The sequence below is a fragment of the Corallococcus macrosporus genome, from assembly GCF_017302985.1.
GTDB lineage: Bacteria > Myxococcota > Myxococcia > Myxococcales > Myxococcaceae > Corallococcus > Corallococcus macrosporus_A.
In genome coordinates, this window is sequence record NZ_JAFIMU010000007.1 from 738,722 (window position 1) to 795,643 (window position 56,922).

Below are 56,922 nucleotides of genomic sequence, written 5' to 3' on the forward strand. Positions count from 1 at the left end.
TGCGGGCTGAGGATGGGCGCCTCTTCCGTCACCTGGCCCTCGCGCGGACGCTCCACGCGCAGGTCCACCAGGTTGATGGTGGGCATGGGCCGGTCATCCACGCGGTTCTTCAGCTCGATGAGCTTGTAGCGGCCGGAGCGCGTGTTCTGGAGCGTCTCCAGGGACGGCGTCGCCGAGCCCAGCACCACCACCGCGCCGGCCTGCTTGCCGCGCACCACCGCCAGGTCACGCGCCTGGTAGCGCAGCTTCTCGTCCTGCTTGAAGGACGGGTCGTGCTCCTCGTCCACGACGATGAGCCCCAGGTGCTCCACCGGCGCGAACACCGCCGAGCGCACACCGACGGCGATCTTCACCGTGCCCTTGCGCAGCGCCTGCCAGTGGAACAGCCGCTCGCGGTCCTTGAGCCCCGAGTGCAGCACCGCCACGTCCCCGCCGAAGCGGCTGCGGAAGCGCCCCACCAGCTGCGGCGTCAGCGCGATTTCCGGCACCAGCACCAGGCTGCCCAGGCCGCGCGCGAGCGTGTGCTCCACCGCGCGCAGGTAGACCTCCGTCTTGCCGCTGCCGGTGACGCCGTGCAGGAGGTACGGCTGGAAGCCGCCCGCGTCCACGGCGCCCTGGAGTTCCTTCACCGCGAGGGCCTGCTCCGGGGTGAGGCGGTCCGGGCGGTTCTGCACCAGCCCCTCGCGCACGCCGGCCTGCAGCGTCACCTCCACCCACTTCACGAACTTGCGCGTGGCCAGCTTCTTCAGCGTCTCGCGCGCGCCGGGGATGGCGTGCGTCACCTCGTCCAGCGGCGCGCGTCCGCCCACCGCCAGGAGGTACTGGAGCACGGCGGCCTGCGCCGGAGCGCGGGCCAGCTGCGGCGGCACCTCCGTGACGAGCGCCTCCACGAAGAACTGGATGTCCGGCTTCGCTTCCTTCTCATCCACCGCGGTGGAGAGGCCCGGCGGCAGCGCGCCGCGGATCACCTCGCCCAGCGGATAGCGGTAGTGCTCGGCGGTGAAGCGCAGGAGCGCGATGAGGTCCTTGGGCAGGGAGGGCGAGTCCTCCAGCACGCGCTGGATGGGCTTGAGCCGCACGCCGCCCTCCACCGGTGCGTTCGCGGGCCCCAGGTAGAAGCCCAGCGCCATGCCCCGGCCGAAGGGCACCAGCACGCGCTGGCCCGGGGCGAGGTTGCCCGCGAGCGCCTCCGGCACCAGGTAGGTGAACTCCCCGCGCACGGGACGTCCCACGGCGACGGACGCAAGTTGGGCAGGGGTGGCGCTCACGACGGGGCGCACTGTAGCGGCCTGTTCCCGCTGCGACAGTTCCCGTCCCACTTCCGTACGCCGCGTCCGCAGGGGAATGGCACCGCGAGAGGGAACCTCTCCGGCTCCCTGCGAAAACCCACCCAGCGCGAAGTGCTCTTGCTCCATGACCGACCTCTTGCCGCCTTCTCCCCCACCCCGCCCGTCCTGCACCCGGGATCCACTGTGCCCCGGGCGTCTGACATTCCCGGGCCTGGGAAGCACGAAGGGCCCCTCCCGGCCCCGGAAAACAGGGTGCGGAAGAGGCCCGGGGAGGAAGGAGGCGTGCGTGCGGCTACTTGCCGAAGGCCTTCTTCACGGACGGGCGGTTGCTCACGCGCTCCCACCAGGCCACCACGTGCTTGTGCGGGGTGACGAGGTCCTTCTCGCCCACCACGAAGAGGTACTCCACGTAGGGCGCCCAGGAGACCTCCGCGAGCGTGAAGTCCTTGCCCGCAAGGAACGGCTGCTTCGCCAGCACCGCGTCGATGACCTCCAGCGGGTGCTTCACGCCCTCGCGGCCCTTGGCGATGTTCTCCTCGTTGTTGGTGCCCCGGAAGCGCTCCATGACGACCTTCATGGCCGGGCCGGAGAAGTAGGACTGCTCCACGCCGATGAACTGCTCCATCAGCGCGTAGCCCTTGGGGTCCGCGGGCGTCAGCGACGTGCCCGGCAGGGTGCGGTCCAGGAAGCGGGCGATGGCGCGCGACTCGTACATCATGAAGCCGTCATCCAGCTCCAGCGCGGGCACCACGCCAAAGGGCTGGCGGGCCAGGTGCGCGGGCGACTTCTGCTCGCCCTTCTGCAGGTCGATGTTGATGAACTCGACCTCGCGGCCCTTCTCCGCCAGGACGGTGAGGACCTTGCGGGTACACGTGCTCATCGGGTTGCCATAGAGCTTCATGGAAATCGCCTCCGCGCCACGAGGCCGGGGAAATCCCGGCCCTGGAACGGGCGGGACTTTCCCCGTCAGCCCCGCCCGCCGCAAGCGATTCGAAGCGGACCCGCTACGGCGTGAAGAGCTTGTCCGGCACGGCCGAGCGGTTGTCCGCCTTGAGGGCGGTGAAGCGCAGCACGCGCTGGCCGGCCTTCCACACCTCCACCGTGCGGGGCATCCAGTCCCCGGTGGCCGGCGAGGCGTAGTCCACGAAGCGCACGTCCCAGGCCGCCCCGGACGCATCCGAGTAGCGCAGGCGCGCGGGCCGGAAGGCGTCCTTGTAGACCCAGAACTGGGGCTTGCCCTCCGCGGGGTCTCCCAGGACGTAGGCCACCTCGCCGCCGAAGCGCGCGAGCGACGTGACCTTCGTGTTGACGCCCAGCCCCTGGAGGTAGGCCTCCTGGGCCAGCTTGGTGTCCTGCACGCTGCCCGCGTCCTGCGCGAGGATGGCGCACACCTGCGTCACCAGCACGGAGATGGCCGGCACCTCCTTGCCCTCCACGCGCTTCTTGCCGGAGGCCTGCACGGTGGCGGCCTTGAGGCTGCTGTCCGGCGAGCTCGCGTCGAAGCGGCAGCGGCCTGGAATCTTCACGGACAGCACGCCGTCACCCTGGAGCTCCGGGCGGTCCGTGGGGACGTTGAGGGCGGCTCCGGCTTCCGCCACGCCCGAGGAGGAGAAGATGACGGAGCCTTCCACGCGGAAGGCCGCCAAGCGCTTCTCCTCGCGCGCGGTGGCCATGCGCCGGAGGATGGAGCCACCGGGCAGCACGTAGGCCCCGGCGGCGAGAGAGACGAGGACGGCGGATACGGCGATGAGACGCTTCACGGCTTCTCCGTCTTGACGACCTCGCGCAGGTACTCCAGGAGTCCTCCGCGCAGGTCGGGGCGCTTGAGCGCATAGGCGATGTTCGCCTTGAGGTAACCCACCTTGTCACCGGCGTCGTAGCGCTGGCCTTGGAACTTGTAGCCCAGCAGACCTTCGGTCTTCTGGAGCGTGGCCAGGCCGTCCGTGAGCTGGATTTCGCCGCCCACGCCGGTGGTCTGCTTCTCCAGGATGGGGAAGATGGACGGGGGCAGCACGTAGCGGCCAATCACCGCCAGGTTCGACGGTGCGGTGCCCTTCCTGGGCTTCTCCACCACGTTGTCGATCTGGATGACGCCGTTGCCCAGGTCCTTGCCGGCGGCGATGCCGTACAGGTGCGTCTCGCTCTCCGGGACCTCCATCAGCGCGATGACGGCCTTCTGGTGCTGCGCGTAGATGCGCGCCAACTGCCCGATGCCGGGATCCTCCGGCGAGTCGATCATGTCGTCGCCCAGGAGGACGCCGAAGGGCTCGTCGCCGATGACGCTCCTGGCGCACAGCACGGCGTGGCCCAGGCCGAGCGGCTCCTTCTGGCGCACGCTGATGATGCGCACGAGGTTCGCGATGGCGCGCATGCGGTCCGCGTCCGCCGTCTTGCCGCGCGCGCGCATGGTGGTCTCCAGCTCGAACGCGATGTCGAAGTGGTCCTCGATGGCGCCCTTGCCGCGGCCGTTGATGACGACCACGTCCTCCATGCCCGCGGCCACGGCCTCCTCGACGATGTACTGGAGGGTGGGCGTGTCGACGATGGGCAGCATCTCCTTGGGCACCGCCTTGGTGGCCGGGAGGAACCGGGTGCCCAGGCCGGCCGCCGGGATGACGCACTTGCGGATGGGCTTCGCTGCCTTCGTGTCGGTGGAGGACATGGGCCGGGGAATCTATTGGTGGCCCAGAACCCCAGCAAGCCGGATAGATTCCCCGGCGCCATGCCGCTCCGTGCCATCGCCGCCGCTCTCTGCCTGACGCTGTCCGCGGTCCCCCTCGCCGCCCTGGGCGCCACCACCGAGCGCGCCGAGGAGCTGCGCGACGTCGCGAGCGCCCGGTCCCTGGGCATGGGCAACGCGTTCCGGGCCACGGGCCTGGGGGCGGATGCACTCCTGGGCAATCCCGCGGCGATGGCGCTGTTCCCGGCCTACCGCATCGAGGGCACGGGCGCGTACGACCCTCGCAACAAGGAAGGCTACCTGGGCATCAGCCTGGCGGACTCCAGCAGCGGCCGGCTGGCGCTGGGCGTGGACTACCACTGGCTGTCCTTGGGGCGCGGCGGGGCCCGGACGAAGTCGAACCTGAGCACGCTGGGCGCGGCGCTGCCGCTGAGCCAGTCGCTGATCATCGGCCTGTCGGGGCACTACCTGCGGCTGAATGGCCAGCAGCGCTTCGCCAACTCCATCACGCTGGACGCGGGCCTGCTCGTGCGGCTGAGCGAGCAGCTGACGGTGGGCGTGTCGGGGCACAACCTCATCGACACGGACAACGTGGAGCTGACGCGCTACTTCACCGCGCACACGGCCTACGTGGGGCCGGCGCTGGTGGTGGCGTTCGACGTGCGTGCGGACTTCGAGACGCGCGACTCGACGGTGCTCACGTACAACACCGGCGCGGAGTACACGCTGGACCAGACGATTCCGCTGCGCGCGGGCTACACGTACGACGGCTTCCAGCGGCTGTCGCGCCTGTCGGTGGGCACGGGCTACCTGTCGCCCGGCGGCGGCGGCGTGGACCTGGCGTACCAGCATGACCTGGGCGGGCTGAACGGGCGCATGCTGTCGCTCACGCTGCGGATCCTCGCGAACTGAGGCGTCAGCGCGCGGGGCGGCCCGCTTCGGCGGCGTCGCGCAGGGCCAGGTAGCGCTCGGAGGCGGCGAAGCGGACCAGTTCCTCCAGCTCCGAGTCGTGGGGGCGGCGGGCGCGCAGGACGGTGAGCGCGGCCCCGGGGCCTCCGCATGCGACGAGCCCCGCGCGGTTGGCGGAGTCGCGCGCGGCGGCGACCAGCAGGCTCGCGTCGAAGTCGCGGGTGCCGGGCTCCATCAGCAGGGCGGCGCGCTCCAGGGCCTTGGGGGACAGGGACTCGCGCACCACGCGGGCGTCGTCGCCGGCGTCCTTGGGGTTCTTGAGGACGGAGGACAGGAGCGCGAGCGCGCGCAGCAGGTGGTCCTTGCGCAGGGCGCGCAGGGCCAGCAGGTCCGGTGACAGCGAGAACAGCGCGCGGCCGGCGTGGAAGCGCAGCTCGGCGTTCGTGGGGGGCTGCTGCACGAGGAGCCGGCCCACGACGAGGCGCGGGGCGGTGGTGTGCAGCGGGGTGATGTTGGCGGTGTCGTCGTCGCCCGCGACGAGCTCCGGCAGCGGCACGCCGAGGAGGCGCGCGGCGCCGTTGAGCGCGTCGAGGACGGCGGCGGCGCCCGGGCCGGAGGAGGCGCGCAGGGGCTCCGAGGTGCTGGCGATGCGCGCGGGCGACGGGAACAGCCGGCACAGCGCGATGCCTACGCACGCGAGCAGCTCACCGGACGGGGTGCGCAGGCCAGGGTGGCGCAGGCCGGCGCGCTCCTGGTTGGAGAGGGGGCCGCGCTGGACTCGGGGGGCGGGGACGTCGCGGCCTTCGAGGGCGTCCGCGAGCTCGCGCATGAGCGCGGCGCGGGTGACGTCGCCGCGCTGGTCGAAGTGGTCCACGAGGCCGCGATAGGGCTTCGGGTCGAGCGGCCGCTCGCGCACGAGCTTGAAGACGATGGGCTCCGCGGAGGTGGCGTCGGCGGGGGGCGCGGCGTCCGGGACGGCGGCGGGCGTCTCGCGGGTCTCGGTGGAGCCGACGGTGGGGCGGCCGCTGGCCGGCGGACGCGTGGGGGCCGGGCCTGCGAAGGTGCCCTCGGGACGGCCGGCGCGGTGGATGCGGCGCACGGGGTCCATGCGGCCCGGAGGTGCTTCCCACGCGATGACGCTCGTGGCCTCCACGGGCCCGTCGCCGAGTTCCTGTGCGTCCTCGTCTTCGTCCTCGGACGGAATCTGGCTGAGGAGCGGGATGTCGGGCGGGGCTTCGGGAGCGCCGCGGCCCTTCGACGGAGGGGCGACGGGACGCGAGGCTCCGGCCATGGCGCGGGGAGCGGGGGCTGGGGGCTCAACGCCACTGGCGGACAGCGGGGCGCGGGGCGGCGCGGGCGGTTCCACGCCGCTGGCGGACAGCGGGAGCCGGGGCGCGTGGCCGGCGCGCGGGACGCGTTCTGAGCGCGAGGGAGCTTCGCGGATCTGCGTGCCCGCGTTCTTGGGGGCACGGGCGGCCGGAGAGGCGTTGTCCTCGGAGGGAGCGGCCTTGCGCGACACGGCGGCTTCGAGGTCCGCGTCCTGGGGGAGCGGTGCGCCGAAGGCCGTGGTGCTTTCGCGAGGCGGGGTGCGCTGCTTGCGGTCGGAGGTGCCGTCGTCTGGCGTGGGTGCCGGTTCGCTCGCGGCACCGCGAGCGGGCTTCATGGCCCGCGCCATGCCGCTGGGAGCAGGGGCGGATTCCGCGAGCGAGGCAGGGCTTTCCGTGGGCGCCTTCGTGGACGCGGAGCGACGGGAGGGTTCTGCTTCCGGCGACGTGCTTGCGATTGACGGGTGACGGCCCGAGGGTGCCTTGGGCTGGCGGGCGGCGTCCGTGTTCGGCGCCGTGGAGCCTACGGGCGCATGACGGCCCGAGGGTGCCTTGGGCTGGCGGATGGCATCCGCGTTCGGTGTCGCAGTGCTTGAGGAAGCGTGCTGTTCGACTGGTCCCTTGGGTTGCCGTGAGGCTTCCGCGCTCGATGCGGGAGCACCTGCGGCGGCGTGACGGCCGGATGGAGCCTTGGGCTGCCGGGGTGCTTCCGTGGAAGACGATGCGCTGCCCACCGGTGAATGACTTCCCGATGGTGCCTTCGGCTGCCGAGGTGATTCCGTGGACGACGGTGCAGCGCCCACGTGACGGCCGGATGGGGCCTTCGGCTGGGCCCCTTCGGATGACGCCTTGGCCTTCCGGGCCGCTCCGTCCTTGGCTCGGGATGAACGCTTGCCCGGTGCATCTTCGGCCGCAGCCTCCTCCGCATCGAGCAGCGAGGGGACGTCCGTGTTGGACGTGACCTCGTCCGCGAAGTCCTTGCGCTTCGACGGCACGAGCACTGACGGCGGAGCCACGAGCACCGACGGTGGCGGCACCCCGACGTTCTGCGGCGGCGCCGTACGCGCGGGCTCGGGCGGTGGCGGACGGGCGCGCTGCTCGCGGGACTTTCGCAGGCTCTCGGCGCGGCGTGCGTAGAGGCGGGCCTTCTCGGTGTTGTGCAGCACCTCGCGGCAGAAGAGCGCGAGCCGCTCCCACGTGCGCTGGCGCTCCTCGTCGTCCTCCGTCGCCGTGGCCGCGTTCTCCAGCGCCCAGGCGGCCTCGCCAAACTGCTCACGCTCCGTGCAGCGGTCCGCGAGCAACAGCCAGGCCTCCTTGTGCCCCGGCTCGAAGCGCACGGCCTGGCGCAGCTCCGCCAGGGCCGCGCCCGCGTCGCCCATCGCCTCCAGCGTGGCGACCCGCTCCAGGTGCGCCTTGCGCGCGGCCGGTCCTCGAGGCTCACGGGCAAGCTGCGCGTGCAGCAACTGGCTCAACGCGGGCAGGTCCCCCAGGCGGCGCGCGAGCGCCAACAGGTGCTCCCGGGGCTGTTCGTTGTCGGGGCTCTCCGCGAGCACCTCGGCCCAGGCCCACTGCGCGATGCGCAGGTCGCCCAGCGACTCCTCCGCCGTCTGCGCGAGCACCCGCAGCGCTTCCAGGCGATCCGGTGCTCGGCGTGGCGCGGCGGCACAGGCGGCGCGCAGCCGCTCCACCTGGGCGAAGCGCTCCTCGTCGGAGACACTGCGCACGAGCCCCGCGAGCACCGGCAGCATTCCGGGCACGAGCGCATCCGCCGCCTCGAAGTCCTCGCGCGCCTTCGCGGGGACGCCCATGTTCAGCTGCCGCTCGCCACGCGTCAGCAGGGCCACGGCCCGGGCTCGCGACGTCCTTGCCCTCGCGATCGCGTCATCAAGCGCACGCCGCACGAGCGAGGCGTCCTCGCGCTGGGACAGGAGGCGGACCTGCTCACGCAACGCGGTGCGCTCGCCGGTCAGCTCGACGATCTCCCGGTACATGCGCGCGGCGCCCGCGGAGTCCTGGAGCTCGTTCTCCATCACCTCCGCGAGCCGCGTGAGCGCTTCGGCGCGCTCCGGTGCGTCCTTCGCGCGGTCCGCGCGCTTGAGGTACAGCTGCGCCAGCTCGCGCCACGCACGGCGTGCGATGAGCTGGGCCTCCTGGCGCTGCGACCAGGCCCGCTCCGAGCCTTCGTCCGAGGTGCGCAGGGACGAAGCCGCGTCCGGCGCCTGGCTCGGCTCGGGGGGCTTCGCCGCAGGGAGTCGCGGGGAGTCGCGCTTGGAATCAGCGGCCGGGGCCTGGGGCGTGGATGAATCCGGCTGCGGGAAGACTACTTCCGACGTCGATTCCTCTTCGTCGAACGCAGGCTTCGCGGTGGAGGGAACCAGCACGGAGGCCCGTCGCGGAGCGGTGGGCTTCTCGGCCTGGGACTGCGCTGACGCGGAAGTGCCCTTCCCTGCTTCGCCACGTTCGGGCGGGATGATCTCCGAGGTTGCCTCGTCCTCGTCGAACGCCATCGCTGGCGCGCCCGGCACCAGCACTCCGCTGGAAGGACGCGGAGGGATCACTTCCGACGTCGCCTTGTCCGCGTCGAAGCCCTTCGAGGGACCGCCAGGGACCAGCACCGCATCCGGCTGACGGGGAGACGTCTTCTTCGACGCCGATGCGTCTTCGCCGGATGGCCTTGCTTGCGCTCCGGCTGGCTCGGACTGACGCGGGTGGAGGTCTTCGGATGCCGCGTTCTCGCTGGAGTCCTTCGCCTGTGCTTCGGCCGGACGCGGCGGAAGGAGCATCTCCGACGTTGATTCGTCCGCGTCGAAAGCCTTGGACGGAGGAGCGCCCGGGACCAGCACCGACACCAGCGGGCGCGGCGGCATCCGCTCCGCTGTGGACTCGTCGGGCGCGGGCTTCGCTTCTTCTTCGAGCTTCTTGCCGAAGACCTGCGTCGACTCGAACAACGGAGGCGCGTTCGGCGCGGCAACGGACTTCGGCTCGGGCGTTTGCGCTGCTTCTGTCGTTGCCTCGACAGCCTTTGATTCGGACGCTGCCGCTGTGTCCGTGGTCGCAGCCACGTGCTCGGGTGCCTGTGGCACCGCAGTCCGTGTCTCGTCTGACAACAGCAAGGTGCTTAGCGCTGCGATGACGTGCGCAGGCACATCCGTGGACGGCGCCGCGCCTGATGCTGTGTCGCTACTCGCAGGCTGGTCCGCAGCGGTGGCAAACGACGCCGCAATGCCGCGCTCAGACAGCTCCACTGCGTTCGCGGACGAGGCATTGATCGACGCCGTAGCGCCGCGCTCAGTCTCCGCGGATGCCGACGCGCTTGATACGTCCGCAGCGCTTTCAGGCGCCTGTGCCGCATCCGATGCAGCGACAGCACTTGAAGCTGCCCGTGCTGCATCCGATGCCACGACAGCACTCGAAGGCGTCTGGGACGCATCCGCCGCAGTGCCGCTCTCTGCCTTCGGCGTCGCATCCACGGGCGACGACACGCTCACGGCCGAAGCGCTCTCCGCCTCGGACTTCGACGTCGCATCAACGGACGGCAGGGCACTCGACGGTTCAACAGACGCCCGCTCCCCAGATGCCTCGTTGCCCTCGCTCTGCGCCCGCGGACGCTCCGGCTCCGGAACGGACCTCGCCCCTCGCGGCGGCGTCGCTACCCGGGCCTTGCCTGGGCCTTCGTCATCCCAGGGGAACTCCGGTCCTCGCGACGCCGGCTGTCCCAGCCCGGCCCACTCTCCCAGCGGGACCTGCACCGTGTCGGCTCTCGGAACCCGGGCTGGCGGCGCCTGCACCACCGGCATCTCCACCACCGTGTTCCCCAGCTCCGGATCCGACAGCGCCAGCGCGGACACCTCCACGGTCTTCGTCCGGGACTCCTCGTCCTCCAGGGGCGGCCGCTGCGACGGTGCGTCCTTCGCCTTCGCCACCCGCTCACGCAGCACGTCGAGCACGAAGCGGGCCCTGGCGTCGTCGGGCGCGTCCATCAACAAGCCGTTGAGCACCGCCGCCGCTCGCGCCTCCTGCCCCGTGCGCCGCAACACCCGCGACAGCTGCCGGCGGACCTCGCGGCGCACCTCGCCCCGCTCCGTCACCATCGCCGCGTCCAGCAGGGTGATGACCGCGCGCTCCGTGCCCGCCCGCAGCGCGCACCGGACCAGCACCGCCGCGAGCCGGGGCGTCATCGGCAGGGACCGGCTGGCGGACACCAGGCCGGAATACGCCCGCGCCGCCTGCCCCTCCCGGAGCAACCGAGCGGCATCCCGGCAGACCTGGGCCTCCGCGCCTCGCACGTCCTCGCCTCGCGAACCCATCCCCGGTCCGCGAAGGGAGGGCTCCGGCGCCCCTGGGCCCTTGCCGTGTCTCCCGCCACCCATGAAGCCCCCAGTCTACACACGATGCGCGCGACGGGGGCACCCTGTCCGCTCCCCCGAAGGGTCCCGGAGGTTCCAGGTGCTCAGGGAGCGGCCGCCGCCCCGATGGCCCCCTCCGGAATGCCCACCCCCGCCGCGTCGAAGAAGGCCCGCAGGTCGTCCGGCACCAGCGCCTCCAGCCGCAGCGGCCGGCCCGTGCGCGGATGGCCCAGCTCCAGCGCGTGCGCGTGCAGCAGGCAGCGCGGCGCCGTCAGGCTTCCAGCGGTCCCCGCGCCGCCATAGCGCGCGTCGCCCAGGATGGGAGTCCCCAGCGCCGTCAGGTGCGCCCGGAGCTGGTGCGTGCGGCCCGTCCGGGGCAGCAGCTCCACCAGGCAGAACGCGTCGCCCGCGAACAGCGTGCGGTAGTCCGTCCACGCGGGCACGCCGTTGGCCGCGCGGGTCGCCCGCCAGCGCCCCGGCCGGGACGGGTCCTTCGACAGGGGCAGGTCCACCGTCCCGCCCGAGGGAAGCCCCGGTCCCGTCGCCGCGAGGTAGCGCTTGCGCGCGGTGCCCTCGCGGAACGCCTCCGCCAGCGCGGAGGTCGCGGCGGCCGTCTTGCCGAACACCGTCACCCCGGAGGTCTCCCGGTCCAGCCGGTGCACCAGCCCCGCCTGCCGTCCCAGGTGCTCGCTCACCATGTCCACGAGGCTTCCGCCCACGCGCCCTTCCGTGGGCTGCGCGTTCAGGCCCGCGGGCTTGTCCACCGCGATGACGTCCGCGTCCTCGAACAGCACGCGCAACGGGGCCGCCGGCTTCGCGGCCTCCAGGGGGCTCTGCCCCGCCTCCTCCAGCACCACCGTCACCACCTGCGCAGGCTGAAGCCGCACCGCCCCGTCCCGCGCGCGACGCCCCGCCACGTACACGGCGCCCACGTCCACCAGCCGCCGTACGTCCGCCGCCGGCAGCCCCAGCTCCGCCGCCACCGCCTCCACCAGCACACGCCCGGCGTGCGCCCCCTCCGCCCGGAACGTCCGGCGCTTCATCGCCCGCCCTCCCCGCCCGCCCACGCGAGGTCCCCGTCGGTGGGGGACTCCAGGGGGGCATGCGGCCGGGCAGCGCAGGGGGAGGACATGGCCGGACACTCTATGCGCGCGGTCCCTGCCCTGACGCGGGCTTCCTGTTACCTTCCGCGCCGCCATGGACCGTCCCCTGCTCTCCGTCCGGTCGCGGCTGGATGATTTCCTCGCCGAGCTGGCCACCCTCCAGTACCGCTACGGCGCCGGACTCTCCCCGGACCTCCCCGTCGCGCGCCTGTACGCCTCCTTCCCGGAGCTGTCCTCGCCAGAGACCTTCGCCGCCGCCAACGAGGCGCTGGCCCGCGCGAAGGGCAAGGACGACCCCGTCGCCGTCCGCCGCATCACGCTCGTGCGCGAGCTCATCGCCACCCAGGTGGAGGAGTCGCTGGCCCTGCGCGCGGCGGACGCCGTCGTCGCGCTGGAGGCCCGCTCGCACATCCCCGCCGACGACACGACGCTGTCGCTGGCCCAGGCCCTGTCGCAGATTCCGCGCGAATCCAGCCGCGCCCGCCGCGCCCTCCTGGAGCGCGGCGCCGGCAACTTCCTCTGGGAGAACCGAGGCCCGTACGGAGACCGGCGCGACGCCACCCTCCAGGCCGCGGAGGTGCTGGGCTTCCCGGACTACCCCACCCTGCGCCAGGACGTCACCGGCATCGACGCGGGCAAGCTCGCCGTGGCCGCCGAGGAGACCCTCAAGCGCACCGAGGACGCCTACCGCGACGTGCTGGCCTACGTGCTGCGCAAGCTGGAGCCCACCCTGCGCCCGCTGCCCGGCGGCGAGGCGCGGCGCCACGACGTGCAGCACGGCCTGCGCGCCCCATGGCTGGATGCGCACTTCCGCCGCGAGGACACCGTCCCCGCCGTGATGCGCTGGCTGTCCGACTGGGGACAGCACCCCGAGGCCGGCGGCCGCATCCGCCTGGACGACGAGGCCCGCCCCGGCAAGGCGTCACGCCCCTTCGTCGCCGCCGTGCGCGTGCCCCACGAAATCCGCCTGGTCCTCCAGCCGCGCAGCGGCATGGACGCGCTGGGCGACCTGCTCCATGAGCTGGGCCACGCGTGGCACCTGGCCCACGTGGACGAGGACGCGCCCATGGAGCTGCGCCGGCTGGGGGACGCCTCCGTCACGGAAGCCTACGCCGCCACCTTCGAGCGGCTGCTCCTGTCCCCACCCTGGCTCAAGCGCTACCTGGGCCTGCCGTCCGGCACGACGAAGGACGTCGTGCGCATGGGCGCCTTCCAGGCCCTGGCCGTGCTGCGCCGCCACTGCGCGAAGCTGTCCTACGAGCTGTCCCTCTCCACCAAGGGCGCCTCCGCCGACCGCGCGGACGAGTACGCCGACGGCCAGCGCCGCGCCCTCTTCGCGCAGCCGCACCCGGGCTTCTTCCTGCATGACGTGGACTCGCAGCTCTACGTCACCCGCTACCTGCGGGCCTGGGCCCTGGAGACCCGGCTCACCGCGCACCTCTTGGAGCGGTTCAACGAGGACTTCTGGCGCAACCCCGCCGCCTTCACCTGGCTCAAGGGGCTCTTCGCGCGCGGCGGCGCCGCGGACGCGGAGGGACTGGCCACGGAGGTCTCGGGCACGCCGCTGGCGCTGCCCGAGGCGGGAGCGCGCCTCGTGGCCATCCTCAACCAGTAGGGGAAACGGCCCCTACTTCTTCTTGGCGCGCAGCGCGCGGACGATCTTGTCCTTCGCCGCGTTGGCCGGAGCCTCGCGGGTGCGGACCGCGGCGGGCGCCTTGGAGGCGTTGGCCGCCGTGCGCGTCTGGCCGGTGCGCGCGCGCATCGCCTTCATCAGCTGCATCTCGATGACGAGCAGCTCATCCGCGAGCTCCGCGTTGGCACCCGCGGCGCGGGGCAGCGGCGCGCTCTTGCTGGGGGCGCCCGCGCCGTGGCGCATGCGCAGGGCCTTCTCCTCCTCGGCCGTCAGCGTGGTGGACTTCTCCAGCGCCGCCTTGACCTCTTTCGCGGTCAACGTGCTACTTCCGACCTTGCGCTCCATCTCCGCTCCCTTCGTTGTGCACGCCTGAACACCCGAGCATGTCAGATGCGTCTGGGCCGCAACCGACGAGGATTGTAGAGGACGCAAGAGGGCCGTCAAAATTTCTTCCAACAGGGCGCTTCCAGTCTGTAGCGACCCGCCCCGGCCGCTACAGCTACAGGTGCATCCCCAGCCCCAGGAACGTGGAGCGCAGGTGCTGCCGCTGGCCCGCGAAGGGGTTCTGGCTGGCGGAGAAGTTCTGGTAGCGCGCCTCGGCGGAAAGGAAGAGGTTCTCCCCCAGCTCCAGCCCCACGCCGCCGCACAGCTCGAAGCCCACCTGGAGCACGCGGCTGCCCAGCGCGTCCGGGCCCACGGGCTGGGGGCGGGAGTGGGGCACCAGCAGGCTGGCCCCCACGCCCAGGAAGGGCCGCACCCGGGTGTCCCCCAGGGGCACCACGCGCACGGACATGGGCGTCACCTCCGTCAGCTGCCGGCTGGACGCCAGGTGCCCGCCCACCTCCAGCACCGCCCCCGGCTTGCGGTACGCCCAGCCCAGGCCCGCGCTGTAGCCCACGGTGCGCTCCGCATCGCCCTTGAGGACGTAGGCCCCCAGCGGCGCGACGGTGATGCCCAGGTTGCGGGCGGGTTCGGCGAGGGCCGGGGTCGTCAGGAGCACGAGCCCGGCACACACCAGGAGGGGGGCGGAGCGGAACATGCCCCTCCCCCAGAGCAAGGCCAGGGCCAGGGGGGTTCCCCAGCCGCTTCAAGCACTTGCGGGAAGGCCCCGGAGGTGACGGCGGCCCCGTGCAGGACACGGCCGTCACAGCCTCACAGGGACGGCACCTCCCGCCGTGAAGCCGTGGGGCTTCCAACGGTCAGGAGGCGTGGGACGGACGTCAGTTGCCCTCGCCCTCGTCTTCCGGGTCGGCGGCGCCGGGCGTGGCGCCCGGGGTGGCGGGCGAGTCCCCCGGCTTGGTGCGCGGGATGCCGAAGTGGTCCAGCGCGTCCGCGATGCCCTGGGGCTTGTCCGCGTCCGGCAGGAAGTCCTGCGGCGGCTGCAGCTGCGGGTCCTTGCCAATCTCCGTCAGGCTGGACTCCAGCGTCATGCGCAGCTCGGCGGCCTCCGGGGTCTTCTCCTGGGGCACGCCGATGCGCCCATCCAGCCGGGCCTTGAGGACGACGGAGGTGGCCGAGTCCACCAGCACCTCGCCCTCCAGCGAGCGCGGCAGCCGGTGCGCGAAGAAGTTGGCGCGGCGCTTCGTCGTCTCGTCCGCGTTCTTGGGCGAGAAGGCGGCGGGCATCTTCTTGGGCGCTCCGCCCTCCTGGGGCGCGCCCAGGGAGACGTTGTACTTCCACGCGGTGCGCCCCTCGTGGGTGACGGTGCCCGCGGGGGTGAGCTTGATGCGGCCCTGGAAGAGGCTGTCGAAGTCGCGGATGGCGCCCGTCAGCTCCGTGCGGGTGCGCTCGGCCATGCCGCGGTCGCGCAGGCGCTGGCGGTACGGGCCGTAGCGGTTGCGGGCGAAGACCTGGCCCTTCACGCGCATCACCTCCAGGCCCTGGTCGCGCGAGTTCTCCAGGATGCCGTGGAAGTCGCCGTTGACGCCGCCGGGGCCCGCGCGGAAGGAGCGCGTCTCCGTGAGCTTCACGGGGTTGTTGCCGCTGGGGCCGGCCCACTCGTAGCTGAGGGTGGACTGGAAGAAGTGCGGGCCCAGCCGCTCGGTCACCTCCGCGGCGTCCATGCCCAGGATGCGGCGGGACACCTGGGGGTTGTCCGCGACGTCCTCCGGCGGCAGCTTCTCCTTCGCCGAGGCCACCACCTTCGGCGGGTCCTCCGGCGAGAAGATGCGGGCCTTGGCCGCCTTGTCGACGGGGTCGGAGCAGCCGGCGGCTGCCAGGACCAGGGCGAGGGCGGCGGACTTCGTCAGACTTCTCACGGAACCTCCACGACCAGGACGGCGGGGGCGGCAAGTTACGTGGGGGGGACATGAGCGGCAAGCGGTGGCTTGCGTGCGGCCGTGCAAGGGATAGAACGCCCAACCCATGCAGAACCTGCGAGACAAGTTGTTGAAAGCGGGCCTCGTCTCCGAGGAGCAGGCCAAGAAGTCCGACGCTGCGCCCTCGGCGCCACGGCGCCAGGAGGACAACCGGGGGAGCGCTCCACGCGCCCCGGCGCCTCGGGGACGTGATGAGAATCGGACAGCCGGAGGCCCGCCGCGCCGCGACGACCGCGGAGGTCCGCCGCGCCGTGAGGGCGGTGGCGGTCCGCCGCGCGGCGCCGGAGGTCCCCCGCGTCAGGGTGCCGGCGGTCCGCCGCGCCAGGGCGGAGGCTTCCGGGGTCCCCAGGGCGGCTTCGGCGCGGGCTCGCGTCCGGGTGCGCCCGCCGCGGAGAAGCCCATCCCGAAGCTGCCGCCCATGCCGGGCTCCAAGGCCTACCAGCGCGCCGAGTCCAAGAAGCAGGTGGAGCTGGACCGCGCCCTGCGCGAGCTGGTGCTGGGCGCCCAGGTGCCCCAGGAGGCCGGCGAGACGGCGTTCTACTTCATGACGCGCAAGGGAAAGCTGCGCCGCATGGAGCTGAGCCCCGCGCAGGCCAAGCAACTGGAGGACGGCGAGCTGGGCGTGGTGGAGCGTCCGGAGCCCGCGCAGATCGAGCACTCGCTGGTGCCCGCCTCCGTGGCCGAGCAGATGTACGCGCTGTCCGCCAAGGCCGTGCGCTTCTTCAACCGCAAGGAGAACCCCGTCGGCTTCATGAACGACGAGGAGCTCAAGGCGCAGCAGGCCGCCGAGGCCTCCGGTACCGCCACGGAGACGCCTGACGAGCCCGAGGCCTCCGCGGAGGGTTCCGAGGAGGGCGGCGAGTCCTCCGAGGCCCCGGCTGGCGAGCTGTCGTCCGAGCCTTCGGGCGAGCCGACAGGCGAAGGCGGCACCCAGTCCTGACGTTCCTTCCCGTGCCCTCCCCTCCTTCCCATCCGGGAGCGAGGGGAGGCGCGGCTTCCACCACAGGGCTCCGCGCTCGGGTCAGCCGAACGCGTCGATGCCGGTGATGGCCTTGCCCAGCACCAGCGTGTGCACCTCGTGGGTGCCCTCGTAGGTGAAGACGCTCTCCAGATTCAGCATGTGGCGCACGGGCGGGTAGTCGTCCGTGATGCCGTTGGCGCCGTAGATGCTCCGGGCCACGCGCGCGATGTCGAGCGCGCTCTTCACGTTGTTGCGCTTGGCCAGGCTCACCATCACGGGACTGCTCCTGCCCTCGTCCTTGAGGCGCGCGAGCCGCAGGCTCAACAGCTGCGCCTTCACAATCTCCTGGAGCATGTCCGCCAGCTTCTCCTGCGTGAGCTGGTAGCCGGCGATGGACTTGCCGTCGAACTGCGTGCGGGACAGCGCGTACTCGCGCGCGCCCTCGAAGCACGCGATGGCCGCGCCCGTCACCGCGAACGCGATGCCCGCGCGGGCGTTGTTGAGACACGACAGCGGCCCCTTGAGGCCCACGACGCCGGGCAGCACGTTGCGGTCCGGCACGCGCACGTCCTGGAAGGACAGCTCGCTGGTGCGTGACGCGCGCAGGGAGAACTTGCCGGGAATCTCCCGCGCGCTGAAGCCGGGCATCCCCTTCTCCACCAGGAAGCCGCGCACGGACTCCGGGCCGCCGTCCTCCGTCTTGGCCCACACCACCGCGACGTCCGCGATGGAGCCGTTCGTAATCCACGCCTTGGTGCCGTTGAGCACCCAGGTGTCCCCATCCTTGCGCGCGCGGGCGCGCATGCCGCCGGGGTTGGAGCCGAAGTCGGGCTCGGTGAGGCCGAAGCAGCCGATGAGCTGTCCCTTCGCCATGCCGGGCAGGAAGCGCGTCTTCTGCTCCTCGCTGCCGTACGCGTGGATGGGGAACATGCACAGCGAGCCCTGCACGGACGCGAAGCTGCGCAGGCCGGAGTCACCGCGCTCCAGCTCCTGCAACACCAGGCCGTAGCTGACGGTGTTCATGCCCGCGCAGCCGTAGCCCTGGAGGTTCGCGCCCAGCACGCCCAGCTCCGCCAGCCCCGGGATGAGGTGCGCGGGGAAGGTGCCATCGCGGAAGTGCTTGCCGATGATGGGCAGCACCTCCGAGTCCACGAAGCGGGCCACCGCGTCGCGGGCGGCCTTCTCCTCGGCGGACAGCAGGTCGTCGATGCGGAACAGGTCGGTGATGTCGGCGCGGGGCATGGCGACTTGCTTAACGTCGCCATGCGGGAGCCGTCAAACCACCGGAGCCTCAGTGCTTCGCGGGCGCGAGCGCTTCCAGGTCCGCGTCACGCAGGAAGTTGACCAGCGGACCGTCAATCTTCCGCTGACCGTCCACCAGCACGGTGGGCTTGAGGAAGAAGCTGTTGTTCCAGTTGAAGTCATACAGCGCCTGCTCGGCGGCGTCGTTCCAGGTGCTGTCCATGCGGCCCCGGTAGTACCCCAGCTTGTGCAGCACGCGCTTCACGACCTTCGTCGTCTCCTTGTCCAACGGGATGAGGTCCGACGCGTACGGCGCCGCGACACCCGCCTGGTAGCGGTTCATCTCCACGTCCAGCTCGCGCAGCGCGTTCCGGCTGCCGTGCACGACCGCGTCCGCGAGCACCTTCGTGTAGAAGACCGCTTCGTTCTCCGAGCTCCAGACGCGGATGACGCCCGAGCGCTCGCCGTTGTTGTCGCCGCCCACCCGGGCCCCCGCCTTGAGCGACGCGAGCAGCCGCTGCGGCAGGCTGCCCGTGGCCTTCTGGAAGCCCGTGGCCATGGCGTCACACATGGTGGCGGTGGTCTGGTTGTTGGCCTGCACCACGAACGTGGCGCCCTTCACCGCGCAGCGCTGGAGCGCGCTCTCCGCGCCCGTCTGCTGCCCCACCGTGATGGTGCCGTCGGCGTTGAGCTTCACCGCGGCGAGCTGCCGGTAGTCCGCGTACGGATCCACGGTGAAAACGTAGTCGATGGCCGCCTGCGCCGTGTCGCCCGCGTCGGTGCGGGCGATGACTGCCTCGGCGTCATCCACCGAGGGGTAGAACATGCTGGCCACCGCCACGTCCGGGCGGCCATAGGGCACCAGGCCGCTGATGCCCGAGGGGAACGAGATGCTGGCCACGCCGCAGGACTTCTCCACGGCGTCACACGCGACGATGGCGCGCGTGCCGAGGATGCGCGGGTTGATGCCGGCGGGCGCGGCGGCCAGCGCGGACGTGGACGCGAACAGCAGACAGGAAGCGGTCAGCAAACCACGATGGTAGGTCTTCATGTTCATTCCCCTCCGAGCACGAGCGCCTTCGGGTCCACGTTGCGCAGGTAGTTGACCAACGGGGCGTCGATCTTCCGCTGGCCGTTCACCACCACGGTGGGCTTGAGGAAGAAGAGCGTGTTCCAGTTGAAGGCATCCAGCGCCGCTTCAGCGGCGTCGTTCCAGGTCCCGTCGACGACACCGTTGTAGTATCCGGCTGCATACAGCGTCTTCTTCACGACCCTCGCCGTCTCCGCGTCGAGCGGGATGAGGTCCGACGCGTACGGCGCGGCGATGCTCGCCTGGTAGCGGTTCATCTCCACCTCCAGGTCCTTCAGCGCGGTCCGGCTGGTGTGCACGACCGCGTCCGCGAGCACCTTCGTGTAGAAGGTCGACTCGTTCTCCGAGGTCCAGACGCGGATGACGCCCGAGCGCTCACCGTTGTTGTCGCGGCCCACGGCGGCCCCCGCCTTGAGCGACGCGAGCAGCCGCTGCGGCAGGCTGCCCTGGGCCTGCTGGAAGCCCGTGGCCATCGCGGCGCAGATGGTGGCGGTGGTCTGGTTGTTGGCCTGCACCACGAAGTTGGCGCCCTTCACCGCGCAGCGCTGCGGGGCGTTCTGCGCGCCGGTCTGCTGGCCCACGGTGATGGTGCCGTTGGGGTTGAGCTTCACCACGGCGAGCTGCCGGTAGTCCGCGTACGGATCCACGCTGAACACGTAGTCCACCGCCTGCTGGGCCGTGTTGCCCGCGTCGACGCGCGCGAGGACCGCCTCGGCGTCGTCCACCGACGGGTAGAACATGGTGGCGATGGCCACGTCCGGACGGCCGTAGGGCACCAGGCCGCTGATGCCCGCGGGGAACGAGATGCTGGCCACGCCGCAGGACTTCTCCACGGCGTCGCACGCGACGATGGCGCGCGTGCCCATGAGGCGCGGATTGGCCTTGCCCGTGGGGGCCGCGGCCAGTGCGGACGTGGACATGAACATGAAGCAGGAAGCGGCCAGCAGGCCACGGTGGAAGGTCTTCATATGCAGGGGACTCCGATGCAGTGGTGGGTGTCTTGAAGAGTCCCCAGCAGCGCAATTGATGCATTTCGTCGTGCACGCTCCGTACGAATCACGCGCGGGGCTCTATGCTTTCGGGCCATGGCAAACGAGACGACGAAGACCGTGGTCGTGACGGGCGCGAGCCGGGGCATTGGCCGCGCGGTGTCCCTGGCGTTCGCGCGCGAGGGCTATGACGTCTGGGCGCTGGCGCGCTCCGCGGAGTCGCTGGAGTCGCTGCGCAAGGACGGCGGCGAGCGCATCCGCTCCATCACGGTGGACGTGGCGGACGAGTCCGCGCTGCTCGCGGCGTGCAAGACCGTCCTCGCGGCGGGCACGCCCCGCGTGCTGGTGAACAACGCGGGCATCACCGTGTCCGCGCCGCTGACGAAGACGTCCACGGCGGACCTGGCGAAGGTGATGGCCGTGAACGTGACGGCGCCGTTCGTGCTGTGCCGCGAGCTGATGCCCGCCATGGCGTCGGCGGGCGGCGGCCGCGTCATCAACATCGGCTCCATCACCGCGACGCGCGGGGCGAAGTACACGTCCGCCTACTGCGCGTCGAAGCACGCGCTCCTGGGGCTGACGCGCGCGCTGTCGGTGGAGTACGCGCGCAAGAACGTCACCGTGAACATCGTGAACCCGGGCTGGGTGGAGACGGACATGTTCGCGGGCGCGACGGCCGCCATTACGAAGACGACGGGACGCAGCGAGGAGCAGGCGCGCGAGGCCCTGGCCGGGATGAGCGCCATGGGGCGCATCATCCAGCCGGAGGAGGTGGCCGCGATGTGCCTCTTCCTCGCGTCGGAGGCGGCGGCGCCCATCACCGGCGCGGCCTACGCCATCGACGGCGGCGAGGCGGCGTAGCGCGCGCCCGGCCTCACCGCGCGAGCCGGCACACGTCGTGGCGACGCGGGCTCGCGCGGGCGCCCGGAGTCACAGGCGGTACTGCTCCACGATGTTGGTGACCTCGTGGGACGCGGTGGTGAGGCGCGCGGCGGCCACGGCGCTCGTGGCCACGCGCTCCACCGTCTCGTCCGCCAGCCGCGTCAGGTCGCTCAGCGCGGCGAACAGCTCCGCGATGCCCGCGTCCTGCTGGCTCACCATGTCCGCGATGCTCTTCACGGACACGCTGTTGTTCTGGATGACCGCGGCCAGCGCACGCAAGCTCTCTCCCGCCGCGCGCGCCTGGTCCAGGCCGCCCTCCACCTCGCGCGTGCCGCCCTCGCTCGTCTGCACCGCCTCGGAGATGGCGCGGCCGATGTCTCCCAGGATGGACTGCACGCGCGCGGTGGCCGTCGCGGACTGGTCCGCCAGCGACCGCATCTGCCGGGCCACCACCGCGAACGCGCGGCCCGCTTCACCGCTGCGCGCCGCCTCGATGGCCGCGTTCAGCGCCAGCACGTTGGACTGGTCCGCCAGGTCCTTCACCGTGCCGGTGATGTCGCCCACCTGCCGCGTGCGCTGCCGCAGCTCCGACACCGTGTTGGAGATGCGCTCCACCTGAGAGCGGATGTGCGTGAGCCCGCCCACGCTGCCCGCCACCGCGGACTCGCCCGCCTGCCCCACCGCGCCCGCCTTCTCCGCCTCGCGCAGCACGCCCGTCGCCCGCTGCGCCGCCGCCCGCGAGCTCTCCTGGAGCTGCCGCGCGGCGATCTGCGTCTGGTGCAGCGCCGCCGCCTGCCGCGTCACCGCCAGGTTCTGGTCCGACGCGGAGTTCGCCAGCTCCAGCGCCGTCGCCTCCAGCTCCTGCGCGGAGTTCTTCAGCGCCAGCAGCACCGCGCGCAGCCGCGCCATCATCTCCCGGAAGGACGTGGCCAGTTGGCCAATCTCGTCGTGCGAGTGGATGTCCAGCGTGCCGCTGAAGTCGCTCTCGGCCACCACGCGCGCCGCCGCCGCCGTCAGCGCGCCCAGGGGCGCCATCATCCGCCGCACCAGCAGGAAGACGCCCCCGCCCGCCAGCAGCGCCACGAGCAGCCCCAGCCCCAGCACCGCCATCAGCGTGCCGCGCATCCGCGCCCACTCCGCCTGGGCGCCGCGCGCCAGCACCAGCTCCAGCCCCTCCCCCACCTGCACCCGCGACACGTGCAGCGACGCGCCGCCCACGTCCACCTCGGCGCCGTCCGTCACGCCCTGGCTCGCGTCCAGCAGCACCGGCGCCTGGGCCGCGTGCAGCGACTGCGCCACCAGCTTGGGGCCCACGTGCAGCAGCGCCTCCAGGTGCTCGCTCCCCGCGCCCAGCCGCTTCAGGTCCTCCGCGCCCAGCTCCTCCCCCACCACCAGGAAGCCCACCGGCGCGCCCTGGACCAGGACCGGCTGCGACACCGCGAGCAGCGGCGCGCCCGTGGCCGGCAGCAGCACCTGCCCCTGCTGACGCACCACCTTCGGAAGGCCCGGCAGCTCCGGCAGGTCCTGCCCACCCGTGGAGGCGATCACCGTCCCGTCCACCCCCACCAGCACCAGCAGGTCCACGCCCAGCAGCGCGCGCTGCTCGTTCAGCAGGGTGGCCGCCTCCGAGCGCCCCTGGGTGAAGGCCCGCGTGAACGCGGGGTTCGCCACCGCCACGTGCCCCAGCTCCGCCAGGACCCGCAGCTCCTGCTCCTGCAGCGCCTGCCAGCGCGTCGCATCCCGCGTCAGGGTGGAGGCCATCTCGGACTCCACGCGCGAGCGCAGCGACAGCCCCATCACCGTCACGGTGAGCAGCGTCAGGGCGATAACCACGGCGGTGAGGGCCGCGGTCAGGCGCGCGGCAAGACTGAGCGTCATACGCAACGGGTGCTCGGACGAGGGGAGGGGGACGCGAGGGGGGAGGCCCCAGATTAACCAGAAATAAACGAAGGATTGAAGTCCCTGTGTCGGGTGACTCCCCCTCCGTCCGGCCGGACCCATCGCGTCGGGTCGGCGGTCAGGACCGACCTGAGGGGTTCACGGCCCCGCACTCCCAGCGTGTGCCTCGGCGGGCAGGCGCTCAGGCCGCCACGCGCAGCACCACGGCGGTGATGTTGTCGCGGCCACCGGCCTCGTACGCGGCGGTGACGAGCGCGTCGCACGCGGCCTGGGCGGAGTGCGCGCGCAGCTGCTCCTGGAGCACCTCCGGGCCCAGCGGCTCATACAGCCCGTCCGAGCACAGCAGGAAGACGTCCCCGGGCTGCGTCTCCAGACGCTGCAGGGTGGGCTCCGCGTTCTCCGTGCCCAGGGCGCGGGTGATGAGATGGCGCAGGTTGGCCGGGTTGCCGGGCGGCTCGCGTCCTGCCGCGCGCAGCTCCTCGATGAGCGAGTGGTCGCGCGTGAGCGACTCCAGGCGGCCCTCGCGCAGGCGGTACAGGCGGCTGTCGCCCACGTGGGCCACCGCCGCGAAGCGCTCCCCCACCGCGAGCGCCACCACCGTGGAGGCCATCTCCTTGAGCTTGCCCACGCGGCGCACGCGCAGGGTGCGCTGGGCCAGCGCGGTGCACGCGGCCAGGTAGTTCTCCTCGCGGCTGCGCGAGGGGTCCACCGCGTCCGGCCAGGTGCCGTCGCGGTCGCGGTCCAGCCGGTCGCTGAAGCCCGCGAAGGTGTCCACCACGCACTGGCTGGCGACCTCCCCGCCCTCCTGCCCTCCCAGCCCGTCCGCCACCACGAACAGCCCCCGCTCGGGCAGCACGCAGTACGCATCCTCGTTGTGCGGCCGCCGCCCGATGTGCGTCTGCCCCGCGCATTCGAATCTCATCACCGCCACCTCCTGGCCAGGCTCCCGGACAGCAAACGGGAGGCCAACGGCCCGGTCGCTTCGTCCCCGGACCGCCCCCATGGGGTTCTCGCCTCTGAAGAACGCCCGGATGCGTGTTCTCTCCACGCGCCCGCACTCCCCTGTCCGCCGAGCGACGTTGCGGTCGACCCCGCCCCGCCCCGCCGCGACTTTTCAACGGGCGGGACACCCCGGAGTCCGGGACCTGGACCCGGGGCCAGACGTGGAGCAAGGAAGGAAGGCATGGGCGCCGGTAGGATATCGGGCCTCGCGTCCGTTGGGCATCCGGTGGGGCCCCCTAGCAACTCCCGCCGGGACCGGCGGACAATGCAGGAGCCGTCCGACTTGCGGGCCATGACCCCAGGAGAACCATGACATCCATCCGCCGCGTGGGTTCTGGCATCTCGACGTCCCGGGCCTGGTCCATCTCCTCCGAACTGGAGGTCACCGCCCCGGTGAAGCAGCAGCCCATGACGCCGGTGGAGCCGGTGCGGCGGGGCTTCTCCGACGCGAGCGACTTCCAGGCGGACGCCGACGGCGACCTGGCTGGTGCGCTGCTCGCGGACCTGGGGCTGACGCCGGACCCGTCCACGGAGGCGCGGGGGTACGCGGCGGACCTGGAGGCCCAGGAGCCCCGGCCCGCGCTCCTGGAGAACGCGCAGCTGCGCAGCTTCGCGGGGGAGAGCTCCTTCGAGGAGGCCGGCCCCGCCTACGCGCAGCGGCTGGGCACGCCGCAGACGTCCACGCCGATGCTGCAGGCGCGCCACTTCCAGCAGGCCGAGCGCCGCACGGAAGCCGCGCCGGCGGATCCATCCCTGGACCCTTCCGACATCCTGTCGCCCGACGCGGCCGCATGGGAGCTCCAGAACCTGGACACCATGCCGTCCACCGTCTCCGCGCAGGAGGCGGAGGACCTGCTCTTCCTCCTGGAGTCCGGCGACCTGTCCAGCCTGAGCGACGAGGAGCTGCGCGCGCTGAGCGAGGACCTGGGCACGGAGGACGCGGAGGCGTCCGACGACGCGTCCGGCCTGGAGGCTTCCGGAGCGCAGGACGATTCCGACGGGTTCCTGGCCACGGCGGAGGACAGCGGACCGGAGCGGGTGCAGGAAGCCTTGCCGGGCCTCGCGTCGGCGGGGGACTTCCTCGCGGACGCGGACGACTTCACGATGGAGGCCGTGGAGGCCGAGGCCGCCTACGCCGCTGCTTACGCGGAAGCCCGCGCGACGGGCGGAGCACCCGGTGTGGAAGTCCCGGCCGCGCGGCGCGAGATGCCCGCTGTTCCTCCGGAGCCCAGCGTCGTGGTGGCCCCCGACGTGGAGGCCGCGCCCGCGGACATCCTGGAGATCGACGACGTGCAGGACGCGGACCTCGTGGAGGCCGACGCGGCCCACACGCCGCCTCCTCCGCCGCTCGAGTCCTGAGCGGGCCCGGGCTCGGTGACGCTCAGGGCGCGGGCGTGTCCTTGAGCGCGGCGTCGAGCTGCTTCTGCGCCTCCATGACGTCCTTCTCCAGCTCGGTCGTGTAGCGGTCGCGCTCGGGGCTGCGCCACTCCGCGTCGGAGAACTGCTGGAGGGAGTACTCGCGCGTGGTGTGCACGGGCCCGCGCAGCGTGACCATCAGCTCGCGGTCCGGGTCACCCATCTCCTTGAGCAGGAAGCCCTCCACGTCGCGCAGGGTCAGCGGGAACGTGGGCGCCTCGTCGCGGATGAGCTTGCCGAAGACGTTGAGCTTCACCTCCTGCGGCCCTTCCTGAAGCTCCTCGTTGAACGACACCGACGCGAACGGCACGCCGCCCTCGTCGTCCAGGCGTCCGGACACCACGTACCGTCCCGCCTTGCGGACCTGGACGGACAGGTACAAATCCAAAGACCCCGCCTCCACCACCTCACGCACCTTGCGCGTGAACGTGGCCGGCGGCGCGGGCGTGTAGAGCACGTCGAAGAACGCCGAGTCCTCCAGCGACCCCGAGCGCACGCGCACGTCCACGCGCAGCGTGCCGGAGAACATCGCGAAGCCCTGCTTCGACGGCTGGAAGCGCCCGGTGAGCATGCCGTCACCCGCCACCGCGTCGCCGCCCTGCCCCGCGTCGGAGAAGACCACCGGCACGCCCGGCACACCGCCGGCGCCCGCCACGTGGTCCGCCTCGTGCGCCAGCGCGGACACCACCTCGCACGGGCGCGGCTCGCGGCGCGAGTCCTCGCACGCCACGCTGAGGAGCACCACCTCGTCACCGACGACGAACACCTTGTCCTGCTTGAGCCGCAGTTGCACGTCGGAGGTGCCGTCCTGCGCGGCCCTCGGGCTCAAGGGCCGCGTGCGCTCCGGCTCCGTCAGCTCCATCTGGTCCGGGTGCTCGCGGCTGGGCCGCGACTCGGGCGGATAGCGCGTGGCCGCCACATAGGATTCCAGCGAGCGCTTCGCGCGCTCCAGCCGCTTCTGCCACAGCTCGCGGCGGGCCTCGCGCTCGCGGGCCTCCGGGCTGAGCAGTGACGGCGCGGCGGGCTCGGATGCCGCCATGGCCGCGTCGCGCTCCGCCGGTGCCCGAGCCACGTCGCGTGGGTCGGACACCGGAGCGGAGGCGGGCTCTGTCGCACCCTCCGGCGCTACGGCCCCTTCACTTCCCTGCCACCAGAAGAACCCTCCGCCCACGAGCGCCAGGGGCACGAGGGCAAGCAACCATCGGCCGTGGCGCAGCCGGGAGGCGGAAGGGACAGGGCCGTCGTCGCGTGTCATGAGCGGGCTTCGCCGGAGGGGGCGGGGGAAGCCGTCATTCTAGTACGCGTACGTGACCATGTACTCGCGCACCTTGGAGACGATGCCTCCCCAGGTGCCGTTGGCGTAGTGGTTGTACGACTCACCGTCGTCGCGCAGGGCCACGGAGTGGTAGCTCCACTTCGCCCGGCCGTCGCTGCACGCGGCCGTGCCCGTGTTGAGCGTGCCGCCGCAGAACCAGTCGCCCGGGTTGCAGTAGGACCCGTTGCCGCTGCCGGACACACCGCCCGTGGAGTGGTAGGCCACCGCCTCGTCGTCCTGGCCCGGGAGGATGCCGGAGTACGCCGTGCCCTTGGAGCCGGCGAACATGTAGAACCACACGTTGCGCGTGGTGTTGTGGTTGTACATGGCGCGCGCCGTGGTGGTGACCAGGTCGCTCACCAGGGGCTCGCTCACCGCCCAGTCGCCGTGGTCCGCCAGCTCGCTGCCGCCGCCCGCGCCGGACGCCACCGCCACCCACTTGATGTTCCAGCCCACCTGCTTGGCCGTGCCCGCGTTGCCGCACTCGCCGTTGGCGTTGGGCACCGCGTTCTTCACGTCCCGCTCGCTGCCGCCGTACAGCGCCAGCGCGTAGCCGATCTGCAGGTCACCGGCGCTGTGCGCGGCGATGTAGCAGGAGTTCGTGCCCGTGCAGAAGCAGTCCAGCGCGTTGCGGATGCGGTAGTTCTCCGCGCCCACGCGCTGCGTGCCGTTCCAGTTGACCGCCCTCTTGTTCACGCCCGCCGCGGTGGTGGACGGCCCCCAGTAGCTGAAGTCGTTGTAGTTACCGGCCTGCGTCTTGTTTCCGTTCCGCCCGTGGATCCACAGCGTGTAGTTCGTCGCGGCGGCCTCGGTACCCACCAACAGCGTCGCGGCGGTCACGGCCGCGCCAATCAGCATCTTCATCGGGGTGTGTCTCCTGGCCTCTCAGGGGGATGAGAGGGCTTCCGCACGGCCCCAGGCCGGGCGAGGGGACAACCACTCTAGGGGTTGTTTCATGTAAATGCGACAACCCGAAAGTCCAGTCGTCAGTGGAAACCCTGACGCATCGCGCTGGGCCCTCCGCGTCACCCCAGCTCGTCGAGACCGCCATCTCGTACGAAGCGTTCCAGCCGCTCCAGTGCTTCTGGCAGGTTGACCCGACCCAACCCCAACCGGAAGTGATTGCCGGGAAAGCCATACACGTCTCCCGGCAACAACAAGACACCCTCACGGGTAATCAATGACTCAGTGAAACGAGCCACCGGAATGTTTCGCAACAGACGGGGGAAGGCCACGCTGCCGGCGCGCGGACGCACCCAGCGGAAGGTGTCCGCGTGGCGCGTGAAGAAGTCCTCCAGCCGCGCGAGGTTCACGGTCAGCAGGCTCCGGCTGCGCTCCAGCACGCGGTCGCGGGCGCGCAGCGCGATGAGGGACAGGAGCTCACTGGGGGCGCTGTTGCAGAGCGAGGTGTAGTCCTTGAAGGCACGGCAGCGCGCCAGCAGCTCCGCGTCCCGCGTCGCGAGCCAGCCCACGCGCAGCCCCGCCAGGCCGAACGCCTTGGACATCACGCCCAGGCTCACGCCCTTCGCGAAGCACGACGCGGCGGGCGGCAGCGTGTCGTTCACGTCGTACTCCAACAGGCGATACACCTCGTCGGAGAACAGGTGGATGCCGCGCGCTTCGCACAGCGCGCACAGCTTCTGGAAGGTGGCGCGGTCCGGCAGCGAGCCCGTGGGGTTGTGCGGGAAGTTCACCACCACCATGCGCGTGTCGGGGCGCAGCGCCGCGGTGAGCGCGTCCAGGTCCAGCGCCCAGCCGTTCTCCTCGCGCAGGGGCAACAGCGTCACGTCCGCGCCGGTGGCGCGCCCCACCTCGTACAGCGACTGGTAGCCCGGCCAGGTGGCGATGGCGTGCGTGCCGGGGCCCAGATTGACGTTCATCGCGACGAACAGGGCCTCCTGCGCGCCGGCGAAGGTGAGGACGTCCTCGGAGACCAGGCCCGGGTACATCCCGGCGATGGCCTCGCGCAGCGCGGGCATCCCGGGCGTCTCCGTGTAGCCCAGCGTCAACCCGTCCCAGCGGGCGCGGTCCTCCGGCGACGCGAGCGCCAGCAGGTCCGCCATGCGCCAGCCTTCCACGTCGGAGGCGCACAGCAGGTAGGGCGCGGCGAACTCCCAGCGCGCGAAGTACCGCTCCAGTTCGAAGTCGGGGATGCGCATACGTCCTCCATGCCGCCTGCCTGCTCACCAGAGGGTGGAGCGGCCCACCACACCTTGCCGGACAGGCGAGCGGACGGGCGCGCAGCCGGGAGCAGCCGATGGCGCATGCATAGCTTGAGTCACGTCCCGTTGAAGCGCTTTCCACTTCCCATAGGGAGCCCGCATGGCCTCGACGAAAATCCCGCTCACGCTCCTGGACCCGGATGGCGGATGGGTGAACGCCCCCGTCCACGTCTCCGAGCTCGATGGACTGCCCGTCCTCCTGCACTTCTGGACCATGGATTGTGAGGACTGCGCCGCGCAGTTCGAAGCCGTGAACCAGTGGATTGTCGACTATGGACCCAAGGGCCTGAAGGTCATTGGCGTGGACGTCACCCACAACGAGACGGAGCTGCGGGACACCAACAAGGTGGAGGGCTTCGCGCGCGAGCACGGCCTGCGCTACCCCATCGCCATGGATGACGGCTCCATGGCCAAGGCCTACGGCGTGGACAAGCACCCCGCCTTCCTCCTCTTCGGTACGGATGGACGGCTGAAGAACCGCATTGGCGGCAAGGACGCCCTGCGCCGCATGCGCGCGGAGCTCAAGAAGCTGCCCGGCCAGGAGCAGCCCGCTCCGCACGGAGAAGTGTCCCGCGAGCAGGAAGACCAGGCCGCGGCCTCCAATCCCTAGCGCCCCGGCCCCTCACCCTTGCCTTCCCTGGAGAGTCGCACCATGGCTGACCGACGACACACCGAGCGAAAGGGCTTCTCCCTGGGCGCGCTTGCCGCCGGGGTGGGGGCCGCCGTGGGGCTGACGCGCGCGCTGCGGCCGCGCTTCAGCTTCAAGGGCAAGACGGTGCTCATCACCGGTGGCTCCCGGGGTCTGGGGCTGGTGATGGCGCGCATGCTGCTGAAGGAGGGCGCGCGCGTGGCCATCTGCGGCCGCGACGTCGAGTCGCTCCAGCGCGCCCACGCGGACCTGGAGCGCCTGGGCGGCGAGGTGCTCTCCCTGCGCTGCGACGTGCGCGACCAGGTGCAGGTGGACGCCATGGTCGGCGCCGTCCATGAGAAGTGGGGCGCGGTGGACGTGCTCATCAACAACGCGGGCGTCATCATGGTGGGCCCGCTGGAATCCATGACGCTGGAGGACTTCGAGGAGGCGGTGGACATCCACCTGTGGGGGCCGCTGTACACGACGCTCGCGGTGGTGCCGGCGATGAAGGCGCGCGGCGAGGGCCGCATCGTCAACGTGTCCTCCATGGGCGGAAAGCTGAGCATCCCGCACCTGGTGCCCTACTCCGCCAGCAAGTTCGCGCTGGTGGGCCTGTCGGACGGGCTTCGCGTGGAGCTGGCCCAGGACGGCATCCGCGTGACGACGGCGTGCCCGTCCCTCATCCGCACGGGCAGCCCGCGCAACGCGAACTTCAAGGGCGACCACGAGAAGGAGTACGCGTGGTTCCACGTGAGCAACTCCATGGCGGGCGTGTCGATGAGCGCCGAGCGCGTGGCGCGCAAGATCATCGAGGCGTGCCGCAGGGGTGACGCGGAGGCGCTGGTGGGCATGCCCGCGAAGCTGGGAGCGGTGGGCCGCGCCCTGGCGCCCAACCTCACCACGGCCGTGCTGGACGTCATCAACCGGCTGCTGCCCCAGGACAGCACCCCGGAGCGCCACAAGGGCAGCGAGAGCGAGACACCTCTGACCCGCTCCTGGCTCACGGAGATGAGCCGCCGGGCCGCGGAGCGCAACAACGAGAACGAGGTGTCCCTGCACTGACGGGAAGGCCGCTAGGCCTTGCCGTCCATCTCCGCCAGCTCCATGCGCCAGTGGCCGCGGTGCTCGTACGCCTGCGCCAACTGGTCGTTGAGCGCGCTGAGCATCTTCACGTTCCCGTCCTGCTCGTAGCCCTTGAGGGACTCCGCGCAGGCGGGCACGCGGGACAGGAACGTCCTGAGCGCGTCCAGGCTCAATTCCTTCACATACATCCCGTACCCCAGCCGCTCCAGATAGAGGGCGTTGAGCACCTGCTCGAACTGGCCTCCCACGGGGATGCTGAGCAGGGGTTTGTGCAGGTAGACGGCCTCGCTCATCAACGTATAGCCGCCGCCCGCGACCACCGCGCGCGCGGTGCGCAGGTCGTCGATGAAGCCCGCCTCGCTGAAGGGCCGGTAGGTGAGGTTGCCGTCCACCACGTCCTCCTTCAGGTCGCGGCGCAGGCCGTACACGCGGCACGGCACGCCGGACTGCTTGAGGATTTCCGGCAGGTGCGTGTTCGTCGTCGCCGTCTGGTACACGAGCAGGTGCTCACCGGCCTCCGGCTTCGCCGCCAGGATTTCCGGCCGCAGGATGGACGGCGCCAGCGTGGTGCGGCGCTTGCGCACGGGCGGATAGAAGAACGTCGTGGTGAGGTAGTGGAAGGCCCCGGGCAGCTTCGCCTTCACGATGGCGCGTGACGCCTCGAAGCTCTCTTCATGGCCCGCGAGCAGCGCCGGGTCGTGCGTGCAGCGGTTGATGATCTGCATGTTGTCCACGCTGATGACGGGCAACATGTGGCGCTTCGCGAACAGGTAGCTGAACGTCTCGAAGTCGCTCACCACCACGTCCGGCTTGAAGCCCTCCACCAGGTCGAAGTACTGGCGCACGTTCTGAGGCCAGCCCGCGACGGCGCCCTGCAGGTTCTGCAGCACCGTCTGCCACTTCTTCACCGAGTTGCCTTCGTAGGCGATGGTGAGCCCCCAGATGCCGTGCACGTTCTGGAAGCGCTGGGCCAGGTAGTGCTGCGCCCGGCCGGACACCACGATGTGGACCTCGTGTTCCTTCGTCAGCGCCTCCAGCAGCACGCGCGAGCGCGTGGCGTGGCCCATCCCTTCGCCGACGACCCCATACAGGATTCGCATGGTCCGGAAGCATACGCCCGGGACACCCTCCCCTGTCCCTTCCGGCCCGGGACGGTGCTACGCCTCCCGGTCCATGACCTCCCTGCCCTCGCCCCGGGGTGCCTCCGTCCTGCGCGCCGCGGCGTTCGGGGGCGTGGCGGGCCTCATGCTGGGCGGCCTGGGGCTGCTCGGGCTGGGCGTCCGGGCCCTCTTCGCCCCCGCGGACTGCGCCCACCTGTCCCCCCAGGAGTGCCAGCTCCTCCATGAGACGGACCGCGACCTGGGCCGCGTGCAGACGCTCTCCGGCGGTGCGCTCGTCGCCCTGGGCGCCGCCCTCTTCGCCCTCACCCGCCCGCGTCCACCGTCCGAGCCCCCATCCGAGCCCCCTTCCGAGACTCATGACTCCAGCGGTTGAGAGCCCAAGGATTTCGCCGCGCCGCGCAAGCAGTCGGGCGCATTGTCCCTGTAGGTCATTTTCGCGCGCGGGGTAGGTCTACTAATTACCACTGGCCCGGCCATTAGGTTTGAGGGTAGGAGACGGCCCATGCAGCTCGAATCCCTGAAGATGTTCTGTGACGTGGTCGAGACGGGTTCGTTCTCGCGCGCGGCGCAGCTCAATCACGTGACCCAGTCCGCGGTGAGCCAGCAGATCCGCGCGCTGGAGAACCGCTATGAGCAGAAGCTGCTCTCGCGCAGCGCGCGGCAGGTGACGCCCACGCCGGCGGGCGAGCGCCTGTTCCGGGGCTGCAAGGAGATCCTCGCGCGCTTCGCGGAGGTGGAGCAGGAGATCCGCGAGCAGGCCACGGAGATTCAAGGCGCGACCACCGTGTCCACCATCTACTCGGTGGGTCTGCACGAGCTGAACGCGGTGCAGAAGCAGCTGCTCAAGACGCACCCCAAGGTCAACATGCGCCTGAACTACCGGCGCAATGATCAGGTCTACGACGACGTGATTCTGGGCGCGGCGGAGATTGGCATCGTGGCCTATCCGCAGCCGCGCGCGGGCGTGGATATCGTGCCGTTCCGCGACGACAAGCTGGCGGTGGTCTGCGCGACCGCCCACGCGTTCGCCAGCAAGGCGAAGGTGAGCCTCACCGCGCTGTCGGGCGTGCCCTTCATCGCCTTCGACCGGGAAGCCCCCACGCGCAAGGCGCTGGACCGCCTGTTCCGCGAGAAGAACATCGACATCAATCCGGTGATGGAGATGGACAACGTGGAGACTATCAAGCGCGCGGTGGAGATGGGCCTGGGCGTGGCCATCCTCCCCATCGCCACGGCCCACGCGGAGATCAAGGCCGGCTCGCTGGTGGCGAAGCCCTTCGCGGAGGGGCCGGTGTCGCGCCCCATCGGCCTGCTCATCCGCAAGGGCAAGTACCTGGACCGCGCGTCCGCCGCGGTGCTGGAGGCCTTCAAGCAGGCCGCCCTCATTCCGCACGAGGACTGAGGGCGCGTCTTCAGTAAAGCTTGCGCAGCCGGGCCGCGAAGAAGCCGTCGTAGCCCTCCGGCCCGGGCAGCGTGCGCAGCCAGGCCTGGGCGAGCGGCAGTTTGAGGCCGGGCAGCACGGGCGGCTCGGCCGTCCACTCCGGGTGGCTGCGCAGGAACATGTCCACCTGGTCCTGGCCCTCCTGCGGCTCCGGCGTGCAGACGGCGTAGACGAGCAGGCCGCCGGGCGGCACCGCCTCCTGGCAGTTCTCCAGGATGCGCCGCTGGAGCGTGGCCAGCCGCGCCACGTCCTCCTCCTTGCGGCGGTATCTCAGCTCCGGGTGCCGGCGCAGCGTGCCAAGGCCCGAGCACGGCGCGTCCACCACCACCGCGTGGAACTCGCCCCAGCTCTCCGGGAACGGCTCGGAGGCGTCATGCGCGAAGGCCTTCAGGCGGCCGGACAGCCCCAGCCGCTGGGCCTCCGCGTCGATCTTCCGCAGCTTGTTGGCGTGCAGGTCCACCGCGACGACGTCGTGCGTCTCCGCCTGGTGACAGGCCTTGCCGCCCGGCGCCGCGCACGCGTCCAGCACGCGCGCGGACTCCGGGATGGCGCCGTAGACGCCCACCAGCTGCGCGGCCTCGTCCTGCACCTGCCACAGCCCTTCCGCGTAGCCGTACACGTCCTCCACGCGGCCCACGGACGGCAGGATGATGCCCACGGGAGAGGACTCCGTGGCGCGCGCCTCCACGCCCACTTCCTTCAGCTGCGCGAGCAGCGCGTCGCGCGTCACCTTGGCGCTGTTGGCGCGGATGACGACGGTGGGGGGCGTGTTGTTTGCGACGAGCATGGCCTCCGCGCGCTCGCGGCCGAACTGGCGGATCCACCGCTCCACCAGCCAGCGCGGGTGGCTCTCGCGCACGGACAGGTACTCCACCGGATCCTTCTGCGAGGGCAGCGGCGGCGAGGGCAGCTCGGACAGCTTGCGCAGGATGGCGTTGGTGAAGCCCGCCGCGCGCCCGAGGCCCACGTCCTTGAGCGCCTGGACGGTCTCCGCCACGGCGGCGCGCGCGGGCACGCGGGTGTGGAAGAGCTGGTAGGCACCGATGCGCAGCGCCGCCAGGACCTTGTCCTCCAGCGCGTCCAGCTTGCGGTCCGCGAAGCGGGTGATGGCGTAGTCCAGCGCCATCTGCCGGCGGGTGGCGCCGTAGGTCAGCTCGGTGACGAGCCCCGCGTCGCGAGGGTCCTTCGGAGGCGACTCCGACAGCACCGTGTCCAGCACCACGTTGAGGTAGGCGTCCGTGGCGCGCACGCGCGCGAGGATGTTGATGGCGAGGGTACGGGCGTTCATCCTTCTTCCAGCCGGGTCATCAGGTCCACCAGTTGCGTGTCCGTCAGCCGCGTCGCGGGCAGATGGGACAGGGTGAGGCTCTGGAGGCTGTCCTCCAGGAGCTCGCGGTGGCCGCTCTCCGCCGGTTCACCACGCTGGACCTGCTGATACTTCGCGCGGGCCCAGGTGGCCAGCTCCGCTTCACTGAGCCGCCCGGCCAGCCGGTCCGCGATCTTCTGGCGCACGAGCGCCCGCGTGAGCAGGTCCGAGGCCGGCGTGGCCCCGGCCTTCGCGGCGCGGCCCAGCGTCTTGCCCGCCTTGCCCTCCCCCTTCACGACGGTGGGCGTGGACTTGCGGCCCAGCGTCTTCAGCGGCCCGCCGGCCTCCGCCGTGCGGCGCAGCGAGCGCGCGGGCGCGACCAGCGGCGTGAGCTCCGGCGCGTCGTCCTTCTTGAGCGGGTGCACGCGGCCCACCAGCTTGGGCTTCGGGCGGGGGCCGTCGTCCTCCGGCTCGGCGCCCTTCTTGCGGCGGCCCAGCGTCTTCACCGGCCCGGGAATGGTGGGGTGGAAGATGCCGCTCGCGAAGGTTTCCAGGGCCTGGATGTACGGGTCGAAGCCGTGCAGTCCCAGCACCTGCATGGCGCACGCCTCGGCCACCACGGACTCGCGCGCGGGCGGCTTGAGCAGGACCTCGATGGCGGGCAGCCCCACCGCCTCCAGCGCCTCCTTCAGCGCGTAGGACGTGAAGTAGCCCGCCGGGTTGATGAGGATGCCCTCCACCTTCTTGCGCTCGGCGTGGATCGTGTCGATGAGGACGCCTTCGTGATTGGACTGGACGATGGTCAGCTCCAGTCCCAGGTCCTTCGCCTTCGCGCGCAGGGCCGCGTCGAGGTCCGGCAGGCGGCCCCCCGCGACGTCCTCGCGCTCCCCCAGGAGGTTGAGGTTCGGCCCGTGCAACACCAGCAGCTTCATGCCCATCCGTGAGACTCCATCGCGCAAGGATTCCACATGGCGCTCGGGGGCGCGCTTACGACGTGAACGGCTGACTGCCCGGCTGCAATCTGTTTCCGGAGAGGAAGTCCGCCGCGCGCATCACCCGCTTGCCCTCTGGCTGGACCTCCAGGAGGACAACCGAGCCCTCGCCGCAAGCGACCTCGATGCCCTCCGGCCCTGCTGACAGCACCGTCCCGGGCGCACCCTTCCCGGCCGCCGGCTGCATCCGGTGCACCTTGAAGACCTTACCGCCCAGCAGCGTGTACGCGCCGGGCCACGGCGTGAAGGCGCGCAGGCGCCGGTCCAGCTCCACCGCCGGCTTCGTGAAGTCCAGCTTCCCGTTCTCCTTGTCGATGATGGGCGCCAGCACCATGCCCTCGGACGGCTGGGGCTGGGGCGTCAGCTCGCCACGGAGGTAGCGCGGCAGGGACTCGCGCAGGATGTCGCCGCCCAGCGCGGACAGCTTCGCGTGCAGCGTGGCGCTCGTCTCATCCGGCGCGATGGGCAGCCGCTTCATGTCCAGCACGGGGCCGGTGTCCAGGCCCTCGTCCATCACCATCAGGGACACGCCCGTCTCGCTGTCGCCATGCGCGATGGCCCACTGGATGGGCGCGGCGCCCCGGAAGCGCGGCAGCAGCGAGGCGTGTACGTTCACGCAGCCCTTCGCGGGCAGGGACAGCAGGTCCTTGGGGAGGATCTTCCCGTACGCCGTCACCACGCAGACGTCGGGGGCATACTGGCGCAGCTCCTCGGAGAACGGCGGCGTGCGCAGCTTCTGCGGCTGGAGCACGGGGATGCCCTTCTCCAGCGCGCGCTCCTTCACGGGCGGCGCGGTGACGGCGTTGCCCCGGCCCTTGGGCTTGTCCGGCTGGGTGACGACGGCCACGACGTCGCCCACGTCGAAGCAGGCCTCCAGCGAGGCCACGGCGAACTCGGGCGTGCCCATGAAGACGATGCGGGGTCGGCTGCTCATGTGAGGGAAATCTCTTGAGGAAGAAGGGAGGGTTTCAGGCCACGGACTTGAAGGTGGCCGGCGGCGCGGACGTGTCCACCGCCTGGCGCTTGCGCGTGCGCAGCGCTTCCAGCGTGGCCAGGGCCTCTCGGGACTCCGGCGTGGTGGCCACGTCCTTGAGGGCCTCCAGGGCCTTCTCCAGCGCGAGCGCTTCATCCGCCTCACGCTGCCGGATGCGGTCCACCGCTTCGCTGAAGCGCCCGAAGAAGGCGCGCAGCTCGTCCTTGCGCCGCAGGGGGCGCAGGCGCGGGTAGCGCCCCGCCGCCAACGCCGCGACATAGAGGCTCATCACGTGGACGGGGCCCGCCACACGGTGCGTGAAGAGGAGCCCGAACAACCCGAGCGCGATGCCCAGGCCCACGGTGGCGACGCCCGTGAGCCACCAGAGCGTCTCCTCGCCGGACATGCCGCCTTCGGCCGCCATGCGGTGCACCTGGTGAGCGAGCACGCCGAACAGCAGCATGCTCCCGGCCCCCATCCCCGTGAGCAGCAGGATGTATTTGAGCTGGAATTCCCGGTCGAGCAGGTACGTCCGGCGCACGATGGTCGGACGCGACGCGTTACGACTGTCTTCAGCAGGTGCCATGTCGTTGACCAGCGTACCCCAGGAGGTGGGGGAGGTTTGCGTCCTTCGTGAGGACAGGTCTACACCCGACGAAAGCCTGTCGTACGGACGCAAAGGAGCCCCATGTCCCGCTCATTCGTCGCCCTGTCCCTGGCGGTGTCCTGCCTTGCCCTTGGAGGTTGCAAGAAGGAGGACCCCAAGACGCCGGAGTACTGGCAGTCCAGTCTGGAGGGGGCGAAGCGCCCCGATGACCGGGTGCGAGTGATTGAGTCGATGCGCACGTCGGGCAACGTCAACGAGCAGTTCCTGCCCTTCCTGCACGCGCGGCTGTCCTCGGAGCGCCGGCCGGAGGTGAAGGCGGCGGTGGCCCGGGCGCTGGGGGACTTGCACCACCCGACGTCGCTGGAGCCGCTGACGGCGGCGCTGGACCCCGGGGCGTCGGACACGTCCGTGCAGCAGGTGAACAAGGCGGTGGTGGGCGCGCTGGGGCGCATCGGGGATGAGCGCGCGGTGCCATCGCTGGTGCCCTTGCTGCGCAGCAAGGACAACTACACGCGCATCGAGGCCATCCAGGTGCTGGGCGCGATGAAGGCGAAGCCGGCGGTGGAGCCGCTCATCCAGCTGGCCACGGACGAGGCCACGGAGCCGTTCCTCAACAAGAAGGCCATCGAGGCGCTGGGGCAGATTGGGGATCCGCGCGCGGTGCCGGCGCTGATGCGCACGCTGACGAAGGAGCGCCGGGGCGTGTCGTTCTACGTGGAGAGCAGCTTCGCGCTGTTCCAGCTGGGAGCGCCCGCGGCGGACGCGCTGTTGCCGGTGCTGGAGGGCAAGGACGCGGAGCTGCTCACGTGGGCGAAGGCGCAGGGCGTGAACCCGGCCAGCTACCCGATGAAGGCCGCGCAGGTGCTGGGCGACCTGCGGGAGAAGCGCGCGGTGCCGTCGCTGCTCAAGCAGCTGTCGTTCACGCACTCGGATCCGCAGATTCAAGCGCTGGTGCGGATGCAAGCGGCGGATGCGCTCGGGCGGATGCGCGCGCCGGAGGCGGTGAAGCCGCTCTCGGGGCTCGTGACCGAGCCGGATCCGACGGTGCGGGATGCGTACGTGCGGGCGCTGACGCTGCTGGGCAGCCGGGACGCGCTGCCCGCGCTGGAGAAGGCGGCGGGCAGCGGGGACTGGTACGCGCGGGAGATCGCGGTGAAGGGCATCGCGCTGCTGGGGGATGCGCGTGAGCAGCCGGTGCTCGCGAAGCTGGCGGCGGCGGAGCCGGCGCGCACGGCGGCGGACTGCAAGGAGACGGGCGAGGAGGGCTGTGACGACGCGGCGGCGCTGGGCAAGAAGCGCGTGGACCAGGTGCAGGGCTACGCGAGCGTGCTGGAGGCGGCGCAGGCGTGCAACGGCGACGCGGGCTGCTGGTCGCAGCGGCTGCCCAAGGCGAACGCGGTGCTGTTGCAGCGCGCGGCGCTGGAGCTGGGGCGGCTGGGAGCCGCGGACCAGGGCCCGACGCTGGCCACCCGGCTCGCCGAGCGCGACACCGAAGCGCGAGCCACGGTCATCCAGGCCGTGGACTGGCTGGCGGACGCCCCCGGCGCGGCGAAGAAGCTGCGCGAGGCGTCCCTGCCCGCGCTGAAGAAGCAGCTCGAGGACGAGAAGGGCAACTCCAACTTCGTGCGCGTGAACGAAGACCTGCGCCGGCTGCTGGTGAAGCTGGAGCGCGCGTAACGAGCAGCAGGCTGCGTGCAGCGCGGAGGGCACGCCCGTGTGCCCTCGCGCAGGCCACAGCCGTCGCGCTCACGGGCCGACCTGCCGCGCGCAGGTCGCCTCTTCCGCGGGCGGCAGCACTCGCGCTCACGAGGTGACCGCCGCGCCCAGGTCGCGTCCTCCGCGAGCCTCGACTCACGCGGGGACGGGCGTGGCGCCGTCCTCCGAGGCGCGCAGTGCCGGTGGCATGCGCTCCACCGCGTGGTGGAGCACGTTCAACTGGCGCACCAGTCGGGTCACCTGCGTGCGCGCCAGCGCGTCCGTGCCGTCCAGCCCGGGCGCCTCGCGCTTGAGCCCTGTCGGCACGCGATGCGCGACCAGCGCCGCTGACAACTCCTCCAGCGCGTCCGTCGCGTAGCGCACCACCGGCTCCAGGTTCGACTCCGGATGCCAGGCGCGGCTTGCCGCCAATGCAGTCACCGCCGCCGTGAAGCGCCTGGCGTAGGTGATCAACGCCATCCCCGGCTCCAGCTCCTTCGCCGGCCCCTTCCACTCGCTCAAGAGCCGCTGGAACGACGCCTCCGCGGACAAGAGCGCCACGCCCACCTTGCGCCTTGCCTCCCTGAGCGCGGCCTCCGTGGGCACCGGCGTCCTCGCCACCTCGCGCAGGTAGTCCTGGTCCGCCTTCAGCACACAGGCCACCTCCTCCGCGAAGCGTGCGTGCTCCGGGTTCGGCCAGAGCAGCCGGATGCCCACCAGCGCCAGCACGCCACCCATCAGCGTGTTCAGGATGCGCACCCCCGCGAGCCTCCAGTCCCCCGTCTGGAGCTCCGCGAGCAACACCAGCGCTGGCGCCAGCAGCACCTGGTAGACCGTGAAGTTCAACGGCCGCACGCTCACCGATACGCAGACCAGCAACACGATGGCCACGAGCATCATCCATTGCGCCGGCAGCACGTGCACCAGCCCCATGGCCAGCACGCTCCCCACGAACGTCCCCGCCACACGCTGAAGCCCCTTCTCCGTCGTGAGCCCCGCGTACGGCTGCAACACGACAATCACCGTGATGGTCACCCAGTACCAGTGGTTGAGCCCCAGCCCCTCCGCCAGCGCCGTCGCCACCGTCGCGGTGAGCCCCAGCCGCAGCGCGTGCCGGAACACCACCGACTCCGGCGTCAGGTGGTCGCGCAGCACCTTCCACCCCGAGCGCCTACGCCCCGGCTCCAGCCCCAACGGCTTCGTGTCCCGCTCCGGCAGCGGCTCGCCACTCTCCAGCCGCGCCGCCACATCCAGCGCCACCGCGCTGTACTCCCGTAGCCGCCCCAGCAGCCCCGCGACGTGCGCGTACTGCGAGCGCGCCGGCTCCGGCGGCCCACCCTCCGCCTGGAGCACCCGCATCACCCGCTCCGCGTCCCACGACGACGGCACCGGCACCGAGCCCCGCGCCAGCGCGCCCACCACGCCCCGCAGGTCCACCGCCAGCGCCCCCAGCGCATGCTGTGACTCCATGCGGGCCGTGCGGCACGCGCCCTGTCGCGGTGCCTCGTCCAGCGCCTCCGACATCGCCGTGAACAGGAGCGACAGCGCGTCCGCGTCCTCCAGCAGCACCAGCAGGTACTCGCCCCGGCCGCTCTCCTCCTGGCGTCCCTGGCGTGTGGCGCCCAGCGTCGCTCGCGCCGTCTCCAGCGTCCGCCGCATGCGCGCGGCCCGCTGCACCGCCTCCCACGTCCCCACCCGCGAAGGCCCCTCCATGGGCCAGGCCGCCATCGCCTCCGAGACCTCCGCCAGCTCCTCGTAGCAGGCCGCGATGGCCAGCCGTGCCGGGCGGTAGGGCCTCAGCGGCCACAGCACCAGCGCCAGGAACATGGACCACACGCCGCCCGCCACGAAGTACGCCGCCTGCATCAGCACCGCGTCCAGCCCGCGCTGCGGCAGGGCCAGCGACACCACGAACAGGTTCGCCAGCAGCATGCCCACGATGCCCGGCGTGTCCCCGAAGCTGCGCGCGAAGCCGCACGCCGTCACCCAGAAGAGCGTCAGCGCCACGTCCACCCAGAAGGGACTGGGCAGCGCGACGATGAACCCCACCAGCGCGCCCAGCACCGTCATCGCCCCCATGGCCCGGGCGCGCGTGCGGTACGGCCCGCCCTTGTCCACCAGGGCGACGAAGAGCCCCGCCATGCCCGCCCACGACGCGGCCGGCTTTCCCAACATCGCGGAGACAGCCAGCGGCACGCCCAGCGCCAGCGCCGTGCGAAGCCCCGCCGCCATCGCGGGCCGGCCCGGCTGGAAGCGGAAGAGGCCCGCGACGTGGCGGGGCAGGTGTCCCCGGGCCGCACGCCCGCGTGGCGCCACCCAGCCCTCCGCCACCGGCTCGCCTCCGTCCCCGCGCATCCCCACTCCTTCCTCTCGAGCAAGAAGATGGGGAGCGCGAGCGCCGGAATCCGCCCCTGCCCGCCCGCATGCCCGGCGGACGGGAGGAGAGCGGCCGGACGGTCAGCTGCGCTGCGCGTAGTACTCGACGATGAACGGCTCGTTCACGTCCACGGGGATCTCCTCGCGCTCGGGCAGGCGCACGTAGCGCATGCCCTCCCCTTCCCCCAGGACCTGCACGTACGCGGGCACCTGCCGGGACTTCATCCGGCCGAAAGCGTCCTGCACCACCGTGAGCTTCAGGTGCGCTGGATGGAAGCGCACCTCGTTGCCCGGCTTGAGCCGGATGCTCGGGATGTCCGCGCGCTTGCCGTCCACCTGGAAGTAGCCGTGGCGCACGAACTGCCGCGCCTGGCGGATGCTCGTGGCCAGCCCCGCGCGCAGCACCAGCGCGTCCAGCCGGCTCTCCAGCAGTTGCATCAGCACCTTGCCCGTGTTGCCCGGCGCCTTGCGCGCCTCCAGGAAGGCGCTGCGGCACTGCTTCTCCAAGAGGCCGTAGTACAGCTTCAGCTTCTGCTTCTCCCGCAGCCGCTGCGCGAAGTCGCTCACCGACACGCGCGCCGTCGCCCCGTGCTGGCCCGGCGGATACGGCCGGCGCAGCACCGGATCCTTGTCGGGGTCCTTCGCGCTGATGCGCGACAGCGGGATGCCCAACCGCCGACACAGCTTCCCTCGCGGTCCCAGTTCACGTGCCACGGCGTGTCCCTCCGGCCTTCCTGTTGGCTCGAGCCAAGTTGAAGTTGATAATCACTATCAATTTCAATACCCGCAAGGCGAGCGGGCGGTCAAGCCGCAAGCGACCGGCGGTGGGTGGACGGCCGTGCACAATCCGGCTGAAAATGATCGGAAATACTACCCGGCGCACCCGCCTACCTACCGGTCGGAATGTGTTTCCGGGACGGATGTGGGACGAACACTTCACCAGTGAATTCATGAGGATGGACCCACTCACGGCCGTGTAAGCGCCCACCCACACGCAACAATCGGGCGGCTGACACGAGAATCAATTTGTCCGCTTCACCTTCCCCCAGAGCACCCCCCATGGCCCTGCGCACCGACCTCTCGAAGCCTGTCGTCGCCACCCAGAACCGCACCGACACCAAGCCGGTGAACACCGTGAAGCCGCAGGGCCCGGTGGGCATGAGCTCGCAGTCCAGCTTCAGCACGGGCGCGCCCTCCAAGGCGAAGGCGACGGTGGCGCTGAACGGCGTGGGCCAGAAGCTGACGCCGGGGCCGGTGGACCTGGCCAGCCCCCAGGCGCAGCGGGCCGTGCAGCAGACGGTGGCGTACGTGAACCAGAAGAACCCGCAGCTGACCGGCATCACGGGCGGCACGTCGTTCGCGCCGCGCACGGTGGAGCGGGACCAGCTGGGCATGACGCACGTGCGCATGGACCGCATGCACGAGGGCGTGAAGGTCGCCGGTGAGCAGATCATCGGCCACCTGGACGCGCAGGGTCAGTTCGACAGCCTCACGGGCGACGTGACCAACATCCCCGCGGGCCTGGGCAAGGCGCCCACGAAGCTGTCCGCGAAGGACGCGCTGGCGGTGGCGCAGAAGGACTTCAACGGCGAGACGTCCAAGGCGCCGACCTCCGAGAAGGTCATCGTGAAGGGCAAGGACGGCCAGTACCACGCCGCCTACCACGTGACGCTCACGGACACGTCCCTGTCCAACGGCAAGGACCCGCGCTCGATGAACTACTTCATCGACGCGAACACCGGCGAGTCCCTCAAGCAGTTCAACACCATCCGCCAGTGCTGCACCGGCGGCGCCGCGCACGCCGCCCACACGCAGGGCGCCAAGGCCCAGACGCCCACCACGCCGGGCAAGACGCCGACGACGCCCACGACGCCCACCCCCCCGACGAAGCCGGGCACCGGCACGGCCCGCGTGGCGGACGACCAGACGATGTACAGCGGCAAGGTCGACCTCCAGACGACGAAGAACAAGGACGGCACGTACTCGCTGGAGGACAAGACGCGCGGCAAGGGCATCGTGACGTACGACGCGAAGAACAAGCCGGAGGCGTCCGGCGCGACGGCCATCACCGACAAGAACGACGTCTGGGGTGAGAAGACCGACCCGTCGCGCGCCGCCGCCGCGGTGGACGCGCACTACGGCGCGGCGATGACCTACGACTTCTACAAGGACATCCTCGGCCGCGACTCCATCGACGGCAAGGGTGAGAAGCTCGTCTCCTACGTGCACACCGACGTGAACCTGGTGAACGCGTTCTGGGACGGCGAGAAGATGCAGTACGGCGACGGCGACGGGAACGACTCCGGCCCGCTCACCACGCTGGACATCGCGGGCCACGAAATCAGCCACGGCCTCACGGAGCGCACCGCGGGCCTGGAGTACGAGGGCGAGTCCGGCGGCCTCAACGAGTCCTTCAGCGACATCATGGGCACGGGCGTCGAGTGGTACGTCAGCCAGAAGAACCAGGGCGTGAAGTTCGACTGGGCGGTGGGCGAGGACGCGTGGACGCCCAAGAACGGCGACAACACGGACGCCCTCCGCTACATGAACGACCCGACGTCGGACGGCTACTCCATCGACAACTACAAGAACTTCCCGAAGATGACGGAGGTTCACGGCTCCAGCGGCATCGCGAACAACGCCTTCTTCCTGCTCACCGAGGGCGGCAAGAACAAGACGTCCGGCATCGAGGTGAAGGACGGCATCGGCATGGAGAAGAGCCTGAAGGTCTTCGGCCGCGCGCTCACCACGTACATGACGCCGCAGACGAACTTCTCCCAGGCCCGCGCCGCGACCCTCAAGGCGGCCACGGACCTGTACGGCAAGGACTCCGTCGAGGTGAAGAAGGTCGCCGAGGCGTGGACCGCCGTCGGCGTGACGAAGTAGTCCGCTGAGAATCTCCAGGCCCGGGCGGGAGTCTCACGGCTCCCGTCCGGGCCTTTTTCGTTTCACTGCTTCGCCATGGCCGCCTTCTGCTCGGCCTTCGCGTCGCGGACGTGCTCGCCGGACACGTCCACCGTCACCTCGTAGAGCGTGCCGGTGAACTCGAAGGGGGCGCGGTAGCGCTGGCTGACGGACGAGTTCTCGTCGCGGCCGCAGGTGAGCCCCTCGCCCAGGCTGATGACCAGCGGCATGGTGGCGCCGATGTCGCTCTGGGCCACCAGGTCGCCGTTGATGTAGAGCCGGCCGCGTCCGGGAGCGCCCTTCCCCACGCGCAGGTCGGGCTTGCCGGTGGGCTCGAACTCGAACGTCAGCGTCGAGCGTCCCTGCGGCACGTCCACCGCCGACTCGATGTGGAACTCCTGCTCTCCGACGAAGTTGTAGACGTAGTGCAGCTTCCCGCCCTGCATGAAGAACGTGTAGCCGCCGGTGAGGCCGCCGTGGGACAGCAGCACGCCCTCCGCGCCGTCGTGCACGTCCACGTGGGCGGTGATGGTGTGGGGCCGGTTGAGCACGTGCACCGCCGCGTTCTCCGGCGCGGGGGACGTGCGCGGGCGGTAGACGTAGCGCGTGCGCTCCCCGCTGATGCGCGGGCGCTCCTGGCTGAACAGCGCGAGGTCCACCGCGCCAATCGGCAGCACCTGGTAGCGCCCGGCCTCGGCGTACCAGAGGGCGATCATCTCGATGAGCTTGCCTTGCTGCGCGTCCGCCACGTTGCGCGTCTCCGACGCGTCCTCGGCCACGTGGTACAGCTCCCAGCCGTGCGCATCCAGCTCGCGCAGCCGGTCCTCGGTGAGCTTCGACTCGCCCAGCCCCTCCCCGGCCTCCGCGAAGGACGGACCAGGGAACGGGCACACCGCGCGCCAGCCGTCGTGGTACAGCGCGCGCGTCCCCATCATCTCGAAGTACTGCGTGTGGTGCCGGCTCTCCGCGTTCGCGTCGTTGAACGTGTGCTTGAAGCTGACGCCCTCGATGGGGGACTGGGTGACGCCGCGGATCTCCAAGGGCGGCTCCAGGCCCAGGCAGTCCAGCACGGTGGGCACCATGTCGATGGCGTGCGCGTACTGCGTGCGCACCTCGCCCCTGGCCTGGATGCCCCTGGGCCAGTGGACGATGAACGGGTCGGTGGTGCCGCCCCGGTACACCTCCCGCTTCCAGCGACGGAACGGCGTGTCCCCTGCCCACGCCCAGCCCCACGGGTAGTGATTGAAGTACTTCGGCCCGCCCAGGTCCTCCATGGCCGCCAGGTTCTGCTCCAGCGACTCCGGCGCGTTGTTGAAGAACTTCAGCTCGTTCACCGAGCCGTGCGGTCCGCCCTCCGCGCTGGCGCCGTTGTCGGACAGCACCATGATGAGCGTGTTCTCCAGCTCGCCCGTGTCCTCCAGGAACTGGAGCAGCCGGCCGATGTGGTGGTCCGTGTGCTCCAGGTAGCCCGCGAACACCTCCATCATCCGCGCGTAGAGGCGCTTCTCCTCCGGGGGCAGCGGGTCCCACTCCTGCACGTCCGGGTCGTGCCGCGACAGCTGCGTCCCAGGCGGGATGACGCCCAGCTCCAACTGCCGCTGGAACACCCGCTGACGGTAGGCGTCCCAGCCGTCGTCGAACTGGCCCGCGTAGCGGTCCGCCCATTCCCTGGGGACGTGGTGGGGCGCGTGCATGGCGCCGGTGGCGAAGTAGAGGAAGAAGGGCTTGTTCGGGGCGATCTGCTTCGTGTCCGCGATGCAGTCCATCGCCTTCTCCACCAGGTCCGGCGTGAGGTGGTAGCCCTCCTCCGGCGTCGCGGGCGGACGGATGGCGTGGTTGTCGTGGACGAGGTCCGGGTAGTACTGGTGCGTGTCCCCGCCCAGGAAGCCGTAGAAGCGCTCGAAGCCGCGGCCCAGCGGCCAGCGCGAGTACGGCCCCGCCGCGCTCGTCTGCTCCGCGGGGGTCAGGTGCCACTTGCCCAGGGCATACGTGTTGTAGCCCGCGCCCAGCAGGATTTCGGAGAGGAAGCCGTTCTCGAAGGGGATGGTGCCGTTGTAGCCGGGGTAGCCCGAGGAGCCCTCGGTGATGGTGGCCATCCCGTTGGAGTGGTGGTTGCGGCCGGTGAGGACACACGAGCGCGTGGGCGAGCACAGCGCGGTGGTGTGCATGTTGTTGTAGAGCAGCCCGCCCCTGGCCAGCCGGTCCAGGTTCGGCGTGCGGATGGGCGAGCCGTAGCAGCCCAGGTGCCCGAAGCCGGTGTCATCCAGGATGATGAACAGGACGTTGGGCGCGCCGGGCTTCGAGCGCAGGGGCGCGGGCCACGCCTGGGAGGACTGCTCCCAGGTGCGGCCGATGACGCCGGGGAAGGGACTGCCGGGCTTGTATTCCTTGAGGGACATGAGCGAGCGCGCCTCCACGCGAACCAGAACGGTCTCGCGGGTGAGGTGCATCGCCCCGGAGGACAATGAACCTGCCCTCCGGACGGAAGCAGCCGGTCCCAGGCCCCGGCCGCCTCCCCCTTCACGCCCCGCTCACGTCACCGGGAACGGGTTGCGCTCGTGGAACTGGCGCTGGTGGAAGTACGGGTACGGCCACGGCGTGGCGCTGGCGGCGTCCAGCGTGGCCACCTGCGCGGGCGTGAGGTTCCAGCCGATGGCGCCCAGGTTCTGGCGCAGCTGCTCCTCCGTGCGCGCGCCGATGATGACGTTGGACACGGTGGGCCGCTGGAGCAGCCAGTTGAGCGCCACCTGCGGCACCGTCTTCCCCGTCTCCTTCGCCACGGCGTCGAGCGCGTCCACGACCTTGAAGAGGTACTCCTCCGGCACCTGCGGGCCGCCGCTGGCGGTGGCGGGGTTGTTCAGGCGGCTCAGCTCCGGCTTCGGCGCGCCCCGGCGCAGCTTGCCGGTGAGGCGGCCCCAGCCCAGCGGGCTCCACACCACCGCGCCCACCTTCTGGTCCTGCGCGAGCGGCATCAGCTCCCACTCGTAGTCGCGGCCCACGAGCGAGTAGTAGGCCTGGTGCGCCACGTAGCGCGCCAGGTTGTAGCGCTCCGACACGGCCAGGGACTTCATCAGGTGCCAGCCAGAGAAGTTGGAGCAGCCGATGTAGCGGATCTTCCCCGCGCGCACGAAGCCGTCCAGCGTGTTGAGTACCTCCTCCACCGGCGTCACCGCGTCGAAGGCGTGCAACTGGAACAGGTCGATGTAGTCCGTCTTCAGCCGGCGCAGCGCGGCCTCCACGGCGCGCGTGAGGTGGAAGCGCGAGGAGCCCACGTCGTTGGGCCCCGTGCCCGCGCGGAACGTGGCCTTGGTGGAGATGATGGCCTTGTCGCGCCGTCCCTCCAGCGCCTTGCCCAAAATCTCCTCCGCGAGCCCGGCCGAGTAGCCGTCCGCGGAGTCGAACATGTTCACGCCCGCGTCCAGCGCGATGTCCACCAGCCGCGTGGCCTCCTTCACGTCGCTGGACCCGAAGCCCTTGAAGAACTCACCCGAGCCACCGAACGTGCCCGTGCCCAGGGAGAGGACGGGGACCTTGAAACCCGAACCACCGAGCTGCCTGTACTCCATGACGTTCACCTCGTGACGAACTGGAGGAAAGGCGGCCCACGTAACGGGCCGTGGCGCGGCGCGCAACCGTCCTTTCGGGACATGCGTCGTGCTTGAAGCGAAGCGGACGCGCGCCCATCATGCGCGCGCCTTCCCGGACGGGGAGGCAGGGGTCCAGGTCCCACGTGAGCACGTCCGCGCCACCCGCATCCGGCCGCGCCCCCATCCTGCGGGCGCTGGCCTATCTGCGCCGCTACCGCCTGGAGGCCCTGGGGGCACTGCTGTCGCTCCTGCTCGTCTCCGTGGCGAACCTGGGCGCGCCACAGATGATCCGCATCGCCATCGACCAGGGGCTCGCGCGCGGAGAGCAGCGGCCCGTGTGGCTGGCGGTGGGAGGGCTGGTCGCCATCGCGCTGGGGCGCGGCCTGTTCAACTTCCTCCAGGGCTATCTGGCGGAGCGCGCGTCGCAGGGCGTGGCGTTCGATTTGCGCGACGCGCTCTTCGCGCGCATCCAGCGGCTGTCCTTCAGCTACTACGACCAGGCGCAGACGGGGCAGTTGCTCACGCGGCTGACCAGCGACGTGGAGGCGGTGCGCACCTTCGTGGGCAGCGGCATCGTGCAGTTCGCGGCGGCGGCGGCGATGCTGGTGGGCTGCGCGGGGCTGCTGCTGTACCTGGATCCGGTGCTGGCGCTGGCGGCGCTCGCGCCGGTGGTGCCCATCATGGTGGTGTTGCGCCTGTTCACCCGGAAGATGCGGCCGCTGTTCGGCCAGCTCCAGGCGCTGCTGGGCTCGCTCAACACCACGCTCCAGGAGGACCTGCGCGGGCTGCGCGTGGTGCGCGCCTTCTCCGGCGAGGCGAGGGAGCGGGAGCGCTACGAGAAGACGAACGCGGAGCTGAAGGAGAAGAACCTGCGGGTGGTGGACGCGCTGTCCAGCAACTTCCCCTTCGTCACCTTCTTCGCCAACCTGGGCACGCTGCTGGTGGTGGGCGTGGGCGGCTGGCGCATCTTCCACCAGCGGCTGACGCTGGGAGAGCTGGTGGCCTTCAACAGCTACCTGGCCTTCCTGCTGATGCCCCTGATGACGCTGGGCTTCATCGCGGCCAGCCTGTCGCGGGCGAGTGCGTCCGCGCAGCGCGTCTTCGAGCTGCTCGACACGGCGGTGGAGGTGACGGACCGCCCGGGCGCGGGGGTGCTGCCGCCGCTGCAGGGCCGCATCGAGCTGCGCGACGTGCGCTTCCGCTACGCGGGCAGCGAGCGTGAAATCCTGCGCGGCGTGAGCGTGACGCTGGAGCCCGGCCAGCTGGTGGCGGTGCTGGGCACGACGGGCTCTGGCAAGAGCACGCTCATCAACCTGCTGCCCCGCTTCTACGACGTCACCGGGGGCGCGGTGCTGCTGGACGGACACGACGTGCGGGACGTGACGCTCGCGAGCCTGCGCTCGCAGATTGGCGTGGTGCTCCAGGACGCGCTGCTGTTCTCCGGCACGGTGCGGGAGAACATCGCCTACGGGCGCCCGGAGGCGACACAGGCCCAGGTGGAGGCCGCGGCGGAGGCGGCCCAGGCGGCGGAGTTCATCCGCGAGCTGCCCCAGGGCTACGACACGGTGGTGGGCGAGCGCGGCGTGGGGCTCTCCGGCGGGCAGCGGCAGCGGCTGGCCATCGCGCGGGCGCTGCTCACCGACCCGCGCCTGCTCATCCTGGACGACAGCACGTCCGCGGTGGACGCGCGCACGGAGACCGCCATCCAGGGCGCGCTGGACGCGTTGATGCGGGACAAGCACCGGACGGCCATCGTCATCGCCCAGCGCATCAGCACCGTGCGGGACGCGGACCTCATCCTCGTGCTGGACGAGGGGCGCATCGCCGCGCAGGGCCGCCACGAGGAGTTGCAGGCCACCAGCGGGCTCTACAACGACATCCTCGGGTCGCAGCTCCTGCCGCCGCGACAGGAGGAGGTGGCATGAGGCGGCCCGGAAGCATCGAGGCGATGGCGGAGCTGGAGGGAGGCCGCGCGAAGCACCGCGGGAAGGTGCTTCGCCGGCTGCTGGGTGAATTGCGGCCGCACGCGCGCACGCTCACCGCGGCGTGGATCTTCATCCTGGTGGGCGCGGCGTGCCAGGCGCTGGGGCCGTACCTGATGAGCCGGGCCATCGACCGAGACATCGGCGCGGGGGACGGCTGGGGGCTGCTCAAGACGCTGGGGGTGCTGTTCGTCGTCTACGTCGTGGGTCTGCTGTCGCAGCAGGCGCAGACGCGGCGGGTGGGCCACACGGGGCAGCACGTGCTGGCGGACCTGCGCCGGCGCCTCTTCGAGCGGCTCCAGCAACTGCCGCTGTCGTGGTTCGACCGCCGGCCGCTGGGCGACCTGATGAGCCGCCTGCTCAGCGACGTGGACACGCTCAACCAGCTCTTCGCGCAGGGGCTGACGCAGCTGTTGGGGTCGCTGCTGGGGCTGGTGGGCGTGCTCGTCGCGATGTTCGCGCTCAACGTGCGTCTGGCATTGGCCTGCTTCTCCCTCATCCCCGCCATCATGCTGACCACGTGGTTCTTCGCGTCGAGGGCACGCAATGCCTACCGCAAGACGCGGCAGACGGTGGGCGACGTGACGGCGAACCTCCAGGAGGAGATTGGGGGCGTGCGGCAGGCGCAGGCGTTCAACCGCACGGAGAAGAACATCGAGCGCTTCCGCGACCGCAACGCGGCCAACCGCGACGCGAACGTGGCGGCGGTGGGCATCACGTCCGCGTTCTCACCGGCCATCGACCTGCTCTCCACGCTGTCCACCGCGCTGGTGATTGGCTACGGCGGCGTGCTGACGCTGAGCGGGCAGCTCACGGTGGGCGGCATGGCGGCGTTCCTCATCTACGTGCAGCAGTTCTTCCGGCCCGTGCAGCTGGCCGCGTCGGTGGCCGCGCTGATGCAGTCCGCGCTGGCGGGAGCGGAGCGCATCTTCGCCATCCTCGACGAGCCGACGGAGCCGCCGGACGTGCCCGGAGCGGTGGAGCTGGGGCCGCTGAAGGGCCAGGTCGTCTTCGAGGGCGTGTCCTTCGGCTATGACCCGGCGCGGCCCGTGCTGCGCGACGTGTCCTTCCGCCTGGAGCCCGGCCAGACGCTGGCGCTGGTGGGGCGCACGGGCGCGGGCAAGACGACGGTGGCCAGCCTGGTGCCGCGCTTCTACGACGCGACGGGCGGCGCGGTGCGCGTGGACGGACAGGACGTGCGCCAGGTGACGCGCGGCAGCCTGCGCCGGCAGATGGCCATGGTGCTCCAGGAGCCGTTCCTGTTCAGCGGGAAGGTGGCGGACACCATCGCCTACGGGAAGCCGGACGCCACCCGCGAGGAGGTGGAGGCGGCGGCGAAGGCGGTGCACGCGCACGACTTCATCACCCGGCTGCCGCAGGGCTACGACACGGCACTGGGCGAAGGGGGCGCGACGCTGAGTCAGGGGCAACGGCAGCTGCTCGCGTTCGCTCGCGCGGTCATCGCCAATCCGCGGGTGCTCATCCTGGATGAGGCGACGGCGAACATCGACACGCGCACGGAGGCGCTCATCCAGCTGGCGCTGGGGCAATTGCTGTCGGGCCGCACGAGCATCGTCATCGCGCACCGGCTCAACACCATCCGCCACGCGGACCTCATCCTGGTGCTGGAGCACGGCACCGTGGTCGAGCGCGGCAACCATGAGGAACTGCTCGAGAAGGGCGGGCTCTACGCGGAGCTGTACCACCAGCAGTTCCGTGACACGCCCGAGACGACGGCCAAGGCCCTGGGCTGAAGCAGCCCCGCCGGAGTGGCGCGGACGCGTCGACGCGGCGGCTGCGCTCCCGGCCCCAACCTGTCCGACAGTCGGACAGGTTCGCGGGGTGCGCCGCCGCCACGGCGTGCGGACGTCGCGCGCTGGACCGTCTCCGGCACCTGGATTCCCGCTGGGCGTGCATCGCGCTTGCATGGCCGCCCAGCCCCCGTTACCCAGCGGCCGAGGGTGCGGCCCCGGCGGCGTGCGCTTCGCGTTGGCAGTCCCCATCTCCAGCATTCATTGCGACGGGCCCCAGCGCGCACCCTCTTCACCTTTCAAGTTCACCTTTCAAGGAGCAGGCATGGCAGGCAGTCGAGGGACAGCGTTGGTGACGGGCACGTCCGCGGGAATTGGCGCGGTGTATGCCCGGAGGCTGGCGGCGCTTGGACATGACCTCGTCCTCGTCGCGCGGCGGGAGGAGCGGCTGAAGGCGCTGGCGGCGGAGCTGACGGCGGCGCATGGCATCCGCGCGGAGGTGCTGCGGGCGGACCTCACCGTGCACGCGGACCTCCAGCGGGTGGCCGGGCGCGCGGCGGGTGAGGACATCACCCTGGTCATCAACAACGCGGGCGTGGGCGGCTACGGCCCCTTCGCGCAGGTGGAGCCCGCGGCCCTGGAGGGTCTGGCGAACCTGCACATGATGGCGCCCATGCTGGCCACGCGCGCGGCGCTCCCCGGCATGCTGGCGCGCGGGAGGGGCGCGGTCATCAACGTCGCATCCCTGCTCGCCTTCTCCGGCGCGCTGCCGCCGGGCCCCCTGCCCCACCGCACCACCTACGCGGGCGCGAAGGCGTTCCTCGTCCACTTCACCCGCACGCTCGCGGGCGAGCTGCGCGGCACGCCCGTGAAGGCCCAGGTCGTCTGCCCGGGCATGACCTTCACCGAGTTCAACGGCGGCTACCCCGGCACCATGTCGCCGGAGGACGTCGTCACCGCGTCACTCGTCGCGCTGGAGCGTGGCGAGACGGTCTGCGTCCCCGGACTGGAGGCCGCGGAGGCCCTGGAGGCGCTGGAGAAGGCCGAGGTCGGCCTGCTGCGCGGGGCCACCCACGCCCTGGCCGGGCGCTACCGGACTGTCTGATTCCCGGAAACGCATTTCCTGCACATGCATCTATTCGGGCATTCACCTGCACGGAGGAAGCACCCATGAGCGGAACCTCGACGCGACCCGCGGAGCAGAGCGGCACCTTCAAGCTGGGCGGGGACCTGCCCGTCCACCGGCTGGGCTATGGCGCCATGCAGCTCACCGGCCCCGGCATCTGGGGGCCGCCCAAGGACCGGACGGAGGCGGTGCGGGTGCTGCGCCGCGCGCTGGAGCTGGGCGTGGACTTCATCGACACGGCGGACTCCTACGGCCCCTACGTCAGCGAGGAGATCATCGCGGAGGCCCTGCACCCCTACGCCAAGGGCGTGGTGGTGGCGACCAAGGCGGGCCTGGTGCGCACGGGGCCCAATGAGTGGCACCCGGTGGGCGCGCCGAAGTACCTGCGCCAGCAGTTGGAGATGTCGCTGCGCCGGCTGAAGCTGGAGCGCATCGACCTGTACCAGTTGCACCGCATCGACCCGAAGGTCCCGGTGGAGGAGTCGCTGGGCGAGCTGAAGGCGCTGCAGAAGGAAGGGAAGATCCGCCACATCGGCCTGTCGGAGGTGTCGGTGGAGGAGATCCAGCGGGCGCGCAAGGTGGTGGACATCGTGTCGGTGCAGAACCGCTACAACCTGACCGACCGCGTGCACGAGAAGGTGCTGGACTACTGCGAGAAGGAGAACCTGGGCTTCATCCCCTGGTTCCCCCTGGCGACGGGCGGCCTGGCGAAGCCGGGGAGCACGCTCGACTCCGTGGCGAAGAAGCACGACGCGACGCCCGCGCAGATTGCCCTCTCCTGGCTGCTGGCGCGCTCGCCGGTGATGCTGCCCATCCCCGGCACGTCCTCCGTGAAGCACTTGGAGGAGAACCTCGCGGGCGCGGAGGTGAAGCTCACCAAGGACGAGCTGTCCGCCGTGGACGCGCAGGCGTCCGGCCGCTGAGTCACCTGCGCTTCAGGTAGCGCAGGAGGAGCGTCACCAGCTCCTCCTGCAGCAGTCCCTGGGACAGGGACTCGGGGCGCTCCACCACCGCGCGGTGGATGACCGCGTGGGCCACGGTGTCGATGAGCCACAGCGCCAGCTCCGGGTCCGGCACGTCCGTCTTGAACCTTCCCAGCGCCTCCAGCATGGGTGCGTCCTCCGGCCCCCACTTCCTGGCGGGGCGCGAGGGCATCTCCTCCGTCAGCGCGTGGTGCAGCTTCGGGTTCACCGCGTGCGCCGCGAAGCCCAGCGCCACCATCGTCCGGATGAGCTCCTCCAGCGTGTCGAACCTCCGCGTCGACAGCACCTCGCCCGCGGCGGCGCGCTGCTCCTTCACGTGACGGCGCAACACCTCCGCCACCAGCGCCTCCTTGCCGGGGAAGAACTGGTACAGCGACGCCACGTTGACGCCCGCCCGCTCCGCGATGCGGTTCGTCGTCAGCTTCGCGTAGCCGTCGCGCACCAGAATGTCAGCAGTCGCCTGCACCAGCGCGTCCACCGTCGCGCGCGAGCGCTCCTGCGTGGGCGTCTTCCGAGGGGAAAGCTTCGCGCGCGGCATGCCGGGCTCCTGGGGCGGGAACGCAAGCTGACAACATAAGCACTCCCTTACATTCTTGTCTCCGTCGCACTTGGCCCGAGCAAGGGCCCGCGACAGGAGACCTTCCATGTCCCAGGCAACCCTGCCGGTGCTCGTCATCGGCGCCGGCCCCACCGGTCTGACGCTCGCGTGTGACCTCGCGCGCCGGGGCGTCCGCGTGCGCATCGTGGACGCGGCCCCGCGGCCCTTCGTCGGCTCTCGCGGCAAGGGGCTTCAGCCCCGCACGCTGGAGGTGATGGACGACCTGGGCGTGCTCGACGCCTTGCTCGCCGCGGGCAGCGCCTATCCGCGCATGCGCATCCACTGGCGGCGCTTCGTCGTGGGGCGCTGGAGCATGATGACCCCTCGCGCCCCGACCCCGGACGTGCCCCATCCCAATGGCTTGCTCGTGCCCCAGGCGCGCACCGAGGGCATCCTGCGCGACCGGCTGGCCTCGCTGGGCGTCACGGTGGAGTTCGGCACCGCGCTCACCGGCTTCACCCAGGACGGCACCGGTGTCACCGCCACGCTCCTCCGGGATGGCGCGGAGGAGACCGTCCGCGCGGAGTACCTGGTGGGCGCGGACGGTGGACACAGCCGCGTGCGCAAGGAGCTGGGCCTGAGCTTCCACGGCGTCACCCATGAGGAGGAGCGCATGGTCGTGGGCGACGTGTGCGTGGACGGACTGGACCGCGCGCACTGGCATGTGTGGCCCTTCGCGAGGGGCGGCATGGTGGCGCTGTGCCCGCTGCCCGGCACGGACCGCTTCCAGCTCGCCCTCCAGGTGAAGCCCGGTGACACCGTGCCGGAGCTCACCGAGGCCGCGATTCACCAGCGCTTCCAGGAAGGGGCCCGCCCTGGCGTCAGGCTGCGCCTGCACGACGCGAGCTGGCTGTCCGTGTACCGCCCCAACGCGCGCATGGTGGACCGCTACCGCGTGGGCCGCGTCTTCATCGCGGGCGACGCCGCGCACGTGCACCCGCCCACGGGAGGCCAGGGGCTCAACACGGGCGTGCAGGATGCCTACAACCTGGGCTGGAAGCTGGGCCACGTGCTCCAGGGTGCGGACCCTTCCCTGCTCGACACCTACGAGGCGGAGCGGCTGCCCGTCGCCGCGCAGGTGCTCGGGCTGTCGTCGAAGCTGTTCGACGGAATGCGGCAGGGGCGCATGAAAGCCATGAAGCGGGGCGACGAGGTGCGGCAGTTGAGCCTGAGCTATCGCGGCGGTCCGCTCGCGCTGGAGGCCCCCGGCGATACGGCCCGAGTGCAGGCCGGTGACCGCGCCCCGGACTCGCCGGGCGTGGATGCCCAGGGCAAACCTGTCCGACTGTCGGACAGGTTTCGCGGCCCGCACTGGACGCTGCTCGCCTTCGGCCCGGGCCCTTCGGACCTTCACGCGCGCTTCGGTGACACCGTGCGCGTCGTCCGCGTCCTCCCGAGGGGAGCGAGCCCTGAAGCCCATGCCCTGCTCGACACGGACGGCCACGCGCACCGGACCTATGACGTGGCACCGGGCACGGGCGCGCTCATCCTGGTGCGCCCGGATGGCTACGTGGGACACGCGTCCCGGCCCGGCGACCTCGCGGCGCTGGAGCGCTTCCTGACGCCGCTCCTGCCCCGGCCCTCCTCGCGAGCAATCCCATCCAGGCACCTGGGCGTAACCACCGCCCAGCCACCTGCGTAGTGGGAGCAACGCTGTCGGGCTTCACGATTCCGCGAGGCCCAGGGAGACTCCCGCCATGTCCATCCGCTCCTTTCGTGGAAGCGCCGCCTGCGCCGCGCTCGGTCTGCTCACGCTGTCCGCCTGCGGCTCCGGCGACGACACCGACCCGTCCTCCCGGCGCTTCCGCGTGCGCATCGAAAACGTGGCGCCCTTCCAGCAGCTCAAGTCCGGCCGCTTCGACACGAAGGTGAGCGGCACGTCACCGGGCCCGCTGGCCCCGGGTGACACCTACGAGTTCAGCTTCACCGCGGGCCGCAACCACCGGCTCTCTTTCGCCACCATGTTCGGCCAGTCCAATGACTGGTTCTTCGGCACCGAGCCGCAAGGCATCCCGCTCTACTCCGCGGACGGACAGCCGCTGACCGGGAACATCACCTCGCGCGTCATCCTCTGGGACGCGGGCACGGAGGTGGACGAGGAGCCCGCCGTGGGCGCGCACACCGGCCCGAAGCAGGGCACGTCCACGGATGGACCGGGCATCAAGGACTTCAACTCCCAGGTGCGGCGCGTGGGCTCGCGGCCCGTGCTCAGCAGCGGCCAGACGTTCGCCTTGCCGGACCTCGCGTCGATGATCCGCGTGCAACTGGCCCACGACGCGGCCACGAACCGCTTCACCATGCGCATCGACAACGTCTCCGACGACCGGACCACCCTCAGCACCTCCGAGGGCATCAAGCCCGTGCGCATCTCGCCGGGCGTGTGGACCGTGACGGCGGGCAGCGAGCCGTTCTTCACCGAGGGCCAGCCGGACCGGGGCCAGGGCCTGGAGGCCATCGCGGAGGGCGGCGACACCACCGCGCTGCACACCTGGCTCACGCCTCGCAACGGCGTGGCCACGCCGCTGTCACCGGGCGTCTTCGCCGTGCACAACGCCACCGCGCCGCTGTTCACGGAAGGGGCGCAGGACCGGGGTCAGGGCCTGGAGGCGCTCGCGGAGATGGGCGATGATTCGCGTCTGAGCAGCGCCCTCTCCACGACGCCGCCCACGGGCGTGAGCGCGTCAGGCACCTTCAACACGCCGGTGGACGCGTCCGCGCCCGGTCCGCTGCTGCCGGGCCATGCCTATGAATTCACCGTGACCGCGCGCCCGTCAGAGCGGCTGTCCTTCGCCACGATGTTCGGCCAGTCCAACGACTGGGTCTTCGGCACGGACGAGCAGGGCATCGCGCTGTTCGACAAGGACAACATGCCGGTGACGGGCGACCTCACGTCCAAGGTGTACCTGTGGGACGTGGGCACGGAGCTGGACGAGGAGCCCGCCGTGGGCCCGCACCAGGGCGCCCCCGAGTGGACCCTGGACTCGGACAGGACCGTGCGCCGCGTGCCCGGGTCGCGCTACGCCACGCCGCTGTCCCAGCACCTGCGCCTCACCATCACCGAGGCGAACTAGACAGCCGGGCTCAGACGGCCTCGCGCTCCAGGGTGTCCTCGTCGTCCGAGTCCACCGCGGGGCCGTCCTGGAAG

General features: G+C 71.2%; 45 protein-coding genes (2 of these 45 only partly in view). 17 read left to right on the forward strand and 28 right to left on the reverse strand.

Going from position 1 to position 56,922, the window contains the following annotated elements; all coding sequences use genetic code 11:
- The 4 genes from priA to galU form a co-directional block, all read right to left on the reverse strand.
- Positions 1-1,280 carry the 5' portion of a replication restart helicase PriA gene (gene priA, locus JYK02_RS15295; RefSeq protein ID WP_431603481.1) on the reverse strand. Its footprint begins 979 nt before the window's first position, so the window shows 1,280 of its 2,259 coding nt (coding positions 1-1,280); the start codon lies at positions 1,278-1,280; its stop codon lies beyond the left edge, outside the window.
- A 301-nt stretch (positions 1,281-1,581) separates the two neighbouring features.
- A complete protein-coding gene (locus JYK02_RS15300; RefSeq protein WP_207051720.1) occupies positions 1,582-2,190 on the reverse strand; it encodes a glutathione S-transferase family protein in 609 nt (202 codons plus the stop codon).
- Positions 2,191-2,293: 103 nt separating this feature from the next.
- Entirely contained in the window at positions 2,294-3,049 is a 756-nt protein-coding gene (locus JYK02_RS15305) for a hypothetical protein (protein ID WP_207051722.1), read from the reverse strand.
- Positions 3,046-3,951 carry a UTP--glucose-1-phosphate uridylyltransferase GalU gene (galU, locus tag JYK02_RS15310; RefSeq protein WP_207051724.1) on the reverse strand — a complete coding sequence of 302 codons (906 nt, stop codon included), beginning with the start codon at positions 3,949-3,951 and terminating at the stop codon, positions 3,046-3,048. The genes JYK02_RS15305 and galU overlap by 4 nt, the downstream gene beginning before the upstream one ends.
- 60 nt (positions 3,952-4,011) lie before the next feature.
- On the opposite strand from galU, the gene JYK02_RS15315 reads away from it, so the two are divergent.
- The gene (locus tag JYK02_RS15315; RefSeq protein ID WP_207051726.1) at positions 4,012-4,881 is read left to right on the forward strand and encodes a hypothetical protein; all 870 of its coding nucleotides are present in this window, start codon (positions 4,012-4,014) and stop codon (positions 4,879-4,881) included.
- 4 nt (positions 4,882-4,885) lie between these two features.
- On the opposite strand, the gene JYK02_RS15320 is transcribed toward JYK02_RS15315, so the two are convergent.
- The gene (locus JYK02_RS15320; RefSeq protein ID WP_207051728.1) at positions 4,886-10,510 is read right to left on the reverse strand and encodes a hypothetical protein; all 5,625 of its coding nucleotides are present in this window, start codon (positions 10,508-10,510) and stop codon (positions 4,886-4,888) included.
- 143 nt (positions 10,511-10,653) lie between these two features.
- Complete coding sequence (locus tag JYK02_RS15325) at positions 10,654-11,592, reverse strand: RluA family pseudouridine synthase (RefSeq protein WP_207051730.1); 939 nt, start codon at positions 11,590-11,592, stop codon at positions 10,654-10,656.
- A 154-nt stretch (positions 11,593-11,746) separates the two neighbouring features.
- Between JYK02_RS15325 and JYK02_RS15330 the strand changes: the two genes are divergently transcribed.
- The gene (locus JYK02_RS15330; RefSeq protein ID WP_207051732.1) at positions 11,747-13,267 is read left to right on the forward strand and encodes a peptidase M3; all 1,521 of its coding nucleotides are present in this window, start codon (positions 11,747-11,749) and stop codon (positions 13,265-13,267) included.
- Positions 13,268-13,279: 12 nt separating this feature from the next.
- Here JYK02_RS15330 and JYK02_RS15335 read toward each other — a convergent pair whose 3' ends face one another.
- The 3 genes from JYK02_RS15335 to JYK02_RS15345 form a co-directional block, all read right to left on the reverse strand.
- Positions 13,280-13,630: a hypothetical protein gene (locus JYK02_RS15335; protein WP_207051734.1), complete on the reverse strand. Its 351-nt coding sequence runs from the start codon at positions 13,628-13,630 to the stop codon at positions 13,280-13,282.
- A 154-nt stretch (positions 13,631-13,784) separates the two neighbouring features.
- Positions 13,785-14,324 (reverse strand): hypothetical protein, encoded by a 540-nt coding sequence (locus JYK02_RS15340; protein ID WP_207051736.1) that lies wholly within the window; start codon positions 14,322-14,324, stop codon positions 13,785-13,787.
- A 181-nt stretch (positions 14,325-14,505) separates the two neighbouring features.
- The gene (locus tag JYK02_RS15345; RefSeq protein WP_207051738.1) at positions 14,506-15,543 is read right to left on the reverse strand and encodes a hypothetical protein; all 1,038 of its coding nucleotides are present in this window, start codon (positions 15,541-15,543) and stop codon (positions 14,506-14,508) included.
- Between the two features lie 106 nt (positions 15,544-15,649).
- Between JYK02_RS15345 and JYK02_RS15350 the strand changes: the two genes are divergently transcribed.
- A complete protein-coding gene (locus tag JYK02_RS15350; RefSeq protein ID WP_207051740.1) occupies positions 15,650-16,543 on the forward strand; it encodes a DUF2058 family protein in 894 nt (297 codons plus the stop codon).
- An 81-nt stretch (positions 16,544-16,624) separates the two neighbouring features.
- Here the strand turns inward: JYK02_RS15350 and JYK02_RS15355 are convergent, their stop codons facing one another.
- Genes JYK02_RS15355 through JYK02_RS15365 form a run of 3 tightly spaced genes read right to left on the reverse strand, consistent with a single transcriptional unit; the run spans position 16,625 to position 19,864 of the window.
- On the reverse strand, positions 16,625-17,806 hold the full coding sequence (locus JYK02_RS15355) for an acyl-CoA dehydrogenase family protein (protein ID WP_207051742.1): 1,182 nt from the start codon (positions 17,804-17,806) through the stop codon (positions 16,625-16,627).
- Positions 17,807-17,855: 49 nt separating this feature from the next.
- Positions 17,856-18,857, reverse strand: coding sequence for a DUF1028 domain-containing protein (locus tag JYK02_RS15360; RefSeq protein WP_207051744.1), 1,002 nt, complete (start codon positions 18,855-18,857; stop codon positions 17,856-17,858).
- Positions 18,858-18,859: 2 nt separating this feature from the next.
- Positions 18,860-19,864, reverse strand: a complete 1,005-nt coding sequence (locus JYK02_RS15365; RefSeq protein ID WP_207051746.1) for a DUF1028 domain-containing protein — start codon at positions 19,862-19,864, stop codon at positions 18,860-18,862.
- Between the two features lie 117 nt (positions 19,865-19,981).
- Here JYK02_RS15365 and JYK02_RS15370 point away from each other — a divergent pair, with 117 nt between their 5' ends.
- Positions 19,982-20,746, forward strand: a complete 765-nt coding sequence (locus JYK02_RS15370) for an SDR family NAD(P)-dependent oxidoreductase (protein ID WP_207051748.1) — start codon at positions 19,982-19,984, stop codon at positions 20,744-20,746.
- 69 nt (positions 20,747-20,815) lie between these two features.
- Here JYK02_RS15370 and JYK02_RS15375 read toward each other — a convergent pair whose 3' ends face one another.
- Positions 20,816-22,645, reverse strand: a complete 1,830-nt coding sequence (locus JYK02_RS15375) for a methyl-accepting chemotaxis protein (protein WP_207051750.1) — start codon at positions 22,643-22,645, stop codon at positions 20,816-20,818.
- Between the two features lie 202 nt (positions 22,646-22,847).
- The gene (locus tag JYK02_RS15380; protein WP_207051752.1) at positions 22,848-23,588 is read right to left on the reverse strand and encodes a PP2C family protein-serine/threonine phosphatase; all 741 of its coding nucleotides are present in this window, start codon (positions 23,586-23,588) and stop codon (positions 22,848-22,850) included.
- A 389-nt stretch (positions 23,589-23,977) separates the two neighbouring features.
- Here JYK02_RS15380 and JYK02_RS15385 point away from each other — a divergent pair, with 389 nt between their 5' ends.
- Entirely contained in the window at positions 23,978-25,027 is a 1,050-nt protein-coding gene (locus JYK02_RS15385) for a hypothetical protein (RefSeq protein ID WP_207051754.1), read from the forward strand.
- A gap of 22 nt (positions 25,028-25,049) precedes the next feature.
- Here the strand turns inward: JYK02_RS15385 and JYK02_RS15390 are convergent, their stop codons facing one another.
- The 3 genes from JYK02_RS15390 to JYK02_RS15400 all read right to left on the reverse strand — a co-directional run bounded on the left by JYK02_RS15390 (position 25,050) and on the right by JYK02_RS15400 (position 28,558).
- Entirely contained in the window at positions 25,050-26,339 is a 1,290-nt protein-coding gene (locus tag JYK02_RS15390; RefSeq protein WP_207051757.1) for a hypothetical protein, read from the reverse strand.
- A 39-nt stretch (positions 26,340-26,378) separates the two neighbouring features.
- Positions 26,379-27,263, reverse strand: a complete 885-nt coding sequence (locus JYK02_RS15395; RefSeq protein WP_207051759.1) for a hypothetical protein — start codon at positions 27,261-27,263, stop codon at positions 26,379-26,381.
- 161 nt (positions 27,264-27,424) lie between these two features.
- Entirely contained in the window at positions 27,425-28,558 is a 1,134-nt protein-coding gene (locus tag JYK02_RS15400; RefSeq protein WP_207051761.1) for an aminotransferase class I/II-fold pyridoxal phosphate-dependent enzyme, read from the reverse strand.
- A 163-nt stretch (positions 28,559-28,721) separates the two neighbouring features.
- Between JYK02_RS15400 and JYK02_RS15405 the strand changes: the two genes are divergently transcribed.
- Entirely contained in the window at positions 28,722-29,231 is a 510-nt protein-coding gene (locus JYK02_RS15405; RefSeq protein ID WP_207051764.1) for a peroxiredoxin family protein, read from the forward strand.
- Positions 29,232-29,273: 42 nt separating this feature from the next.
- Entirely contained in the window at positions 29,274-30,314 is a 1,041-nt protein-coding gene (locus JYK02_RS15410; protein WP_207051765.1) for an SDR family NAD(P)-dependent oxidoreductase, read from the forward strand.
- 11 nt (positions 30,315-30,325) lie between these two features.
- On the opposite strand, the gene JYK02_RS15415 is transcribed toward JYK02_RS15410, so the two are convergent.
- The gene (locus tag JYK02_RS15415; RefSeq protein WP_207051768.1) at positions 30,326-31,435 is read right to left on the reverse strand and encodes an MJ1255/VC2487 family glycosyltransferase; all 1,110 of its coding nucleotides are present in this window, start codon (positions 31,433-31,435) and stop codon (positions 30,326-30,328) included.
- A 73-nt stretch (positions 31,436-31,508) separates the two neighbouring features.
- Here JYK02_RS15415 and JYK02_RS15420 point away from each other — a divergent pair, with 73 nt between their 5' ends.
- Both JYK02_RS15420 and JYK02_RS15425 read left to right on the forward strand, forming a co-directional pair.
- Complete coding sequence (locus JYK02_RS15420) at positions 31,509-31,829, forward strand: hypothetical protein (protein WP_207051770.1); 321 nt, start codon at positions 31,509-31,511, stop codon at positions 31,827-31,829.
- A 129-nt stretch (positions 31,830-31,958) separates the two neighbouring features.
- The gene (locus JYK02_RS15425) at positions 31,959-32,858 is read left to right on the forward strand and encodes a LysR family transcriptional regulator (protein WP_207051772.1); all 900 of its coding nucleotides are present in this window, start codon (positions 31,959-31,961) and stop codon (positions 32,856-32,858) included.
- A gap of 10 nt (positions 32,859-32,868) precedes the next feature.
- On the opposite strand, the gene rsmB is transcribed toward JYK02_RS15425, so the two are convergent.
- From rsmB to JYK02_RS15445, 4 genes are read right to left on the reverse strand one after another with little or no spacing between them, the layout of a single operon-like run.
- Positions 32,869-34,185 carry a 16S rRNA (cytosine(967)-C(5))-methyltransferase RsmB gene (gene rsmB / locus JYK02_RS15430; protein ID WP_207051774.1) on the reverse strand — a complete coding sequence of 439 codons (1,317 nt, stop codon included), beginning with the start codon at positions 34,183-34,185 and terminating at the stop codon, positions 32,869-32,871.
- Positions 34,182-35,141: a type II 3-dehydroquinate dehydratase gene (locus JYK02_RS15435; protein WP_207051776.1), complete on the reverse strand. Its 960-nt coding sequence runs from the start codon at positions 35,139-35,141 to the stop codon at positions 34,182-34,184. Before JYK02_RS15435 ends, rsmB begins: the two co-directional genes overlap by 4 nt.
- A gap of 49 nt (positions 35,142-35,190) precedes the next feature.
- A complete protein-coding gene (fmt, locus tag JYK02_RS15440; protein ID WP_207051777.1) occupies positions 35,191-36,129 on the reverse strand; it encodes a methionyl-tRNA formyltransferase in 939 nt (312 codons plus the stop codon).
- Between the two features lie 34 nt (positions 36,130-36,163).
- Positions 36,164-36,754: a signal protein gene (locus JYK02_RS15445; RefSeq protein ID WP_207051779.1), complete on the reverse strand. Its 591-nt coding sequence runs from the start codon at positions 36,752-36,754 to the stop codon at positions 36,164-36,166.
- A 102-nt stretch (positions 36,755-36,856) separates the two neighbouring features.
- Between JYK02_RS15445 and JYK02_RS15450 the strand changes: the two genes are divergently transcribed.
- Positions 36,857-38,452, forward strand: a complete 1,596-nt coding sequence (locus tag JYK02_RS15450) for a HEAT repeat domain-containing protein (protein WP_207051781.1) — start codon at positions 36,857-36,859, stop codon at positions 38,450-38,452.
- A 174-nt stretch (positions 38,453-38,626) separates the two neighbouring features.
- On the opposite strand, the gene JYK02_RS15455 is transcribed toward JYK02_RS15450, so the two are convergent.
- The gene (locus JYK02_RS15455; RefSeq protein WP_207051783.1) at positions 38,627-40,825 is read right to left on the reverse strand and encodes an FUSC family protein; all 2,199 of its coding nucleotides are present in this window, start codon (positions 40,823-40,825) and stop codon (positions 38,627-38,629) included.
- A 102-nt stretch (positions 40,826-40,927) separates the two neighbouring features.
- Positions 40,928-41,560 carry a 30S ribosomal protein S4 gene (gene rpsD / locus JYK02_RS15460; protein WP_207051791.1) on the reverse strand — a complete coding sequence of 211 codons (633 nt, stop codon included), beginning with the start codon at positions 41,558-41,560 and terminating at the stop codon, positions 40,928-40,930.
- A 345-nt stretch (positions 41,561-41,905) separates the two neighbouring features.
- Here rpsD and JYK02_RS15465 point away from each other — a divergent pair, with 345 nt between their 5' ends.
- Positions 41,906-43,732, forward strand: a complete 1,827-nt coding sequence (locus tag JYK02_RS15465) for a M4 family metallopeptidase (RefSeq protein ID WP_207051793.1) — start codon at positions 41,906-41,908, stop codon at positions 43,730-43,732.
- Between the two features lie 62 nt (positions 43,733-43,794).
- On the opposite strand, the gene JYK02_RS15470 is transcribed toward JYK02_RS15465, so the two are convergent.
- Together JYK02_RS15470 and JYK02_RS15475 are read right to left on the reverse strand one after the other, a co-directional pair.
- Positions 43,795-46,149 (reverse strand): arylsulfatase, encoded by a 2,355-nt coding sequence (locus JYK02_RS15470; protein WP_207051795.1) that lies wholly within the window; start codon positions 46,147-46,149, stop codon positions 43,795-43,797.
- Between the two features lie 132 nt (positions 46,150-46,281).
- The gene (locus JYK02_RS15475; RefSeq protein ID WP_207051797.1) at positions 46,282-47,316 is read right to left on the reverse strand and encodes an aldo/keto reductase; all 1,035 of its coding nucleotides are present in this window, start codon (positions 47,314-47,316) and stop codon (positions 46,282-46,284) included.
- A gap of 164 nt (positions 47,317-47,480) precedes the next feature.
- Between JYK02_RS15475 and JYK02_RS15480 the strand changes: the two genes are divergently transcribed.
- The 4 genes from JYK02_RS15480 (at position 47,481) to JYK02_RS15495 (ending at position 53,119) form a co-directional block, all read left to right on the forward strand.
- Positions 47,481-49,262: an ABC transporter transmembrane domain-containing protein gene (locus tag JYK02_RS15480; RefSeq protein ID WP_207051798.1), complete on the forward strand. Its 1,782-nt coding sequence runs from the start codon at positions 47,481-47,483 to the stop codon at positions 49,260-49,262.
- On the forward strand, positions 49,259-51,073 hold the full coding sequence (locus tag JYK02_RS15485) for an ABC transporter ATP-binding protein (protein WP_207051801.1): 1,815 nt from the start codon (positions 49,259-49,261) through the stop codon (positions 51,071-51,073). Before JYK02_RS15480 ends, JYK02_RS15485 begins: the two co-directional genes overlap by 4 nt.
- A gap of 322 nt (positions 51,074-51,395) precedes the next feature.
- Positions 51,396-52,175 carry an SDR family NAD(P)-dependent oxidoreductase gene (locus JYK02_RS15490; RefSeq protein WP_207051802.1) on the forward strand — a complete coding sequence of 260 codons (780 nt, stop codon included), beginning with the start codon at positions 51,396-51,398 and terminating at the stop codon, positions 52,173-52,175.
- A 65-nt stretch (positions 52,176-52,240) separates the two neighbouring features.
- The gene (locus JYK02_RS15495; RefSeq protein WP_207051803.1) at positions 52,241-53,119 is read left to right on the forward strand and encodes an aldo/keto reductase; all 879 of its coding nucleotides are present in this window, start codon (positions 52,241-52,243) and stop codon (positions 53,117-53,119) included.
- 1 nt (position 53,120) lies between these two features.
- Here the strand turns inward: JYK02_RS15495 and JYK02_RS15500 are convergent, their stop codons facing one another.
- Positions 53,121-53,717: a TetR/AcrR family transcriptional regulator gene (locus JYK02_RS15500; protein WP_207051804.1), complete on the reverse strand. Its 597-nt coding sequence runs from the start codon at positions 53,715-53,717 to the stop codon at positions 53,121-53,123.
- 106 nt (positions 53,718-53,823) lie between these two features.
- Between JYK02_RS15500 and JYK02_RS15505 the strand changes: the two genes are divergently transcribed.
- Complete coding sequence (locus JYK02_RS15505) at positions 53,824-55,419, forward strand: FAD-dependent oxidoreductase (RefSeq protein ID WP_207051805.1); 1,596 nt, start codon at positions 53,824-53,826, stop codon at positions 55,417-55,419.
- Positions 55,420-55,474: 55 nt separating this feature from the next.
- Positions 55,475-56,848: a spondin domain-containing protein gene (locus tag JYK02_RS15510; protein WP_207051806.1), complete on the forward strand. Its 1,374-nt coding sequence runs from the start codon at positions 55,475-55,477 to the stop codon at positions 56,846-56,848.
- Positions 56,849-56,858: 10 nt separating this feature from the next.
- Here JYK02_RS15510 and JYK02_RS15515 read toward each other — a convergent pair whose 3' ends face one another.
- On the reverse strand, positions 56,859-56,922 hold the end of the coding sequence (locus JYK02_RS15515; protein WP_242588758.1) for a TerB family tellurite resistance protein. It continues 1,295 nt past the right edge of the window; only the last 64 of its 1,359 coding nucleotides appear in the window; its start codon lies beyond the right edge, outside the window; its stop codon occupies positions 56,859-56,861.

Excerpts from the sequence above, each read along its gene's own strand:
- JYK02_RS15300 (WP_207051720.1), bottom strand. The coding sequence starts at position 2,190 with ATGAAGCTCTATGGCAACCCGATGAGCACGTGTACCCGCAAGGTCCTC.
- galU (WP_207051724.1), bottom strand. The coding sequence starts at position 3,951 with ATGTCCTCCACCGACACGAAGGCAGCGAAGCCCATCCGCAAGTGCGTC.
- JYK02_RS15315 (WP_207051726.1), top strand. The coding sequence starts at position 4,012 with ATGCCGCTCCGTGCCATCGCCGCCGCTCTCTGCCTGACGCTGTCCGCG.
- JYK02_RS15320 (WP_207051728.1), bottom strand. The coding sequence starts at position 10,510 with ATGGGTTCGCGAGGCGAGGACGTGCGAGGCGCGGAGGCCCAGGTCTGC.
- JYK02_RS15325 (WP_207051730.1), bottom strand. The coding sequence starts at position 11,592 with ATGAAGCGCCGGACGTTCCGGGCGGAGGGGGCGCACGCCGGGCGTGTG.
- JYK02_RS15330 (WP_207051732.1), top strand. The coding sequence starts at position 11,747 with ATGGACCGTCCCCTGCTCTCCGTCCGGTCGCGGCTGGATGATTTCCTC.
- JYK02_RS15335 (WP_207051734.1), bottom strand. The coding sequence starts at position 13,630 with ATGGAGCGCAAGGTCGGAAGTAGCACGTTGACCGCGAAAGAGGTCAAG.
- JYK02_RS15340 (WP_207051736.1), bottom strand. The coding sequence starts at position 14,324 with ATGTTCCGCTCCGCCCCCCTCCTGGTGTGTGCCGGGCTCGTGCTCCTG.
- JYK02_RS15350 (WP_207051740.1), top strand. The coding sequence starts at position 15,650 with ATGCAGAACCTGCGAGACAAGTTGTTGAAAGCGGGCCTCGTCTCCGAG.
- JYK02_RS15355 (WP_207051742.1), bottom strand. The coding sequence starts at position 17,806 with ATGCCCCGCGCCGACATCACCGACCTGTTCCGCATCGACGACCTGCTG.
- JYK02_RS15360 (WP_207051744.1), bottom strand. The coding sequence starts at position 18,857 with ATGAAGACCTACCATCGTGGTTTGCTGACCGCTTCCTGTCTGCTGTTC.
- JYK02_RS15365 (WP_207051746.1), bottom strand. The coding sequence starts at position 19,864 with ATGAAGACCTTCCACCGTGGCCTGCTGGCCGCTTCCTGCTTCATGTTC.
- JYK02_RS15370 (WP_207051748.1), top strand. The coding sequence starts at position 19,982 with ATGGCAAACGAGACGACGAAGACCGTGGTCGTGACGGGCGCGAGCCGG.
- JYK02_RS15375 (WP_207051750.1), bottom strand. The coding sequence starts at position 22,645 with ATGACGCTCAGTCTTGCCGCGCGCCTGACCGCGGCCCTCACCGCCGTG.
- JYK02_RS15380 (WP_207051752.1), bottom strand. The coding sequence starts at position 23,588 with ATGAGATTCGAATGCGCGGGGCAGACGCACATCGGGCGGCGGCCGCAC.
- JYK02_RS15385 (WP_207051754.1), top strand. The coding sequence starts at position 23,978 with ATGACATCCATCCGCCGCGTGGGTTCTGGCATCTCGACGTCCCGGGCC.
- JYK02_RS15390 (WP_207051757.1), bottom strand. The coding sequence starts at position 26,339 with ATGACACGCGACGACGGCCCTGTCCCTTCCGCCTCCCGGCTGCGCCAC.
- JYK02_RS15395 (WP_207051759.1), bottom strand. The coding sequence starts at position 27,263 with ATGAAGATGCTGATTGGCGCGGCCGTGACCGCCGCGACGCTGTTGGTG.
- JYK02_RS15400 (WP_207051761.1), bottom strand. The coding sequence starts at position 28,558 with ATGCGCATCCCCGACTTCGAACTGGAGCGGTACTTCGCGCGCTGGGAG.
- JYK02_RS15405 (WP_207051764.1), top strand. The coding sequence starts at position 28,722 with ATGGCCTCGACGAAAATCCCGCTCACGCTCCTGGACCCGGATGGCGGA.
- JYK02_RS15410 (WP_207051765.1), top strand. The coding sequence starts at position 29,274 with ATGGCTGACCGACGACACACCGAGCGAAAGGGCTTCTCCCTGGGCGCG.
- JYK02_RS15415 (WP_207051768.1), bottom strand. The coding sequence starts at position 31,435 with ATGCGAATCCTGTATGGGGTCGTCGGCGAAGGGATGGGCCACGCCACG.
- JYK02_RS15420 (WP_207051770.1), top strand. The coding sequence starts at position 31,509 with ATGACCTCCCTGCCCTCGCCCCGGGGTGCCTCCGTCCTGCGCGCCGCG.
- JYK02_RS15425 (WP_207051772.1), top strand. The coding sequence starts at position 31,959 with ATGCAGCTCGAATCCCTGAAGATGTTCTGTGACGTGGTCGAGACGGGT.
- rsmB (WP_207051774.1), bottom strand. The coding sequence starts at position 34,185 with ATGAACGCCCGTACCCTCGCCATCAACATCCTCGCGCGCGTGCGCGCC.
- JYK02_RS15435 (WP_207051776.1), bottom strand. The coding sequence starts at position 35,141 with ATGGGCATGAAGCTGCTGGTGTTGCACGGGCCGAACCTCAACCTCCTG.
- fmt (WP_207051777.1), bottom strand. The coding sequence starts at position 36,129 with ATGAGCAGCCGACCCCGCATCGTCTTCATGGGCACGCCCGAGTTCGCC.
- JYK02_RS15445 (WP_207051779.1), bottom strand. The coding sequence starts at position 36,754 with ATGGCACCTGCTGAAGACAGTCGTAACGCGTCGCGTCCGACCATCGTG.
- JYK02_RS15450 (WP_207051781.1), top strand. The coding sequence starts at position 36,857 with ATGTCCCGCTCATTCGTCGCCCTGTCCCTGGCGGTGTCCTGCCTTGCC.
- JYK02_RS15455 (WP_207051783.1), bottom strand. The coding sequence starts at position 40,825 with ATGCGCGGGGACGGAGGCGAGCCGGTGGCGGAGGGCTGGGTGGCGCCA.
- JYK02_RS15465 (WP_207051793.1), top strand. The coding sequence starts at position 41,906 with ATGGCCCTGCGCACCGACCTCTCGAAGCCTGTCGTCGCCACCCAGAAC.
- JYK02_RS15470 (WP_207051795.1), bottom strand. The coding sequence starts at position 46,149 with ATGTCCCTCAAGGAATACAAGCCCGGCAGTCCCTTCCCCGGCGTCATC.
- JYK02_RS15475 (WP_207051797.1), bottom strand. The coding sequence starts at position 47,316 with ATGGAGTACAGGCAGCTCGGTGGTTCGGGTTTCAAGGTCCCCGTCCTC.
- JYK02_RS15485 (WP_207051801.1), top strand. The coding sequence starts at position 49,259 with ATGAGGCGGCCCGGAAGCATCGAGGCGATGGCGGAGCTGGAGGGAGGC.
- JYK02_RS15490 (WP_207051802.1), top strand. The coding sequence starts at position 51,396 with ATGGCAGGCAGTCGAGGGACAGCGTTGGTGACGGGCACGTCCGCGGGA.
- JYK02_RS15495 (WP_207051803.1), top strand. The coding sequence starts at position 52,241 with ATGAGCGGAACCTCGACGCGACCCGCGGAGCAGAGCGGCACCTTCAAG.
- JYK02_RS15500 (WP_207051804.1), bottom strand. The coding sequence starts at position 53,717 with ATGCCGCGCGCGAAGCTTTCCCCTCGGAAGACGCCCACGCAGGAGCGC.
- JYK02_RS15505 (WP_207051805.1), top strand. The coding sequence starts at position 53,824 with ATGTCCCAGGCAACCCTGCCGGTGCTCGTCATCGGCGCCGGCCCCACC.
- JYK02_RS15510 (WP_207051806.1), top strand. The coding sequence starts at position 55,475 with ATGTCCATCCGCTCCTTTCGTGGAAGCGCCGCCTGCGCCGCGCTCGGT.